We start from the raw sequence: 57,671 nt of genomic DNA on the forward strand, positions 1-57,671 counted from the left end.
CGCGGGTAACGGGGTGTCCGCATCAGGTAGCAGTGGCTGACCCGGCGCTTGGTGCGCAGTCCGTCGGCGCACACCACGGCCCCCATCAGCTCGTCGGTGTGCAGGCTGCCTTTCATCAGGGCTTCGACTTCGCCGGCGCGTGCCAGTGCCACGGCGTGATCGGCGGCCGCGTGGCTATGGGGGACTTCATGGATGTCCAGCCCATCGAGCGTCACGCCCAGAGCTTGCGCAGCCTGTTCGAGACGGGGGCGCGGTCCCACCAGAATCGGTTCGATCAGGCCTTCCTGGCGGGCATCCAGCGCGGATCGGAGGCTGAGTTCATCGCAGGGATGGACGACGGCCACCCGGATCGGATCCAGGTCGCGCACGCGGGCCAGCAGGGTGCGCAGGCTGTTTTCCTTGGTGACTTCGGAGGTGGAGGGATCGATCATGCGTGCTCCGTGGTCTCAGGCCATGTGCTGCCCGCCGTTCATGGCCACGTTACTACCGGTCATGAAGGCAGCCAGGTCACTGCAGATGAAAGCGACCAGAGCGCCGATTTCCTCGGGCCGGCCCAAGCGGCCCATCGGGATCTGGGTAATGATCTGAGTGTCCAGCACTTCTTGGGGGATGGCCGCGACCATGGCGGTGTCCATATACCCAGGGGATACCGTGTTGACGGTGATGCCCTTGCGGGCAAGTTCCAGGGCCAGTGACTTGGTGAATCCATGGATCCCAGCCTTGGCGGCTGCGTAGTGGGTCTGACCGAACTGGCCCTTGCTGCCGTTGACCGAGGAAATGTTCACGATCCGGCCCCAGCCCGATTCGATCATGCTGTCGATGAAAGGATGGGTGACATTGAACATGGAATCGAGATTGGTGCGCAGCACGCTGTCCCAGGTCTGTTTGTTCATCTTTCGGAAAGTGCCGTCCCGGGTGATGCCGGCGTTGTTCACCAGGATGTCCAGCCGGTGGCCGTCGGCCTGGATGCGTCCGGCCATATCCAGGCACGAGGCTTCGTCGGCCACGTCGGCGGCATACGCGTTAAAGGTGTAGCCGTCGGTGGCCTGGGCCTGCAGCCAGGCCGCGACGTGGTCGTTGCCGGGCGAATGGACGACCAGGACCGTGTGTCCCTGGTCGTGCAGCGCGCGGGCGATGGCCTGGCCGAGGCCGCCGGTGCCGCCGGTGACGAGTGCGGTATGGGAAGTGGACATGATGGGCTCCTTGGGGTGATGTCAGGCCATACTGCCGATGGTCGTCCGGAAACGGCGCAGCGACAAGTGAAACATGATCGAACCGATGAACAGCAGCGCCGCGAACGACGGCCAGACAACGCTGAATCCGGCTCCCCGGTACAGGATGGCCTGTCCGAGCTCGACGAAGTGCGTGGTCGGTGCGGCCAGCATCAGGTCCTGGACGAGCCGCGGCATGCTTTCGCGTGGCGTCGTGCCGCCGGACAGCATTTCCAGGGGCAGCAGGATCAGGATGATCAGCATGCCGAACTGCGGCATGTTGCGCGCCAGGGTAGCCAGCCAGATGCCCATGGCTGTCATGGCGAACAGATGAAGCGTGGCGCCGGCGAAGAACAGCATCAGGGATCCCTCGATCGGAACGTGCAGGATGCCGCGGACGATGCCGTTGAGCGACAGGGCGGCGGCGGCCAGCACGACCAGGCTCATGGACCAGACCTTGGAGAGCATGATCTGGGCTGGTGTCACGGGCATCACCAGCAGGTGTTCGATCGTGCCGTGTTCCCGCTCGCGGATGATCGCGGCTCCTGTCAGCAGGATCGACAGCATGGTGATCTGGTTGATGATCTCCATCAGGCCGCCGAACCAGGATTTCTCCAGAGCTGGGTTGAAGCGCGCGCGCAGGATCAGGTCCACCGGCGGCGCGATCGCCGGATTGCGGCCGCGTAGAAACGTATTGATCTCGCCCAGAATGATCTGCTGAATGTTTCCGCTACCGGTGAAAGCCTGGCTCATACGGGTGGCGTCGACGTTGATCTGGATCTCGGCAGTCCTTTCGGCCAGCACGTCGCGCTGGAAATTGGGAGGGATGTTCAGCACAAACGTGTAGCGGCCGATGTCCATGCCTCGGTCCACCTGCTCATGGTTGATCATGGCTGGCCGAATGAACTGGGGTGGATAGAAGGCGGCCGTGATCTGTTGGGACAGGGGGGACTGGTCCTCGTCGACGATGGCGATGGGGACGTGATGCAGGGTTTCGGGAATCGCTGTCGCAGCGGTATAGACCGAAACTGTGAACGAAAAGACGATCAGCACCAGCATGACGGGGTCGCGCCACAGGCTCCAGAGCTCCTTGACGCCCAGGCGCCAGATCGTGTCGACGGAACGATGCAGCTTCATGTCAGCGATCCTGTTTGCGAAGCAGGACGATGGCCGTGCCCAGAATGACGGGGATGGACAGCGCCATCGGCCAGATCGAGGGCCACAGGTCGTGAAACTCCAGGGCCTTGTTGAAGACCCCCCGGCTGATGGTGAACATGTAGGCGGCCGGGTAGATCTGACCGATGAAGCGGCCCGGACCTTCCATGGAACTGACCGGATCCATCAGGCCGGAGAACTGAACGGCGGGGATCATGGTGGCAATCATCGTGAAGAACATGGCGGCGATCTGGCTGCGAGTCATGGCGGAGGCCAGCAGCCCCAGGCCCGTCGCCGCGATGCAGTAAAGGATGGCGGAGACCGCCAGCGTCGGCAGACTGCCCTTGATGGGAACGCCGAAGACGGTGATCGACAACAGGCACATGACGACGAAGTTCACCAATGCCAGGCCGATGTACGGGATCTGTTTGCCCAGCAGGAATTCCGTGCGGGATACCGGCGTGACATACAGATTGATGATCGAGCCCATTTCCTTTTCCCGGACCACGGCCAGGGCGGTGAGCATGGCGGGCAGCATGATGAGCAGCAGCGGGATGACCACCGGCACCATGGCCGGCAGGCTGCGCACGTCCGGGTTGTAGCGAAAGCGCGTCTGCAAGTTGGCCGGCTGGGTGGTCGACACGCCCAGGCGCTCGCGGCCTTGCTGCATCAGCCATTGCTGGTGCATCCCCTGGACGTAGCCCTTGATGGTCTCGGCCCGTTGCGGCATGGCGCCATCGATCCAGGCGCCGATCTCGGCCGTGCGGCCGTGCAGCAGATCACGCGCAAAGCCGGGAAGAATCTCGAGGGCCAGGGATAATTCGCCGCTGCGCATGCGGCGGTCCATGTCGGCATCGTCGAGGATCGGCGGATGTTCGATGAAATAGCGCGATCCCGACAGATTCAGCACGTAGTCGCGGCTGATGGTGCTCTGATCCCGGTCCAGCACTGCAAAGCGCAGATTCTCGACGTCCATGCTGATGCCGAAGCCGATCACGAACATCAGCACCAGGGATCCCAGCAGGGCCAGGGTGCCGCGCACCGGATCGCGCTGCAGTTCCATGGATTCGCGTCGTGTGGTGCTGAGCAGCCGGGCCAGGCTGAATGGCGGGATGCGCCGCATGGCGGCCGGCGTCGCGTGGCCGGCGATGGCCGCAGGCAGGCTGGAGGGGGCCTCGACCGCCGGGACTGGGGCTGCGGCTTCGCCGTCCGCCTCGAGCAGGTAGCCGATGAAGGCTTCCTCCAGGTTCCTGGCGCCGCGCTTGCGGACCAGGTCGGCTGGCCGGTCGCTGTCGAGCACACGGCCGGCATGCATCATGGACATGCGGTCGCAGCGTTCCGCTTCGTTCATGACGTGCGTTGAAATGAAGATCGTGACCCGATCATGCCGCGATAGCGCGATCAGCAGGCGCCAGAACTCATCCCGGGCGATCGGGTCCACGCCCGAGGTCGGTTCGTCCAGGATCAGAAGTTCGGGCGCATGGACCATGGCAACAGCCAGTGACAGGCGCTGGCGGATGCCCAGCGGCAAGCTGTCGGGCAGCATGTCCAGCGCTTCGGTCAGGCCGAAACGGTCCACCATGGTCCGGACCCGCTTATCGATGTGTTCGGGCGGGACGTGGAACAGGCGGGCATGCAGGACCAGGTTCTGCCGCACGCTCAGTTCGCTGTAGAGTGAAAACGTCTGCGACATGTAGCCGACCCGGCGGCGCACGTCCAGGTCGTCGGGATCGATCTCCCGGCCAAACAGCCATGCCCGGCCTTCGCTGGCGGGCAACAGTCCGGTCAGCATCTTCATGGTGGTCGATTTGCCGCAGCCGTTCGATCCCAGGAAGCCGAAGATCTCGCCCCGTCGAATGCGGAAACTGACGTGATCGACGGCGACAAAATCCCCGAAGCGCATGGTCAGGTCGTGCGCCTCGATGGCGATGTCGCCGGCCCGGTCGTCCGGCAGCGGCGGGATTTCCACGGGGGCATATCCTTCGCGCCGGGCGGCGGGCAGCAGGCGGATGAAGGCCGATTCCAGCGTGTTCTGACCTGTGGCCGTCAGCAGTTCGGCCGGCGATCCGGTCGCGAGGATCCTGCCGGCGTCCATGGCGACCAGCCGATCGAAGCGCCGGGCTTCGTCCATGTAGGCGGTGGCGACGATCACACTCATCCGCGGCTGGCCACGGCGGATGCGGGCGATGAGATCCCAGAATTGGGCGCGGGCCAGGGGGTCCACGCCCGTCGTCGGTTCGTCCAGGATCAGCAGATCCGGGTCGTGGATCAGGGCGCAGCACAGGCTGAGTTTCTGTCTCATGCCGCCGGACAGTTTGCCGGCCGGGCGCGACAGGAAGGGATGCAAGCCGGTGCTGCGGGTCAGGTCGTCGATACGCCGGCGCCGTTCGGCGGCTTCGTGGCCGAACAGCCGGGCGAAGAATTGCAGGTTTTCCTCGACGGAGAGCGTCGGGTAGAGGTTCTTCCCCAGGCCTTGCGGCATGTAAGCGATGCGCGGGCAGGTCCGCCGGCGATGACCCCGCCGGGCCATGTTGCTTCCCAGGACTTCGACCTGGCCGTCCTGGATGACCCGGGCACCGGCCAGGATCGACAGCAGGGTGGATTTCCCGACGCCGTCCGGACCGATCAGGCCCAGCATGCAGCCGGCGGGAATATCCAGATCGATATGATCCAGCGCCCGGATTTTGCCGTAGCGGTGGTTCAATTCCCGGACCCTGGCAGCGAAAGCAGGCAGTGTCATAGCCTTACTCGGGCAGGCGGACCGTCAGCGATTCCGGCCAGGGTCGCGCGGGATCCGTGCGGACCCAGGCGACACCGGGCAGGCCGGTCTTGACCTGTTCCAGGTTCTTCAGCAGCAGATCGACCGGGATGCGGGCCTTGATGCGAAACATCAGTTTTTGGCGCTCGCTGGCGGTTTCGACGGTTTTGGGGGTGAACTGCGACTGGCTGGCCACGAAGGATACTTCGGCCGGGATCACATACTGCGGCGCGGCATCCAGGACGATGTGGACTTCGCTGCCGATGGCCAGGCGTCCGGCAACCGCCTCGGGCATGAAGAACGTCATGGTGACATCGGCCAGATCCAGCATGTTCAGCACCCGGCCACCCGCCCCGAGGACCTCTCCGGGCTGGGCCACGCGCAACTGGATGCGCCCGTCGCGCGGGGCCTTCAGGCGGCTGTCTTCCAGATCGGACTGGACGCGGGCCACCGTGGCGGCAACCGCTGCGACGGCGGATTCGGCGCCGACCTGGTCGGCCTTGGCCGCCGATACGCCGGCCCGGGCCGAAACGACCTGGGCTCTGGCAGCCGCCAGGCCCGCTTCGGCACTGTGCAACCGGGCCTGGTCGTCGTCCAGTTCCTGCTGCGATGCCGCCCCGCGCCGCACTAGGGATTGCGAGCGGTTCAGCCGCTGGCGGGCGGCGAACAGGTCGCTTTCGCGTTGTTTGACGATGGCCTGCGCCGTGGCGACATCGCTTTCCCGCAGGGCGACCTGCGCTTGAGCGGCGGTGACGGCATGGCCGGACTGACGCTGGCGGGCCTGGGCTTCTTCGAGTTGCGCCCGCAGGGAATCCGGATTCATGATCGCCAGGGTCTGGCCTGCCTTCACGAAATCGCCTTCGTTGACCAGGATCTGATCGACTCGGCCAGGCAGCTTGGTGGCGATGTCGATCTCCGTTGCCTCGATGCGGCCGTTGCCTTGCATGAAGCCGGGCCCGGGGCCGTCGTCTCCGGACCAACGCCAGGCGCCGTAGGCGCCGATCGCGACGGCGACAACCAGGATCAGCGGCCAGGGTCTCTTGATTCTGTCGGTCAGGCTCATATCGCTCAGGGGACGGATGGGGTTGCAGGGGCGGGCTGCCCAACGACCGGAGCGGCCAGGACCCGGCTGGCGCCGCCGCCCAGCGCGGCATACAGGGCCACCTGGCTCGACAGCCAGGCGCGGCGGACTTGAACCAGCTGTTGCTGGGCCGTCAGCAGGTCGCGCTTGGCATCCAGGACCTCCAGGTAGGGAGCGGCGCCGCTGTCATAGCGCATCTGCGCCAGGTTCGCCCGCTCGGCCTGAGTCTGCGCCATGCGGGCCTGGACAGCCATCTGTTCGGCCGTGCCCTGACGGACCGACAAGGCATCGGCGACCTCGCGAAAGGCGGTCTGGATGACTTTTTCGTAGGTTGCCACGGCGATGTCGCGGCGCACTTCCGCCACATCCAGATTGGCTTGCAGGCGGCCTGCCGTGAAAATCGGGATGTCGATGACCGGTGCGAAGGTCCAGGCCTTGCTGCCGCTCGCGAACAGACCATCGAGTTCGGCGCTGGCCGAACCGATGGCCGAAGTCAGGGCAATGCGTGGCAGGAACGCGGCGCGGGCTGCGCCGATCCGGGCATGAGCGGATCTCAGTTGGTATTCGGCGGCCCGGATGTCCGGGCGGGCCACCAGGACTTCGGAGGGCAGGCCCGGTTCCAGTCGCGCCAGTTGGGTTGACGCCAGATCGGCGCCGCCGGCTGGTGCGATCCCCGGGTCCGTTCCGGTCAGCAGCGTCAGGGCGTGAACGGCGGCGGCCTGTTCCTGTTTCAGCTGGACCTGCAGGGACTCCGCCTGGATCAGCAGCGTGCGGACCTGGGTCAGTTCCAGTTCCGAAGACGAGCCGATCGCCTTGCGCTGCTCGAAGATGTCCAGGGACTGCCGCCGGTTGCGTACCGCTTCATCCGCCAGGAAAGCGCGTTGATTCAGTTCCCGCAAGACCAGCACCGAATCGGCCACCTGGCGCACCAGCGCCACCTGAACCGCCTGGCGGGCGGCGTCGGTGGCCAGCCAGTCATTCAGCGCGGCTTCGTTCAGGTTGCGTATCCGGCCCCAGAGATCGATTTCCCAATGGGTGAGGCCAATGCTGGCTTGGTACTGTGACTGGATCTGAGGCTGCCCGGTCGGATTGAGGTCGCCGGGCACGCGGCTGCGTTCCATGCCGCCTTGAGCGCCGATCGAAGGCGGCAGGTCCGCCCGCTGGATGCGGTAGGCGGCTTCGGCCTCGCGGACACGCAGCAAGGCCAGGCGTTCGTCGCGATTATGTTGCAGGGCCAAGCCGATCAGTCGGTGGATGTCGGGATCCTGAAAATAATGGGACCAGTCCAGATCACGCAATGCGCGGGTGGTGGTCGTCCCGGTGTCGGCAGGCCAGTCGTTCGCGACCGGCGGTGGCGGAATCCGGGTCTCGGGCGCCAGGTTGATGCATGCCGACAGCGTCAGCAGCAGACCGGCGGCGCCTGCCGCGCGCGCAAGCCGCGGTCCCCACCGGGGGCGCCCGGCAGGGTGCTGGCGATGGCCTGGGCCGTGGCGGGCGCCGGATGAGTGCCATGGCATGGATCAGGTCTCCAGGACATAGCTGCCTGGAGCGTCACCCAGGTCTGCGCAGCCTGGGCAACCCAGGTCGGGGACGGCCTGGAGCGGACCCGAACGGTCCGCCAGCCACTGCGTCCAGGCGGTCCACCAGGATCCGTCGTGGACCGGCGTGGAGGCCATCCAGTCGTCGGGCGGCAGGAATGGGGCGCCCGGTTGGCGGGTGCGGATGCGATATTGGCGGCGGGGATGGCCGGGCTCGTTGACGATGCCGGCATTGTGGCCGCCGCTGGTCAGCACGAAGCTGATCTCGCCCGGATTGAATTGATGCAGCTTGTAGACCGAGCGCCAGGGAGCGACGTGATCGGTGACGGTGCCCACCGCGAAGATCGGCAGGCGGATATCGCCGACCGAGACGGGACGCCCGTTGACCGGGTAGCGGCCGGCGCTGAGGTCGTTGTTCAGGTAGAGGCGGCGCAGGTACTGCGAATGCATGCGGGCCGGCATGCGGGTGGTGTCGGCATTCCAGGCCATCAGGTCGTTGACGGGGCGCCGATCGCCCAGCAGATATTCATGGATGACCCGCGACCACAGCAGGTCATAGGATCGCAGCATCTGGAAGGCGCCCGCCATCTGGTCGGCGCTGAAATAGCCCAGGCGCAGCATCTGGGCCTCCAGCATGTGGACCTGCGCCTCGTCGATGAACAGGCCGATTTCCCCCGGTTCGCTGAAATCGACCTGGGCGGTGAGCAGACTGATGCTGGCCAGACGGTCGTCGCCGTCGCGGGCCATGGCCGCCGCCGCGATGGACAGCAGGGTGCCTCCCAGGCAGTAGCCGGTGGCGTGGATACGGCGCTCTGGCTGGATCCTGTTGATCGTGTCCAGGGCGGCGAAGAAACCCTCGCGCAGATAGTCATCCATGCCGCGCTGGGCATCGGCGTCCGTCGGGTTCTTCCAGGAAATGCAATAGACCGTGTAGCCCTGGTCGCGAAGGTAGCGCACCAAAGAATTGTGCGGCGACAGATCCAGGATGTAATACTTCATGATCCATGCCGGCATCAGCAGGACCGGTTCGGGGCGCACGGTTTCAGTGGTCGGCGCGTATTGGATCAGTTCGATCAGGCCATTGCGCAGGACGACCTTGCCCGGCATCGTTGCAACGTCCCGGCCGACCTGGAACCGGTCGGCTCCGGCCGCCGGCATTCCGGCCTGGTGGCGGACGATATCCTCCAGCAGGTAGCCGCCGCCGCGCAGCAGGTTCATCCCGCGTTCGGCGAAGGTGCGGTTCAGCGCCACCGGATTGGTCCAGAGGCGGTTGCCGGGCGACACCATGTCCAGCCACTGGCGGGCCCAGAAACTGACCTGCCGCTGATGATGCGGATCGACGCCGCTCAGGTCGGATGTGGCTTTTTCCCACCAGTCCTGGGTCAGCAGGAAGCTTTGGTGCAGGAGATTGAAGGGCCAGCGGCACCAGGCCGGATCGCTGAAGCGGCGGTCGGTCTCGGGCGGGGTGACGCATGCGCGGGAAGGATTCCCGGACGCCTGCAGGCTGTCGAACAGGTATTGCCCCAGGTCGCGCTGGTGGTGGGCGGCGAGACGCAGCAGTTCGGTCTGTTTACCGGGCGACGCGGCCAGATGCATGGCCCAGTCCAGCCAGGCCAGGCTGATCGACGCGGGCGACAGCGAGGCAAAGGCGCGTGCCTGGTTGGCGTGGAAATATTGATCCGTTTCCCGGCTTGCGGCCTGGGTGTCGATGACATGGTCGGTCGAAACTGGTGACATGGCGATCCCCCCTATCGACTTTGTAGCCGATAATTCCGCGACCAGTCCTGCTCGAGATCAAGATATCGGTCTGATTTTCCTCTCGCGCCGATGGTGATTGCCGTGCCAGCCGTCTTTTGCGGGGATTCAGCGTTTGCCCTGCAAACGGGCGAATGCCTCCGCCATTGCGCCCTGCGGCGCGCCAGCTGCTCCATCCGGCCGCCCGCCACGCTGACCCGTGCGCCCGCCAGGCTTGCCGGTGGCGGGCTTGTCCGACCGCGCGGACTGCCGCGGTTCCGGGTCGTCCTTGCGCATACTCAGCGCGATCCGCTTGCGCGTCACGTCCACTTCCAGAACACGGACTTCCACGGTCTGCCCCACGCGCACCACGTCGCGCGGGTCCTTGACGAACTTATCCGCCAGGGCCGACACGTGCACCAGACCGTCCTGGTGCACGCCGATGTCCACGAACGCCCCGAAGTTGGCGACGTTGCTGATGACACCTTCCAGCACCATACCCGGCACCAGGTCCTTGATGTCGTGGACGCCTTCCTTGAAGCGGGCGGTCTTGAATTCCGGGCGGGGGTCGCGGCCGGGCTTCTCCAGCTCCGCAAAAATATCGCGCACCGTCGGCAGGCCAAAGCGTTCGTTGGTGAAGTCCGCTGGAGACAGGCCTTTCAGGGCCTGGGGCTGACCCATCAAATCCGCTGCGGGCCGGCCGGCCCGGAGCACGATCTGCTCGACCACCGGATAAGCTTCCGGGTGCACGGCGGAGGCGTCCAGCGGGTTGTCCGATCCCGGTACCCGCAGGAAGCCGGCCGCCTGCTCGAATGCCTTGTCGCCGAAACGCGGGACCTCGAGCAGTGCCCGGCGGTTGGCGAAGGCGCCATGCGCCTCGCGCCACTGGACGATGTTGCGCGCCAGTGTCGCATTCAGACCCGAGACTCGCGTCAGCAGCGGCGCCGAGGCGGTGTTGACGTCGACCCCGACCGCATTGACGCAGTCCTCGACGACGGTGTCCAGGGATCGTGCGAGTTCGCGCTGATTCACGTCGTGCTGATACTGGCCCACGCCGATCGCCTTGGGTTCGATCTTGACCAGCTCGGCCAGCGGATCCTGCAGCCGACGGGCGATGGACACCGCGCCGCGCAGGCTGACGTCCAGCTCCGGGAATTCCTGGGCAGCCAATTCCGACGCGGAATAGACCGAGGCCCCGGCTTCGGAGACCACGATGCGGTCGAACTTCAGCTCGGGATGGCGTTCCTGCAAGGCTGCCACCAGACGTTCGGTTTCCCGCGATGCCGTGCCGTTGCCAATGGCAACCAGAGGGATCTTGTGGCGGCTCATCACGGCCGCGAGCGCACGCAGGCTGCCCTCGACGTCGCGGCGCGGTTCGAAGGGGTAGATGGTGACGGTGTCCAGCAGCTTGCCGGTGGCGTCGATCGCGGCGACTTTCACGCCGGTGCGGATGCCGGGATCGAGCCCCAGGACGGCCTTGGGGCCGGCGGGCGCCGCCAGCAGCAGGTCCTTCAGGTTGGCGGCAAAGACCCGGATCGCTTCCATTTCCGCGGATTCGCGCAGGCGGCCGATCAGTTCCGTCTCGAAGGCGGTCAGCAGTTTCACGCGCCAGGTCCAGCGGCAGACATCGGCCAGCCAGTGCTGACGCGCGCTCGCCTGGGCGTCGAAGCGGGCATCGATCCGCAGCACGTCGGCCACGCGAACCATGCAGGGGTGCGGCGTCAGGGCTTCCTGCTCGGCGTCCAGACCCAGGCGCAGGTCCAGGATGCCTTGCTGGCGGCCGCGCAGCAGGGCCAGGATGCGGTGCGAGGGCAGGGTGCGCAGGGTTTCGCTGAAATCGAACCAGTCGCGGAATTTCTCACCCTCGGTTTCCTTGCCGGCAACCACCTGGGCGTAGATTCGGCCCGTATTCCAGAGTTCGCTGCGCAGGCTCTCCAGCAGCGGCGCGTGCTCGGCGAAGCGCTCGGCCAGGATGTCGCGGGCTCCGTTGAGCACCGCCTTGGCATCGGCGAAACCGGCGTCGGCGTTCAGGTAGCCGGTCGCCAGGCTTTCGGGGTCCGCGGCGGGGTCGTCCAGCAGGCGGTCGGCCAGTGGCTCCAGGCCGGCTTCGCGGGCAATCTGGGCACGGGTGCGGCGTTTGGGTTTGTAGGGGGCGTACAGGTCCTCCAGCCGCTGCTTGCTGTCGGCGGCCAGGATCTGTGCCTGCAGGGTGTCGTCCAGCTTGCCTTGCTGGGTGATCGAGTCCAGGATCGCGATGCGCCGGCCTTCCAGTTCGCGGATGTAGAGCAGCCGGACTTCCAGCTGCCGCAGGACCGTGTCGTCCAGCCCGCCGGTGGCTTCCTTGCGGTAGCGCGCAATGAAGGGGACGGTCGCACCAGAGTCGAGCAGGTCGACGGCGGCCGCGATCTGGGTCGGCCGGGCATCCAGTTCGGCGGTCAGCAGCCGCAGCACGCGGGCCGGGTCGACTGCATGGATGGATGATGTCGGGGAAGTCGTGGACATGGGGACGTCCTAAAATGCGGGTTCAAGCGGCGCATTTTGCCATAGCACGCGTGCGGGCGATAAATGTCCCAGGGTCCCCAGGCCATGGAGTCCCTGGCGTATCATCCCCGGACTTCACCCATTGACCCGGCTGTTTCCTTGATGCTGACTGACGATCTGAACGACATTTTCGGCCCTGACGGTCCGCTGGCCCGGCAACTGCCGGGCTATGCGCCGCGCACGGCCCAGCAGGAACTGTCGGCCGCCATCCAGGAAACGATCGACACCAGCCGCGTGCTGATTGCCGAGGCCGGGACAGGGACCGGCAAGACCTGGGCTTATCTGGTGCCGGCCTTCCTGTCCGGGGACAAGGTGCTGGTGTCGACCGGGACCCGTACCCTGCAGGACCAGCTGTTTCGCCGGGACATCCCGCGCCTGCGCGAGGCCCTGTCCATGTCGGTGAACGTGGCGCTGCTGAAGGGGCGCAGCAATTACGTCTGCCATTACCACCTGGAACGCCTCGAGCAGGATGAGCGCGGACTCAAGTCCCGCGAGGAAGCCGCGCAGCTGCGGCAGATCCGCCAATTCACGCAGATCAGCGAAAGCGGCGACAAGGCCGATCTGCCGTCCGTCCCCGAGACGGCGGACATCTGGAACCGGGTGACGTCCACGCGTGAAAACTGCCTGGGACAGGAATGTCCCTACGTGCGTGACTGCTTCTTGCTGAAGGCTCGCCGCCATGCCCAGGAAGCCGACGTCGTGGTGGTCAACCATGCGCTTTTCATGGCGGATCTGGCCCTGCGCGAGGAGGGCATTCCCGATCTGCTGCCGGAAACCCGGCTGGTCGTGTTCGACGAAGCGCATCAGTTGCCCGAGACCGCGACGCGCTTCCTGGGACAAAGCCTGTCCCTGCATCAGGTGCTGGACTGCGCCCGCCTGGCCGAAGCCGCAGGCCTGGCCCATGCGCGCGAGACGGTTCGCTGGAGCGACCTGTGCCGGGCGCTGGAATCGGCCGCGCGCGAATTGCGGCTGGTCAGCGCGCCTGTCGGTCGGATGCCCGGCGGGCGGGCGACCTTCGACCAGATTCCCGACTCAGCCGCGTTCGACCTCGCGCTCGATCAGTTGGCGCAGGCACTTGATGCCTTGGCGGAGTCGCTGGGCACGCAGGAAGAGCGTCATCCGGATCTGGCCGCCGCCGCCCGCACAGCACGTACGTTGCGTGCGCGCCTGCTGCAGTGGGCCGAGCCACCCCGAGGAGAGCCGGAACCGGCCGATCAGGCCGCCGTGCGCTGGATCGAGCACAGTCAGCATTCCGTGCGGCTGCATCGGGCGCCCCTGTCGGTAGCCCGTATTTTTTCCGGATTCCGGCGCCTGGATCAGGCGTGGGTGCTGACGTCGGCGACGCTGTCGGTGCGCGGGAATTTCGGGCATTTTCAGCATCAGCTCGGCCTGCACGATGCGCAGACCGCCAGTTGGTCCTCGCCCTTCGACTATCGGGCCCAGGGGCTGCTGTATGTGCCTGGTACCCTGCCATGGCCCAATGACCCAGGCTTCATCGACGCTTTCACCCAGGCGCTGCTGCCTCTGGTCGATGCTTGTGCCGGCGGTGTGCTGGTGCTGTGCACCACACTGCGCGCCGTCGATCGCGTGGCGGATCAGCTGTTGCGTGGTCTGCTGTCCTCGGATCGGCCGGTCATGCGCCAAGGCGAGGCCACGAGGGGCGTACTCCTGGAACGCTTCCGGGCGGCGGGCAATGCGGTGCTGGTGGGCAGCACCAGTTTCTGGGAAGGCATCGACGTGCCGGGGGATGCGCTGACGTTGGTGGCGATCGACAAGCTGCCCTTTGCGCCGCCCGACGATCCGGTGCTGGAAGCCCGGTTGAACGCCTGCCGCGCCGAAGGTGGCAATCCCTTCATGGAATACCAGTTGCCTCAGGCCGCACTGCTGTTGAAGCAGGGTGCTGGACGCCTGATCCGGTCGGAACAGGACTGGGGCGTCCTGATGGTGGGTGATGGCCGGCTGGTGGACAAGCCCTACGGCCGGCTGCTGTGGCAGGGCCTGCCGCCCTTCGCGCGTACGCGGGAGGCCGCCGTCGCGCTGGATTTTTTGGCGAACCCGCCGGCGGGCGTCAAAGCCAGTTGACCGGGTTCCAGTAGCTCTTCGGCTCGTTCAGGCCCTGTTTGTAGTATTTGCTGTTGGGGAAGTTCTTGTCGAGCACGCGCTTGGCGTCGTCGGCCAGTTTCGGCAGATCCAGCTTCTGGTAGCTGATCATCATCAGGTAGAGCGCCTTTTCCACGATCGGGGCGCCTTCGAAGTCGGTAACGACCTTCTGGGCCCGGTTGGCGGCTGCCACGTAGGCGCCGCGTTCGTAGTAGTACTGGGCGACGTGGACCTCATTTTCGGCAATCGTGTTGACCAGCCAGGCGACGCGCTTGCGCGCATCGGGCGTATAGCGGCTGTCGGGGTAGCGCTTGATCAGTTCGTTGAAGGCTTCGTAGGATTCGCGCAGACCCTTCGGATCGCGCTCGCTGGGGTCCTGGCGGGTGATGTTCGACAGGATCGCGCTGGGCGGCGTGAAGGTGATCATGCCCTTCAGGTAGAGCATGTAGTCGGTTCCCGGATGGTTCGGATACTGCTGCATGAATCGGTCGATGGCGGCCTTTGCCTGTTCGGGTTCCTCGTCCTTCCAGTTGACGTAGGCCTGGTCGATCAGGGCCTGCTGGGCGTAGATGCCGAAGGGGTAGCGGGCCTCGAGGGCTTCCAGGTTCTTGCGGGCGTCGGACCAGCTGCCGGCACTCATGTCGGTGCGGGACTGACTATAAAGACGCTCGGCGCTCCAGCCGGCGGTGGGATCCACGTTTCCGGAGGTGGAACTGCAGCCTGCTACCAGTGCCAGGAACAGGCCGGCCAGGGCCAGTCGGGCAGGGGACGGCAGGGATTTCAGGAAAACGGGTGCATGCACGGCCACGGGGCATCCTTGATCAAGGTGTTAGCATTGTCGGCAGATTATATGATTTGTCGCCATGCCTGACACAGAGTTCGCCACCGAGGACGCCGGCCCCGAAGAGCCCGAGCTGTTCGAGCTTCCCCTGCACGTTCTGCCGGACCGCCTGGACAAGGTGCTCGCCCGCCTTTTGCCGCAGCATTCCCGTAGCCGGCTGCAGTCCTGGATCGAGGACGGTCACGTCCGGGTCGACGGCGCGGTGGGCAAGATCCGCACCCGTGTGGGGCCCGGTGCCCGCATCCAGGTCTGGCCCCAGCGGGCCCCCGAGGACCTGGCGTTCACGCCCGAAGACGTGGCGTTCGATGTCGTGGCCGACGCGCCAGACTGGATCGTGGTGAACAAGCCTGCGGGCCTGGTGACGCATCCAGGGGCCGGGAACTGGCACGGCACACTGCTCAACGGTCTGCTGCATCGCTACCCGGAATTGCTGCACGTGGCGCGGGCGGGGATTGTGCACCGCCTGGACAAGGACACCTCGGGTCTGCTGGTGGTGGCTCGCACGGATACCGCTCAGACCCATCTGGTGCGGCAATTGCAGGCGCGCACGGTCAGACGCGAATACTGCGCGCTGGTGCATGGCACCCTGAAAGGCGAGGGGACGGTTGACGCTCCCATCGGCCGCGACGCACGGGTGCCGGTGCGCATGAGTGCGGACCGCCCCATCGCGCCCAAGCCGGCCGTGACGCACTATGCCGCCCAGATGCTGGGCCATTGCGATGATGCCAGCATTTCCGAGGTCGTCTGCCGGCTGGAAACCGGCCGCACGCACCAGATCCGTGTGCATATGGCGTTATTGCGCCATCCGTTGCTGGGCGACACGCTCTACGGCGGCAGCACGCTTGCCGGGGCCGAACGCCAGATGCTGCATGCGCGCGCGCTCAGCTTTCAGGACCCGGGCAGCGGGCAGTGGCAGTCCTTTTTCGCCGACCCGCCGGACGATTTCCGCGCGGTGCGCGACCGGATCCAGTGGGATGAGGGGACCTGATGAGGACAGTCGAGTGGGCCAACGGCCTGACGGGGGTGACTGGCGAACCGTGGACCGGTGTGCGGTATTTCTGCACGTGGCGCGCCGGTGGCGTGAGCGCCGCACCCTGGGACAGCCTGAATCTGGGATTGCACGTCGGTGACGACCCGGCTGCCGTGCAGGAAAATCGGGCCCGCTTGAGGGCTGGACTGCCGGGCGATCCCCTCTGGCTGAATCAGGTGCACGGCACGGACGTCCGCGAGGATCCGTCCTCGTTGCGGGACGACGGGGCCATTCAGGTGGCCTGCCCGGCGGACGTGGGGCGCGTCGAATCGCGGTCGGCCGACGCGGTGCCCTGCGCGGATGCGGCGGCCACGATGCGCCGGGGCCGGCCGCTTGCGATCATGACCGCGGACTGCCTGCCGGTGGTGCTGGCCGACGAGGAAGGGACCGTGCTGGGGGTTGCGCATGCCGGCTGGCGCGGGCTTGCCGCTGGTGTCCTGGAGAACACCCTGTCCGCCATGCGACGGCAGGCTCCTCAGGCATCCGGTTGGCGGGCCTGGATCGGGCCGGGCATCGGGCCGACCGCCTTCGAGGTCGGCGATGACGTGCGCTCGGCTTTCGTGGACGGACATTCCGCGCTGGCGGCGTATTTCAGTGCCTGCCAGGACAGCGACCGCTGGCTGGCCGACCTTGCCGGGCTGGCCGCCTGGCGGTTGACGCAGGCGGGGGTGGGGCGTGTGGAAAATAGCGGCGAATGCACCTATCGCCAAGCGGATCGGTATTTTTCCTACCGGCGGCAGGCACGCACGGGGCGCCAGGCCACGCTGGCCTGGCTGGTATGATCACGAAAACAAACGTCATACGGCGGTCTCTGGTTCCTAGCGACTTACCCGGATTGACGCGGCAAGCCAGTATGTCAGAATGAATCACACATGAGGTCACGGAATCCTTAGGGGTTTCGCCAGGGCGGGGGGCGCAGTGGGCGATACGAATTCATCTCGACGGTTAATGCCGCCCGGTGTTTCGTCGGAACGTCTGGCCGCCATTCAGTCCGATTTTCTGCAGGCCTGGCAGTCTCTGCTGGATCAGACCCGTCAGGGGGCATTGACGCCGCTGTCCGACCGGCGCTTTTCCTCGGACGCCTGGTCGACGAATCCGCAGGCGCTGTTTTCCGCCCATGCCTATCTGATCATGACCAACGCCCTGCAGCGCCTGGCGCAGGCTGCGGACGTGGGCGACGCCGCGCGTGAACGCCTGCAATTTTCGGTCATGCAGTGGGTCGAGGCTGCCGCGCCGTCGAATTTCCTGGCCAGCAATCCCGATGCCCTGCGAACGCTCGTGCGCACGCAGGGGGCTTCGCTGCAGCAGGGGCTGGCAAACCTGGTGACTGATTTGCGCCGCCGCCGGATCACTCAGGTGGACGAATCCGCCTTCGTGCCGGGGGAAAATCTGGCCATCACGCCCGGCGCCGTCGTCTACGAAACCCCCCTCATGCAGGTGATCCAGTATCGCCCGCAGACCACGCAGGTGCATCAGATCCCCCTGCTGATGGTCCCTCCTTGCATCAACAAGTACTACATCCTGGACCTGCAGCCGGCCAATTCCCTCGTGCGCCATGCCCTGCAAGCAGGCTTTCAGGTCTACATGATCTCCTGGCGCAATCCGCGCCCGGGCGACACGGACGGCATCGATACCCGCACCTGGGACGACTACATCCAGGACGGCGTGCTGCGCGCCATCCAGGTTGTGCAGGATATCAGCCGGCAGCCCCGGATCAATGCCCTGGGGTTCTGTGTCGGGGGTACGCTGCTGTCGACGGCGCTGGCGGTGGCCCGCGCCCGCGGCCAGGATCCGGTGGCCGCACTGACATTGCTGACCACGTTCCTCGACTTTCGCGATACCGGCATCCTGGATGTCTTCGTCGACGAACTGCATGCCCGCACGCGCGAACAGCAGATGGGGGCGGGGGGGCTGATGACAGCCGGCGAACTGTCCACCACTTTTTCGTTTCTGCGCCCGTCCGAACTCGTCTGGAACTACGTCGGCTCGAACTATCTGATGGGCGAATCGCCGCGGGCCTTCGACTTGCTGTCCTGGAACGCCGACGGCACAAACCTTCCCGGGCCGTTCTTCGCCTGGTATTTCCGCAACACCTACCTCGAAAACCGCCTGAAGACCGGCAAGCTGCGTGTGTGCGACCAGGTCGTCGACCTGCGCACGTTGGACATGCCCGCGTACCTGTACGCCTCGCATGACGACCACATCGTGCCCTGGGGATCGGCCTACGCCTCCACGCTCCTGTTGCGCGGGCCGCTGCGCTTCGTGCTGGGTGAATCCGGCCACATCGCCGGCGTCGTCAATCCGCCCGAACGAGGCCGCCGGGGTTACTGGACGGGGGCGGATGCGGCGCTACCCAGCGACCCGGCCGACTGGCTCGCATCCGCCACGCATGCGCGCGGCAGCTGGTGGCCCGACTGGCTGGCCTGGCTGGCCGACCATTCGGGGCCTGTGCGCCGGGCCGGCCGCACCCTGGGAAATCGATACTATCCCATCATAGAGCCCGCCCCCGGGCGCTATGTCAAAGTAAAAGCAGACTGAAGGAGAACCCTATGAGCGGAAAATTGGCGTATGTGACAGGCGGCATGGGCGGGATCGGCACCTCGATCTGTCAGCGGCTGGCCAAGGAAGGCTTTACTGTGGTGGCAGGCTGCGGCCCCAGCCGGGACCACGAAAAATGGCTCGACGAGCAAGCCGCCCTGGGCTACAAATTCAATGCGTCCGTTGGCAACGTGTCCGACTGGAACTCCACGGTCCAGGCCTTCGTCCAGGTCAAGGAACAGTTCGGTCCGGTGGACGTTCTGGTGAACAATGCCGGCATCACGCGCGACGGTGTTTTCCGCAAGATGACCCAGGAAGACTGGCGCGCGGTCATCGACACCAATTTGAACAGTCTCTTCAACGTCACCAAACAGGTGATCGACGACATGGTCGAACGCCAATGGGGGCGGATCATCAACATCAGCTCCGTCAACGGCCAGAAAGGCCAGTTCGGTCAGACCAACTATTCCACGGCCAAGGCTGGCATCCACGGCTTCACCATGGCCCTGGCACAGGAAGTCGCGGGCAAGGGGGTCACCGTCAACACCGTGTCGCCGGGCTATATCGGCACTGAAATGGTGCGTGCCATCCGCCCCGACGTGCTGGAAAAGATCGTCGCCACGATTCCGGTGAAACGCCTGGGCACGCCCGAGGAGATCGGTTCCATGGTTGCCTGGCTGGCATCGGATGACGCGGGCTTTTCGACGGGGGCGGATTTCTCGCTCAACGGCGGCCTGCACATGGGTTGAGACAGATGCCACAAACGACAGCTACGCAGTCCGAGCGACTGATCAAGAAATATCCCAACCGCCGGCTCTACGATACCCAGACCAGCGCCTACATCACGCTGGCCGACATCAAACAACTGGTTCTGGATCACGCGGTGTTCCGGGTCGTCGATGCCAAAAGCGGTGACGACCTGACCCGCAGCATCCTGCTGCAGATCATCCTCGAGGAAGAATCCGGCGGCGTGCCCATGTTCTCGGCCAATGCCCTGGCCCAGATCATCCGTTTCTATGGGCATGCCATGCAGGGGGTCATGGGCACCTTCCTGGAAAAAAACATCCAGGTGCTGATGGACATCCAGGACCGCATGACGGAACAGTCGCAGGGACTGTATCAGCAGCACTTCGGGCCCGAGGCCTGGGCGCAGCTCATGAACATGCAGACGCCAGCCCTGCAGAACATGATGAACAACTACATAGAGCAAAGCCGCAACCTGTTCGTGCAGATGCAGGATCAGATGCAGGACCAGACACGCAGCCTCTTCACCGGCTTCCCCTTCCCGGGCCAGCCCGACACAGGCAAGAAAAAGGGCTAGGCCATCGCCGGAACCGGGGAATCGCATTCCCCGGTTTTGATGCGCATCAAAAATTTTTCATCTTTTCTGGATTTCCGGTTTTGTAAGGTGGTAAATTAACGAGAATCATTCTTCTTACGATCTCGGAGATCATTCATGGTGAACAAGCTGTTCGTAGCACTGGCTGGGCTGAGTCTGGCATCGTCCTCATTTGCGGCTGAATACCCTATCGGCCAGCCGAAAGACATCAATGGCCTGGAAGTCGCGGCGGTGTACCTGCAGCCTGTCGAGATGGCGCCGGAAGGCATGATGCGTGCGGCGAAGGACTCCGACATCCACCTCGAAGCCGATATCCATGCGACCGCCGACAACAAGAATGGTTTGCCCGAAGGCTCCTGGGCTCCCTATCTGAATGTCCAGTATGTCCTGCAGAAACAAGGCAGCGACAAGGCCCTGAAGGGCGATCTGATGCCGATGGTGGCCAACGACGGCACGCACTATGGGGATAACGTCAAGCTTGAAGGCCCCGGCAAGTATCAGCTGACTGTCATTGTCGGTTCCCCCGAGACCGCGCACGACAACCACTTCGGCCGTCATGTGGACAAGGAAACGGGCGTTGCCCCCTGGTTCAAGACCTTCGAAGTGAAGTACGACTTCGTCTATGCCGGCACGGGCAAGAAGGGCGGCTATTGAGGTGGCACCGGTCATGACTTCGCACATGTTTCAGTTCTCTCCAACCCATGACATTCCGGGATGGTCGGCCGGCGTCACCCGGGGCGCGCGCGCCTGGCTGGCGTTGGCGCTGCTGTCGCTGGCCGGGTGGCTGGCGCCGCTGTCCGCGGCACATGCCGAAATGCCGGTCTATACGCTGACCTTCAATGCGGACGGAACCTTCGAGCCCACCCGGCTGGAAGTCCCCGCCGGGCGGTTCAAGATCGTGCTGGTGAACAAAAGCACCAAGGCGGTCGAATTCGAAAGCCTGCCCTTGCGCAAAGAAAAGGTCCTGGGTCCGGGAGTGACATCCTTTATCGTGTTCACCCTCTCGCGACCAGGCGAATACCCCTTCTTCGATGATTTCCACCCCCAGGTGAAGGGCACCCTGGTGGTATTGCCCAAACCCTGATTCAGGTATCTTTCTATGGAACAAGTCGCCTTTATCGTCTGGCGTGAAAGTGTCGAGGCCATGCTGGTGGTCGGCATCCTGTATTCCTGGCTGCGCATGTCGCCCGAGGGGCGGCGCGGGCTGCCATGGCTTTGGGGTGGCGTTGGCGCCGGGCTCCTGTTGGCCGGGGCCTTGGCTCTCGCTTTGCTGGGGGTAGCTTCCTGGCTGTCGGATACCGGGCAGGAATGGTTTCAGACGGTCATCGCACTCATCGCGTGCGGTTTGGTGGTCCAGATGGTGGTCTGGATGCGGCGTCACGGCCGAGGCCTGAAGCGGGAACTGGAGACCGGCGCCTCCGAGCAGATCGGCGAGGATCATTGGTGGGGGCTGCTCGCGTTGGTCATGATCGCCGTGGCGCGCGAAGGCAGCGAAACCGTGGTGTTCTTGTATGGCGCCATCTTGTCCTCCCAGGATGACGGTCATATGGCGTCGATGGCGCTGGCGGGTCTGGGTGGCTTCGCGGTCGCGCTGATGACCTTCTGGCTGCTGCAGCTGGGCGGACGAATCATCACTTGGCGGCGATTTTTCAAGCTGACCGAGGTCCTGCTGTTGCTGCTGGCTGGCGCGCTGCTCGTGTCCGCCACGGACCGGCTGATTTCGCTGGATGTGCTGCCGGCCCTGGTGGATCCGGTCTGGGATAGCAGCTGGTTGCTCGGCACCGAAGGCGGCCTGGGCAAAATCCTGGCTGATTTCGCCGGCTACCGGGCAGCTCCCGCGTTGTCGCAACTGTTGATCTGGATGGCCTACTGGGGTGTCGTCACTCAATTGCTGCGTCGCGCCTCGCTCGTGCCCAGAGCGGTTGTGCGACCTGCGGGAACACCGGCGGCGACCTGAATCGTCGCTGCGATGAACAGGGATTTGCAAGGGGCAGGCAGGCGGTATGCGCTTTGCGCCCTGTGCTTTCGACGAGCGTATCCAGGAACGATTTCATGATCAGGTCATCTGCGCGCGGGCAGGGGTTTCGCGCGGGCGTCGCGCGTGTCGGGGATTTCCTGCGCGACCACCAGCGCGCCATCCAGCGGATGCAGTGGTCCATCGTGGGGGTCTACCTGGCGCTGTTGATCATTCCGGCCGCTCTGCCTCTGCCCGACCGCACCGCGTCTGTTTTCAACAACCTGACGGTGGTTGCCCAGTTTGCTTTCTGGGGTATCTGGTGGCCGTTCGTGCTGGTGTCCATTCCGCTGCTGGGCCGCGCCTGGTGCGGCCTGTTCTGTCCCGAAGGCGCCCTGACCGAATGGGCCAGCCGGCATGGACGAGGCGGTGCCATTCCGCGCTGGATGCGCTGGGGCGGCTGGCCCTTCGTGGCCTTCAGCCTGACGACAATCTACGGGCAGCTGGTCAGCGTCTATCAGTACCCATGGGCCGTGGCGGCCGTGCTGGGCGGGTCTACGATCGCTGCCATGATCGTGGGCTGGCTGTACGGTCGCAACAAGCGCGTCTGGTGCAAATACCTGTGCCCAGTCAGTGGCGTATTCAATCTGTTGGCCAAGCTGGCTCCCTGGTATTACCGGGTGGATGCCCAGGCCTGGCGCGCGCCGGTGCGGCGCACCGAAACCATCAACTGTGCACCTCTGCTGCCATTGCGCAACATGCAGGGAGCGGCGGAATGCCACATGTGCGGCCGTTGCAGCGACTACCGGGGGGCCATCGCGCTGTCGCCGCGATCGCCTGAGGCCGAGATCATCCATGTGGCCGAAGGCAGCGGTTGGCAGACGATGCTGATTGTCTTTGGCTTGATGGGGATCGCCGTTGGGGCGTTTCTCTGGAGCGCCAGCCCCTGGTTCGTGACGATCAAGCAGACCATCGCCACCTGGCTGGTGAACCACGACGTCTACTGGCCGCTGGCTGACAATGCGCCCTGGTTCATTCTGACCCATTATCCAGAGGTCAACGACAGCTTCAGCTGGCTGGACGGCGTGGTCATCCTGATGTTCATCTTTGGCGCAGCCGTCGTGGTCGGCGGCGCTGTTTTTTGCGGTCTTTGGCTGGCCGACCGGGTGTTGCCGGCGGCGCAGCGGCCTGGAGTCCGCGATGCGGCGGGGCTGCTGTTGCGCAGTCCCCTGGCCGGCGTCCACAAACTGGCTCAGGGCCTGATTCCGGCTGCGGGCGTTGGGGTGTTCCTGGGCCTGTCGGCGACTACCCTGACCTTGCTCCAGCATGAGGGTGTGCCGACCGGTTGGGCCAATCCGCTGCGCTTCACCCTGCTGACGCTGGCTCTGGCCTGGAGCCTGCGCTTCGAGTGGCGTCTGGCCGGCTTGCGCACGGTGCAACCGCTGCGGCGAGCAGCTGCTGTCCTCGCGGTGGCGGCGGGGCTGCTGCCGTTCTGCTGGGCCTGGATGCTGTTCTTCGTCCTGTGGTGATCCGATCTTTGTACGCCGGGCTCCGGCGTGTGGGGCGTGCGGTGCCCCTTGTTTTGATACAGTGCCAGTAGCGTCCCGTGTGGCCGGCCTATGATCAGGATCGGCCAGCGGCACACTGGAGCAGGCCGGGCTTGGGCCTGCTACTCATCATCAGACGGAGGAACATTGCATGACTACGCCCCATTATCCCGATACCCGGCTGCTGATCGCCAATGCCTGGGTCGATGCCGCGGATGGCCGCACGCTCGACGTCGTCAATCCGGCGACCGGGCAGGTGATCGGCCGCGTGGCGCACGCCGGGAAGGCTGATCTGGACCGTGCTCTGGCCGCCGCCCAGCAGGGGTTCGAGGCCTGGCGCGCCACCAGCGCCCACGAACGCGCCGCGACCATGCGCAGGGCGGCCGCCCTGCTGCGCGAGCGCGCCGGCGATATCGCACGACTGCTGACGCTGGAGCAGGGCAAGCCGCTGGCCGAGGCCCGGGCCGAAACCCTGGCGGCGACCGGCATCATCGAGTGGTTTGCCGACGAGGGGCTGCGGGTTTATGGCCGCATCGTGCCCTCGCGCAATCCTGCGGCCCAGCAACTGGTGCTGAAGGAACCGGTCGGTCCGGTGGCGGCCTTTACCCCCTGGAACTTTCCGATCAACCAGGTGGTGCGCAAGCTGGGCGCCGCGCTGGCCACAGGCTGTTCCTTCCTGTGCAAGGCAGCCGAGGAAACGCCGGCGTCACCCGCAGCGCTGCTGCAGGCCTTCGTGGATGCCGGGGTGCCGCCGGGGACGGTCGGCCTGGTATATGGCGATCCCGCCGAGATCTCCGGTTATCTGATCCCGCATCCCGTCATCCGCAAGGTGACCTTCACCGGGTCCACCGCCGTCGGCAAGCAGCTCGCCGCGCTGGCGGGCGCCCACATGAAGCGGGTAACCATGGAACTGGGGGGCCATGCGCCGGTCATCGTGGCCGAGGATGCCGACGTCGAGCTTGCCGTGTCCGCGGCCGGCAAGGCCAAATTCCGCAACGCCGGCCAGGTGTGTATCTCGCCGACCCGTTTCCTGGTGCACAGCAGCCTGGTGGGCGAGTTCACCAAGGCCTTCGTGCGGCAGACGCAGTCCCTCAAGGTTGGGGCGGGCCTGGACGAGGGGACAACCCTGGGACCCCTGGCCAATCCCCGTCGCCTGGCGGCGATGGCCCAGGTCGTCGATGACGCCCGGCGGCGTGGCGGCGAGATCCTGACTGGCGGCCACCGGGTTGGCGAGGTCGGCAACTTCTTTGCACCGACTCTGATCAGCGGCTTGACGACGCAATCCGACCTGTTCAACAACGAGCCCTTCGGCCCGGTGGCCGGCATCCTGCCTTTCGATCGTCTCGAGGAAGCTATCGCCGAAGCCAACCGCCTGTCCTACGGATTGGCGGCTTATGCCTTCACCCGTTCGTTCAAGAACGTGCGGCTGCTGTCCGACGGGGTCGAGGCCGGCATGCTGTGGATCAATCAGCCGGCGACCCCCTCGGCCGAGCTGCCGTTTGGCGGTATCAAGGATTCCGGCTACGGCACCGAAGGCGGCCCCGAGGCTCTGGAGGCCTACCTCAACACCAAGGCCGTGTCGGTCGTCGGGGTCTGATGCGGTTGCTTTCCGCGCGATACGCCCGGCTCCGCCACAGGAGACGGGCGGGCACGCTCGTCAGCGATTGCCGCCGGTCGGAAATCGTCAATTTTTGAATCACTACATGTAGTGTTTTGAGGTGGTTTGCGCACAAGGGTTGGTGTACCATGTGCGCAGGATCGGATGTCGTTCCACGACGGACGCACCCGATCCCCTCTCATCCATCATTCAAAAAAGACGACCACCATGATCAAGACCGTTATCAAACGCGATGGCAGGAAAGAGCCCTTCATCCCGTCGAAACTGAATGGCTGGGGGGAATGGGGGGCCACCACTCTGGGCGATGGGGTGGACTGGCCGTCGGTGGTGCTCGAGACCGTCACCAACATGCCCGAGGAGTGTTCCTCGGAATTCCTGCAGATGCAGCTCATCCGGCACTGCCTGGATGCCGACACCTGGTCCTATAACCGCATGGCCGGCCGTCTGTACGCCGCGCTGGCCCAGAAGGAACTCAAGGACGTCTGCGACGGAGCCTTTCCCACGGTGTTGACCCTGCACCGGCGCCTCGAAGGCCTGGGTTACATGGAACGTCTGGACTATTCGGAAGAGGAATATTTCCAGGTCGAAGGCATGATCGACCACACCCGGGATTTCGAATACGCCCACTATCAGATCCATACGCACCGGTCAAAATATGCAATTTCCGACCGCGTCAAGGGCATCCACTACGAGACCCCGCAGTTCGTCTACATGCGCATGGCGATGGCGCTGGCGGTGGACCAGCCCCGCGAACGCCGCATGCGCGACGTGGCAAAATTCTACGAGCACCTGTCCAAAAACCGCATCAACGCGCCCACGCCCAACCACATCAACCTGGGCACCCCGCTGCGCGGCTATGCCAGCTGCTGCCTGTACGCATCGGGCGATTCCGCGCGTTCCATCGCAGTGGGCAACCACATCGCCAACACCATGACCTACATGAGTGCGGGGATCGGTTCCTACCTGCAGACCCGCTCGGTCAACGATCCGGTGCGCGGCGGCGTGATCCGCCATCAGGGCAAGCTGCCCTATCTACGGGCGGTCGTGGCCGAGATCAAGGCGAATCTGCAGAACGGACGGGGCGGTGCCTGCACCAGCTATTTCTCGATCTTCGATCCGGAAGTCGACACCCTGCTGCGCCTGAAGAACCCCATGTCCACGGAAGACAAGAAGATCCGCGGGATGGATTATTCCTGGGGCGGCAACCGGTTCTTCGCACGCAAGGTCGCGCGCAACGAGAACGTGTTCCTCTTCAACTGCTACACCGCTCCCGATCTGTACGACGCCCTGTACAGCGACGACGAGCCGCGTTTCGAGGCGCTCTACACCCAGTACGAACAGAACGCGAATTTCAAGAAGCACTACGTCAATGCGCGTGAATTGCTGATCACGGCCATCAACGAGTGGAACGAGACGGGCCGCGTCTACGAGCACAACATCTACGAGATGAACCGGCACACGCCCTTCAATGGCACGATCTACAGCTCCAATCTGTGCTCGGAAATCGCGCTGCCCACGGCGCCCTACAACCACATCACTGAGCTCTATCAGTCGGGCGACGTGTCCTTCGTGGAGTTCCTGGATGCCGATGGCCGGCAGCGCACGCTGCAGCCGGGCACTGGTGTGGTGGAAACCCGCCGGGGGACAGTCTACCTGGAGGACCTGAAGGCCGGTGACGAACTGGCGGACGGCACGCGGGTCGAACGAATCGTCCGGTATTCCTCGCCGGAAGTCGCGACCTGCAATCTGGCCGGCATCGTGGTGTCGAACATCGAATCCGACGAGCAATACGACGAAGTCGCCTACTATGCGCTGCTGATGATCGACAAGTGCATTCACCTGGCTGACTACGAACTGCCGCACGTCGGGGTGACGTCCAAAGCCCGTCTGAATGCCGGTGTCGGCATGCTTGGTCTGGCGCATCTGATGGCAAAGAATCACAAGCGCTACACCGAAGCCGAAGGCAAGCAGTTCGTCCATTGGGTCGCCGAACGCCATTACTACCATCTGGTGCGCGCCAGCCTGCGGCTGGGCAAGGAACTGGGCAACGCGCCCTGGATGCACAAGACCAGGTGGCCTCAGGGCTGGCTGCCGACCGACACCTACAACCGCAATGTGGACAAGATCGCGCCGTTCGAGAACCGCTACGACTGGGAACGCCTGCGCGCCGAGATCGTCGCCAATGGCGGGATCCGCAATTCGGTGGTGGCCGCCCACATGCCCACCGAAACTTCGGCCAATTCGTCGGGCACCACCAACGGCGTCTACCCGATCCGCGAACTGACGATGATCAAGACCGACAACCAGCGGGTGAACTACTGGGCCGCGCCCGAGGGCGACACGCTGGGCCGGTGGTACGAATCCGCCTGGGACGTTCCCACAGAGGACATGACGGACATTTACGCCATCATCCAGAAATGGACCGATCAGGGCATTTCGGCTGATTTCTACCGCAAGGTGATCGGCGACGCCAGCATCGAATCCACCGAGATGATCCAGAATTATCTGTATCGCGTGAAGATGGGTCTGAAGTCCAAGTACTACATGAACCAGAAGACGTCGGCCGGCATGAAGAAAGTCGCCGATTTCTCGGTGGCCGCCCAGGGCTTCGTGCGGCTGGCCGGGGCCGTCGGCATCGGCCTGAGCGCCCGGATCCCGGCGCCGGATGCCGTGGAAAACGCCGATGACCCCGTCTGCGCGGGTGGTTGCACGCTTTAGCGTCCTGTTCGCGCTCATCCAACCCGGCAACCGTCCGCCGCGCCTTCGGGGCGCCGCGCGCTGGCGGTTGCCTCACTTTTCACCAGGAACATCCGCCATGTCTGACAACGTCTTCAACTATCAGAAACAGGACTACGCCAAGCCGCTGCTCTTCATGGGCGAAAAGCAGGGCCTGTTCGACACCATCAACCGTCACTATCCCGACATCTGGGCGCTGTACAAGACCCAGAAATCCCTTGATTGGGACGAGAACGAGTTCGACTATTCGTCCTGCAACGCCGACTTCAAGAGCTGCCCGCGAGCAACCTACGACATGATGGTCAAGACGCTCGCCTGGCAGTGGGAGGCCGACAGCGTCGCCTCGCGCTCGATCGCCCCCGTTCTGGCGCCCTTCATCACGTCCTCGGAACTGTGGGCGGCCTGGCAGCGGATTTCGGACAACGAGGTCGTTCACGCAGCGACCTATTCCGAAATCGTGCGCAATTCCTTCGACGATCCGTCGGCCATCATCGACGAGATTCTCAGTGTGCGGCAGGCGCATGACCGGCTCTCGTGCGTCGTCAGAGCTTTCGGCGAGGGCTACGAGGCGTCGCACCAATACGCGCTGGGTAATCTGAAAAACGATCAGACGACCTACAACGCCCTGTTCATGATGGTAGTGGCGCTGTTCTGCATGGAACGCATTCAGTTCATGGCATCTTTCGCCGTGACCTTCGCCATCTGCGACACCGGCATGTTCCAGCCCATCGGCAAGGCCATCCAGAAAATTGCCCAGGACGAACTGGAAATCCATGCCGAGCTGGATCGCGCCGTGCTGCGCAATGAACTGCGCACCGAACGCGGCCAGCAGGCCTTTGCGCAGTGCCGGCTGGAGATCGAGCAATTGATCGCCGAAGTGGTCGACAGCGAGCTGGACTGGATCCAGTACCTGTTTTCCGAGGGACGTGAACTGGTTGGCATGAATGGCGACCGGCTGGCGGCATGGACCCTGTATTGCGCCAAAGATGTCTACAACACCCTGGGTATCGAGACCGACCGGTATGAATTCCCGCAGGCCAACCCGCTCAAATACATGGAGAAGTGGCTGAACATCAGCAAGACCCAGGCTTCGCCGCAGGAGCAGGACATTGCCGCCTACAAGGTCGGCGTCATGCGCCGTACCGACGAAGGGGTCGTGTTCGACGATGAATTCTGAGGCGTTCCGGGATCAGCAGTTGCCTTTCTTGGCTTGTCCGGGCGGGCAGAAACCGCCACGGCCCGGGCCGCCACCAGGATCGACAACCACCGAGCCGGATGGCGTGTAGACGGCGCAACCGGTCAGGGTAGAAGATAGAAGCAGGCAGGCCAGGATCAATGCTTTCATGTGGGATGATGGGTGGGTGAATGGGTCACCGGCGACGATACCAGTGGATTCGATTCGGTGCCTGGTCCAAGTGTAATAAGTTTATCGGCGGGTTACCCCACCCCTATCCGGGTGTCCCGCGTGACAGTCATGATTGAGCGATACCTAGTGTCCTGTCTGGCTAATTCAGATCCTTACCTTCGGCGCCTGGCCTCGCCATGCTGCGTTGCAAATCCTCGCGATAGCTATGGCTATCGCTGCGGTTTGCGCCTTGCCTGACAAGCCCATGCATCCGAATTTAAGTGACCGAACTAACCAGACAGGACACTAGTCCTTGCAGTATCGTGGCGGTCGAGCAAAGTTTTGACCGTTCTTGAGGTGATACGAAGTGATGTACGAACAATGGCTGCGGGCAGGGGTGGTCGCAGGGCTGGCAGCCGTGATGGCAGCTTTGCAGGGATGTACGGCGGTGACCGCCGGGCAGCTGGCTCAGGCCGGCTATGACGCGGCAAAAACCACCCTGACGAATTCCCCGGACTCGACGGAAGCGAAGCGCGCGCGCGCCGTCATGAATTCCGTCAGCGTAGGTCAGGACGTCGCCCCCGTCCTGGAGTCGATCGGCGTGCCGCCCAAGGAAAAGTCCGGCAACCTGCAGGGGTATGTCTGTTACCAGTACGCCGGCGTCTATTCGGCGACCGAGGATGCCGTCATCGTCGCCAAGGACGGCAAGATCGTGTTCTTCGGCAGTTCCGCCTGCCGAACTGAAATGCTGGCGGCGAATTTCAATGCGGGCGGGAAGTACGCTTCGGGGGCGTCGGACACCAAGGTCGGCGATCGCCCCTAATCGTCCTCATGACGATGGTGGCGATGTCCTTGATCGTCATCGTTGCCTTGCGAATACCAGCCATCGCCTCGAGTCCGCACCTATCAAGGCTCTGAAATCAGTAACCGCGTGCGTCGCCGCGTGTATCGCATATGCAAATGGGCCGGAACCTATCGGTTGCCGGCCCATCTCTAAAGCTGGTTGCGGGGACTCGCTCAGTCATTAATCTAACAAGTGCCATCATGGTACGTTTGCCTGTCAGTATGCGCAAGTTCCGTGCTGGTTCGTAGCCAGCCCCCTCTCTCTATCGGCGGCCTTCGGGCCGCTTTCTTCGTGTTCTTTGAATCCCCCGTGGCTGGAGCAGATCGCCGGTCGGCAATGGGTTGAGGCACACCTTGGTGGCCTGCTCCGCAAGAAGGGCCGGCAGGGGTTGAGTTTCACGCTTGACCCCAGTGCGCGAGGTTCCCCCGAAATCGTATTACGGCATCTCAGAGTCGACCAAGGTGATCATTGAACTAGCCCCAGGGACTGGTTTGTCACGCAGGTCAGCCATCGCAGCATAGTGCTCACGGGAGCTGATCCAGGGGACCCTGGTAGTTCCCTATACCAATTTGCACGCCTATAAAAGCCCCGGCGGGCGCCGGGGCGAGGTGTGCAACGCAAGGCCTTGCTCACCACTCATTCAGTATAGGCATTGCGTGTCATCCGCCGCAGTATCAGCGGAGGGCATATTTTGTGCAGTTTGTTGTAACAGGTCAAAGGCGAAGATTTTTGCTGATCTTGCGGCACATCGTGAGGATGTGTCGTGGAAATTTCTGTACCCTCTGTGGCAATTGCCGCAGTCTCCCCGCCTATCGGCGGATCAAGCGCATGTGCCACCCCAACGGCTCCTAGTAGCCGATTGCCCCACTCTCTCCTTGGCCCGGGACCGGCAGCGTCTGCCCGTCCTGAACTTGTCAAGAAGATCAAAACAAGTGGCACGAGCGCCCCGACCCCACGCCCAAAAAAGCCCAGAAAAGCTGCTCGCCGGAAGTTCCTAACAGTTCTATCGCAGATGAAGCGTTTGGCACGCGCGCACGACCTACATGCGGTTTGCCTGACGCTAACGTACAAAACCGCACATACGCACCAGGCAAAGGACCTTAGCCGGTTTTTACAGAGGCTGCGTATGCAGATCCAGCGTCTCTACCCGGGTGTACCACTCCTATATCTGTCGTCCCTTGATCGCGCCGAGCCTGATTCAACCCTCGATGGGATGCTCCATTATCACCTCCTGATTTGGCTTCCGCGACGGTTCAAATTGGAGCACGATCGGCTCGCACGCTGGTGGCCTCACGGATCAACATGGACTGAGAGCTGCAGGAACCTGCGGGATTGGGTTCACTACATCACGAAGCCCACGAGCGCTATGTTTCCGAAAAACGCACGCCTTTACGGGTACGGTGGCCTGGACCTCGCTGGGAAATACGCCGTAGGCCGCAGCGGCTGGCCGATTTGGTTGAAGCGGCTAATTCCATATGGCGAGCATGCGAAGCGCGCAGCAGGGGGCGGTTGGATACACATAGAAACGGGCCTCTGGTTCGAGAGCCCCTGGCAATGGACCCCTCGCGGGATCAGACTCAAAATGGGACCTGGCTGGTGGGTCGGGCATCCTATCTTCAGTCGGTGGGTGCGATAAGTGCCATCCGCTGTGGGGAAAGCTGCTGCATCAGCAGGTTTGAAACAAAGCGGCCCTTTGCTGGCACTGCGCGATGGTGGCGCCGTTGGCGAAAAAGTGCGCACGCTCCAATGGCGGGCGCCTTGCAATCGCGTCGGCAAGCGCATTCCTCGCATCGTAGGCTTCCGGGTAGAGCAAAGGCTCGCCTGCAGAGAGCGAAATCGTCGCGGTATCCAGCGATGGGAAGAAAAGCTCGCCCCACCACCCGGCGGGGCACGTTGGCATTTCGTCTGGGGTGAGTATTTCCGAACCCGCATACGCAAATAGCGCCAGCGTGACAGTGGGCTGCTCCCAGGGTATGTGCTGCCCAGCTTCTGTACGGTCGATCAGCGTTTGCCTGCAGGGTATCAGCTCCGGAGGCGCCCAACCTAGAAAGTGCATCGCTGAATTGGGGGGCGAGAGATCCTCACGGGGGATCGGGAGACGATACGCCGGAGGGCGCCCTTCTTGTGATGGTGTTGCAAACACAATCACGGGCGCGGCCAGCAGTGGGGGGACGCCTGCCAGTAGATCCGAAAGGAGTGTGACCACCCGCAGACGATCCGCACGCGGGCACGAGTGCAGCAATTGCAGCACATCGGCTTCGTCTGCCTCAGGGAGCCATACCTGGGCGGCCACCACTGAGCGGTCAACGTGCACCGTATGCAGGTGCCGCAAGATTGTGTCGAGGACGTCCTGGATGGTGGCCATGTGGTTGAGGGAGTGACAAAGGATGTCACAGCGTAGGCCACTTCACGGCGGCTGCCTATTCGTGTCTGTCCTGCTTGCAAACTGCCATGAAATTTTCTGGCCGAATGGTCGCGTGGCCAGATCGTGCACGGGGTGAAGCGCCTGTCTCGACGCTTGGCCGCATCAGGACGCCTTCAACCCGTGGCGTTCAGGCCTGTAGAATGCCCAAAGCTGTAACTTTGCGTGCGAAAGGAGTATTTCCCTGTGCCCTCGTTGAACTGGATCGGTAAGGACGCTGTTGTGCGTCATCACCAAGAGGTCCCGTGCCGGCTGCTGGAGCCGGTGTCAGAGTTGTCATCCGATCCGGGTGCTGCCGTCGGGGGGAACCTCATCGTACAGGGCGATAACCTGCACGCCTTGAGGGCATTGTTGCCGCGTTACGCTGGCAAAGTGAAGTGCATCTACATTGATCCGCCATACAACACGGGCAACGAGGGCTGGGTTTACAACGACAACGTGAATTCCCCTGAGATCCGGCGCTGGCTGGGCGAGGTGGTTGGCAAAGAGGGCGAGACACTGGACCGTCACGACCGGTGGCTGTGCATGATGTACCCGCGGCTGGTGTTGTTGAAGCGATTTTTGCGGGACGATGGCGCGATTTTCGTATCGATCGATGACAACGAGCAAGCGACGCTGAAGCTGATGCTGGATGAAGTGTTCGAAGCTAGGAATTTCGTGGCCTGTATCACATGGCAGAAGAAATATGCCGCTTCGAACGATCACAAGACCATCGCTCCCATGCATGACTTCATCCTTGTCTACCAGCGCTCAGGCAGTTGGCTACGGAACCTGTTGCCGCGAGGGGAGGAGAAGGACAATCAATACAAGTACGAGGATGAGCGCGGAGTGTTTCGGAACAGCGACTACACCTGCGCGAAAACAGCGGAAGAACGCCCCAACCTCTACTATCCCGTGGTGAACCCCAATACCGGCGAGAAAATTTGGCCCAAGCGCACCCGCGTCGAGAGTGTCCGGAATTTTGTGGGCGAGGCATAACATGAGAGAAAACGATCATGGATATGCCCGTGAAACACAAGAAACCATCCATCGCGGCGCAGGCGGCCGCCCGCGAGGCGCGGCTGCCCAAGCTGCCTGAGCACCTACTGGACGGCCTGGTCGAAGGCCCGATGTCAGCCATGGAGGTCGAGGACCTGATCGATGCCTTCGGCCGCGCGGTCATCGAGCGGGCCATGGGTGCGGAGATGAACGTGCACCTGGGCTACCGCCCCGGTGAGGACAAGCCCGCCGCGCAGACCGATGAGCGCAACGGCGTGAGCACCAAGACGCTGCTGACCAAGCACGGTTCGGTGCAGGTACAGCTGCCCCGAGACCGCGACGGCAGCTTCGAGCCGGTGCTCATCCCCAAGCATGAACGCCATTTCGCCGGGTTCGATGAGCGCATCATTGCCCTGTATGCCCGTGGCATGAGCGTGCGCGAGATCCAGGCTTTTCTCGCCGAGACCTATGGCACGAACGTTTCGCCCGAGCTCATCAGCGAGGTGACCAACGAGGTGATGGCCGAGACCGTCGCCTGGCAGAACCGCCCCTTGGAGCGCATGTACCCGGTCGTCTTATTTGACGCACTGCGGGTGAAGATCCGCACTGATGGTTTGGTGGTCAACAAGGCCGTCTACCTGGCCCTGGGCATCGACGCCAACGGGGAACGCGACGTGCTGGGGCTGTGGATCGAACAAACCGAGGGCTCAAAATTCTGGCTCAAGGTCTTCAATGAACTGAAAAACCGAGGCTGCCAGGACATCCTGATCGCCGTGGTGGATGGCTTAAAGGGCCTGCCCGAGGCCATTAACGCGGTCTTCCCGAAGACGACGGTGCAGACCTGCATCGTGCACCTGATGCGCAACAGCTTGGATTACGCGGGCTGGAAGGACCGTAAATTGGTCGCTGCCGCGCTCAAGCCCATCTATACCGCCGCCAACGAACAGCAGGCCCGAGAGGCCCTGCAGGCCTTCGCCGATGGCCCCTGGGGTACCCGCTACCCGACCATTGTGGCCGCCTGGGAACGGGCTTGGGAGCATGTGGTGCCGTTCTTCATCTTCCCGCCCGATATCCGGCGAGTGATCTACACCACCAACGCCATCGAGAACATGAACCGGCAGCTGCGTAAAATTATCAAGAACCGGGGCCAGTTCCCCAGCGATGAGGCGGCTGTGAAGCTGCTGTGGCTGGCGCTCAGAAACATCCTGGCCAAGCCATCCCGATCCGTTCACACTTGGAAGGCGGCGATGAACCAGTTCGCCATTCTGTTCGGTGAACGGTTCACTGAGGCCAGGGATTAACCAATGTCAAATCGCCCCGCCCACAAAAAATCTGACACTCCCCCCGCGTCTGGGCTTATTCCCCAGAAGAGCACGAGCGCCACGTCAGGGAAGGGCTCATCTACTGGGGCAAAACAGGTAAAGGACGCGTGCCTGCGTACAAGCGGTACAAAAACTCGCTTCGCAATGATGGCGTGGTTCCCCAAACCTTATGGACACACGCCTTTGCGGGCCACACAGATGGCTCCCGCAAAGAGTTCCGAGAGATTCTGCATGACATCCCGTCAGCCTCAGATTTCGCTACTCCCAAGCCATCTCTCCTGATTCAGAGGATCCTACAGATCTCCACCGACAAGGATTCTTTAATTCTGGACAGCTTCGCCGGCTCCGGCACCACAGCCCACGCCGTCTTGAAACAAAACGCCGAAGACGGAGGCAACCGCCGTTTCATTCTGGTGGAGATGGATGAACACATCGCCCAGAATGTCACCGCTGAGCGTGTGCGTCGCGTGGCGCAGGGCTACACGAATGCCAAGGGTGATCAGGTAGCAGGCCTGGGCGGCGGCTTCCAGTACTGCAGACTCTCCACCGAACCGCTCTTTGCCCCCGACGGTCAGATCCGTGGGGATGTGAGCTTCGCCCAGCTGGCCGAATTTGTCTGGTTCGCGGAAACCGGCGTCGGCTTTACGGGCACGGCGGACAGCCCGCTGCTGGGCACACACGAAGGCCGCGCGATCTATCTGCTTTACAACGGCATCCTCAAGGATCTGGCCCCACAAAGCGGCAACGTGCTCACGGCCACCGTGTTCAACCGGCTGCCCGTATTCAGCGGTCCTAAGGTCATCTATGCCGCCGCCAATCGCATGGGGGCACGCGCTGCTCGCGAAGGCATCACCTTCCAGCAAATACCCTACGCGCTGGAGGTGCAGCCATGAACGCCTACACCCCCAAGATCTATCAGCAGCAGGTGCTCGATAGTGTCCAGGTCTATTTCGAGGCCTGTCAGGAACAGGGGTCGGCTTCGATCGCCTACATGACCACCACTGAAGCACTCTGGGGCCGGGCAAGCGCCTACCAGTCGCTTCCCGGGTTCGAGCCCGACATGCCGTACTTCTGCCTGCGCGTGCCCACAGGTGGCGGCAAGACCTGGCTTGCAGCCAAAAGCGTTGCACTTGTGAATACCCACCTGCTTCGGTCCGAGCACAGCACCGTGCTGTGGTTGGTACCCAGCAAGCCGATTCGCGAACAGACCCTCAAGGCGTTGAGAAGCCCCGAACACCCCTACCACGCAGCACTGCGCGAGGCGGGGCCCGTGGCAGTCATTGATCTGGACGAGGCCAAGGGCATCACGCGAGCCACGCTCGATACCACCACCGTCGTAATCGTCGCCACCCGCCAGGCCTTCCAGGTGGAGGACGAGGAGTGCCGTAAGGTCTATCAATCGAATGGCGCGCTGATGCACCATTTTGAACATCTGAGCGCTGAACAGCGGGCGGAATTGCTCACCGAAGGGGAAGGTGTGGATCGCACCACGCCGTGTTCGCTTGCGAATGTCCTGCGCCTGCGCCGTCCCTTCGTGGTCGTCGACGAGGCCCACAACAACCGTACCGAGCTGGCTTTTGAGATGCTCGCCCGGCTGCGTCCCGCTGGAATTCTGGAGCTCACCGCGACGCCCGATACGGAGCGCACCCCCAGCAACGTTCTGCACAGCGTCTCAGCAGCCGAATTGAAGGCCGAGGAGATGATCAAGCTGCCGGTGCTGCTCGAAACCCAGCCCGACTGGCAGCAGTGCCTGGCCGACGCCATCGCCCGGCGTGACGCGTTACAGGCCTTGGTCACGACAGAGTACCGTGCGGGCGGCCCCTACCTACGGCCCGTCGTGCTGATCCAGTCGCAGCCGCGCAGCGCCACCCACGAAACGCTGGATTACGACCGGGTGCGTCAGGAGCTCACCACCAATCATGGGATTCCGGCCGAGGAAATTGTCGTTGCCACGGGCGATGAAAGGGGCCTGGAAGGCGTAGACGCGGATTATGCGCAGGGTATTTCGGATCCACGCTGTCCGGTGAAGTTCATCATCACCCAGAAGGCGCTGGCCGAGGGCTGGGATTGCCCGTTTGCCTACATTCTGGTGAGCCTTGCGTCCCTGTCGTCTTCGACCGCCGTGGAGCAGTTATTGGGCCGCGTGCTGCGCCAACCCAACGCTCGGCATCTGAGCGCACCGGAGCTGAACCGTTCCTACGCCTTCGTCGCCTCGCGCGATTTTGCGGAAACTGCCAACGCGCTGCGCGACCGACTGGTGGCTGGCGCCGGCTTCGAGCGGCGCGAGGTGGCGGAATTCATCGCTGCCGCACACCCCGAGCAGCAGCGCCTCGATCTGGAAGGTCGGCCGGGGCGCATTGTCATGCACCCAATCACGGTAACCCTATCTGAAAAGCCGGACCTGAAAGCGGCGCCCAAAGCAGTCCGCGACAAGGTGCGGTGGGACGGGAAGCTCAATACGCTCACCCTGCACGCGCCCCTGACCGAGACCGAAACGCAGTCCCTTGCCGCGACGGTAAGCGCGCCGGCGTCGGCGCAGGCTATTACGCAGGCGGCCGCGCAAAGCCGCACGAGCGCCCTGGAGTTCTTTCAGACCCCGGCGGAGCTGGCCGTGCGATTTCGGGTACCGCAGCTGGCGCTGCGAGTGCAGGGCGAACTGCAGCTCTTCGACGATCCCGAAGTTCTGGAGTACCCCTGGGATCTGTCTCGCTATGAAGCGGGCCCGCAGGGCAATGACTGGGCAGCGCTGCGCGCCGCCTGGACCGTCTCCGATTCAGGTGAGATCGATATTGAAGCTGGCACCGGGAAAGTCATCTCGCGCTTTCTACCGGAGTTGCAGCGTGACCTGGGCTTGGCGTATCAGCCCGAGCACTGGGACGACGTGCGACTGGCTGCCTGGCTGTGTCAGAACGTCTTTGAGCCGTCGCTCACCCATGAGAGCAAGCGCGCTTTCGTCGCTTCCTGGGTGGGGCACCTGCTCGCGCGAGAAGATTTCACCCTGGCGCGAGTCAATCAGCAGAAGTTCGAGATCCGCAAGCTCATCGAGGCGCGGATCCGGGCGCTGCGCAAGGAGGCGATCAGTCGGGCCTATCAGCGGACGCTGTTTGCCGATGATGCCGCCTCACACGTAGCAGTCTCGGACGACTTTTCTTTCACATTCAACCCCCAGGCCTACGCGCCCAGCCGCGATTACGACGGGCGGTTCGGCGTGTTCGATTTTCGCAAACACTACTACGGCCGTATTGGGGACTTTGATAGCAAGGAAGAATTCGAGTGCGCCTGCCACCTGGATATGCTGGCGCAGAAAGGTCGCATCCTTTTCTGGGTGCGCAACCTGGTGCGCCGCGAGGGCAGCTCATTCTTCTTGCAGAAGGCAACTGATCGCTTTTACCCCGATTTTCTTTGTCAGCTCCCCGGCGATGGCGCGATGCCTGGCCCCATTCTGGCCGTTGAATACAAGGGCAAGGATCGCTGGGAGTCGGCCAAGGACGACCGCCTAATTGGCGGCCTGTGGGAGAGGCTCTCGGCTGGCAGCAGGTGCCGCTTTGTGATGGTGACCGACAAGAGCTGGAAAATGATCGAGGAGCGGCTCGGATAAAAACGGCGGGCCTGAGAACGGGCCCGCCTAAAAGGATTTCAATTCATTGTCTTACAGCCACGACGGATGCTGCGGAAATTTTTCCTCGCACTGCGCACGAAACTGCAGACCGACGTAATTTGACAGGTGCTGCAGGGCGGGCTTGGTAAAGTGATAAAGTGTCCAGTCCTGATGACCATCCTTCTCCGCAAAATACCGACTTGCGCCCACCTCCAGAGCACGAGCTGCTTCCGCAGCGCGCGCGTAGTCGAGCATCATGGGGGTGAAAATTTTGGTAATGACATCACGTCCATCAAACTGCTCTCCCCACCACTCATCGGGCACGGTAGGCATGGGTCGATTATCTGACCCCGGCTCCCATTCGAAAACGGCAACGGCCGCCGAAATCCTACCCCATGGGATACCGTATGCGGGCCCCTCGGCAAGTTGTCTCTTTACTCGCGGGTGGATGCCCTCGGTGCTGGCCCAGCCTAGAAAGTGCAGATCCTCGCCAGGGTCATTCATGCCAGGCTCAGCGGTGGGCAGCGTAAAAAACTCGTCACGCTGCGGGTAGGGTTGTGGCAGGAAGCTCCCGTTGCGGTAACAGCGGGACGGATGCACACAGAGAAGGACCGGGGCAGCGATGAGCTGCGTGCCTGCGCTCGTACGGTTTATGTAGGTGCTGAGGCACTCGACGAACGCAGCGTGGTCTTCCCTTGGGCAATAGGACATCAAAACTTTAAGCCCCCAAAGCCCGAAAAACTCCAGATCCCATTCCAGCACACCAATCGCCCCCTTGGAGTCACCGCTTCGTATCATCGCAATGGCCTCCTGGGCGAGTATTTCCCAATAATCTTGTGTCCTCATGATTGTTTCCTCGTTGCGCCTGACGCCGGATGCGTCAGCGATCGCCACCGTGTATAGCGATGCGAGGCTGGGAATCCTGAATTTAGATGCAGTCCGCCACAGTGATAAGCTGCATGGGACGGGGGGGTTATGGTGGACGAGGCATTCCGGTGGGTCATGCTATCGATAGTGCTGGCCTTGATCGCCGCAGGCGTGATGTGGGTCGCGACGCGGCCCACAGCACCAAGCGACCGAGACCGGCTGAATGGACGGGAGTGCGCGGTAGTGCGCGGGCGGGCTAAATATCATGCATCGCGTCCCATGAGGTTCGCACGCAGGGTTCGGCTGTAGACGTGTCACATGCAGCAACGGTTTTCAGAACCCGGAAATTCCGGGCACTCAGAATGAGGTCTGTTGTGAGAGATAATTCAATTGGGAAAAGCAAGAGCCCGCCGGGAGACGCGTCATGTCCGGCGGGTTTCTCAGCAGTATCCGCTGCGGCCCTTGCGCACGGCCCAAGTGCAAAGTAGGAAAATCGGGCTCCTGAGGGCGTGCGTCTCCGACTCACCCACCTATGCGAGAGAATTGATGCCTCGCCAGCATTGGCCTGACAGCGGGAGTTTCAGCGCTGAAATTCGACGCTGCCAATCCTGTATAGCGCTGTAGAGAACCTGAGCAGCATATTAATTTGTGCATGCGTCCAACCGATGGCCTGGAGATCGCGAGTCAGCTTTTTCTGAAAGGTTGGAGTACACACGAAAATTATCTGCCGCCAGTGCATGTTTTTGCCCAGGAGTGTGCTACCGCCTGGGGTGAGGGCGTCGCGGCGTACGGTAGTGAGCCATACGAGCAGGCGCTGGTAGTCGGGCACGTTTTTGCGGCTATGCTCAACCTCGACCCACCAGATGTCGCTGCCCGTGCGGATTAGTGCGTCAGGGATTTTTCCAGCAATACCGTCTCGGCCGCCAATCCATCTGCCCTGTGCGGTCTCTCGCTCGGTGGAGATTTTGTATCCCTCGGTAAGGGCGGCGATCGCGACCTCGTTGGCGATTCGGCGGTGATGATAGTGGTCAAGGCTAAATTCCCGTATGGCGTCCTTACCTGTGGTGGCGTCGGCGCCTTGGGCCCGAAGGACACGTACACCGGCCTCCGCCAGTGCATAGATCCGACTGTAGTCCGGTGCACTAGCATGCAGCACCTGACGTTTTTCGCGCAGACGAGCGAGGGTTTTCTGAGCCATGCGTAGCTCTGTAGCCGTCGGCTCTGGCGGCTGCAGACCGGGAACTGAGCCCAGGCCGGGCCTTGTTTCTGGGTGACGCCACACCAGCACCGCAATGTCGCGTGTGCGTAGCCAAGCGAACCGGCGGATGGCGCGTAGCACGCGCAGCTCGTTATCGAGCGCAATCACGCGTCCATCTTGTGCGGGTCTGGTTGTCGTGGGGGTGTTCTCTTTTGCCATATTTCGTATAGCGTTCTGCCGTTCGTATGACTATGCGTTCCCCGGTGAACGGGGGAGGCGTGTGGGGGGCGCATGACTGCGACCCGGGGAGCACCGTGGCCTCCGGCGGGCTGGACGCCCGGTCGGCCACTCGCGCGGCTGGACGCCGCCCGTGCTCAGGGAGGGGCGCCCCTCGCCTTCCGTGTCACGCCTTCGGCGCGCCACTCCACGCGCGGGAAACCCACACGACCCTCGACGCTGGACGCGTCGGGGCTGTGGTCTCGCTGCGCTCGACTCGTGTGAGTTTCCCGCGCCTACGGCGTGGGGCGCGGGGCTACGCCCCCCGGCTGACTGCCGGCCCGTTGGCGGGCCTCTCGCGGCTGGGGCCGCGAGCGTCATCCGGCTCCCCCCAGGCCCTACACCGACCGCGCTGGGGCGCGGTGCGGTTCCGGGGGCGGCGGGCCGCAGGCCCTAGCCCCACGCTGCGCCTGTGGCGCATCGCGGCGCCTGACTGTATGCACGCTCCCCGGTGAGCTGCGGCCTAGGTGAACCGTGTTCCCTGGCGAGGGGTCCACCGTCGTGTCGTCCTCGCCTCGCTGCCCATTAGCTGCGATCGTCGCTCAGGTCAGCCCGTCGCGCAAGAGCAGGTGCTGCGCACGCCGACTCGCCCGGTCCCTACGGGCTGCGGCCTCGCCGGCGCCCTTGCGCGACAGGCTGACCTGAGCGCTCAGACGCCATGGACAGCGAGGTGAGGACGAAAAACCCGTCTTCCGCTCCCCGAGCCAGGAAAGCAGTCGGTGCGGTTTTTCTTGATTCGGAGCAACTCGGTTGGCCTGCGCCTTCTCGGTGGTCGAGGGAGCGCCACTTCACAGGAGATACATATGTACGAAATCAACCCAGCGACCGGCCTCCCGATGGTGGGCGGCATTGGCGGCATCGATGTGGGCGGCAGCCCCTGGGGTGCCGTCAACCCATGGTCGTCGTCGTACCCGACCGACAACGGATTTGACTGGTAGGTCCTGACCCGGGCCCGGAGCTATACAGGAGGCTCATTGAAGCCCTCTCGATGCGCCGGGCGCATATGAGTCCTGAACCGCAACGTGAGCTAGCCCGATACTGGGCGGCTCAAATGAATATACTCAAAGGAGCCGTATGGACGAATACCGAGAACCGAGCACGACAACCAGCCCTCGGATCGCGCGCGTGTACCTGCGCGTCAGCACGAATGCACAGGACCTGCAACGGCAGGAAGCCATCATCGATCAAGCGAAGATGGCCGGCTACTACGTCGCCGGCGTCTATCGTGAGAAGGCTTCCGGCGCACGCGCCGACCGGCCAGAGCTTCTACGCCTGATTGCAGATCTCCAGCCGGGCGAAGTCGTAGCAGCGGAAAGAATCGACCGCATCAGCCGGCTCCCAATGCCTGAGGCCGAGCAGTTGGTAGCATCCATCCGCGGAAAAGGTGCCCGCCTTGCCGTCCCCGGAATCGTGGATCTCAGCGAATTGGCTGCCGGCGCTGACGGAGTTTCGCGAGTAGTGCTCGAATCTGTGCAAGAAATGCTGTTGCGCCTGGCCCTTCAGATGGCACGCGACGATTACGAGACCCGCCGTCAGCGCCAGCGCCAAGGGATTGAGCTTGCAAAGGGCCGTGGCCGCTACCGAGGACGTCGGCCAGATACACGACGGCACGCGCAGGTACTGGCGCTACGCACTGCAGGGCAAAGCATTGCCAAGGCTGCCGCAATGACCGGATACAGCCTGGCTCAGGTGAAGAGAATATGGGCGGAGAGGCTTGTCTGACGCCTTGTGTCATAGAATTGACTTGTCTAGATGTATCCTGGCCTACTAGTGTGCCCTAATGGACAGTTTTTCTCGGTGCGCGATTTGGCCCTATCCCCCTGTCTTTAGGAGGGAGGCCGGGTTCGCCACGGGGCGCGCGGACGGCGTCTGTCGGCCAGAACGTCCTTCGCCCATGGCGCACAGGCTGTGGGTGCCTGTGGATAACGTGTGGCTCAATTCGATAAGGAGGCGCCGGGTGCTCGTTGTTCAGAGGGGGTAGAAGTCGTATGGCTGGGGGTTCCTACTGGATTGGCAGACGCTGTTTCGGTTGGGTTGTGATCCTGATCGATAAAGTAACAAATTGTTATTTTTACCAATGATTTTAGTCTCTCCCTATACATAGTCCCAAGGTAATCGGACTATGTGCCATGCAGCAACAGGAAAGCTGTCAGCCGCCTCTGTCGGCAGCGGAGCTCCGGTTGATTGATCTCATCGCGATGATAGCTGCAAGGCAGTTTCTCGCAGAAGACTCCCAATCCGCCCAATCCAACGACAACCAGCAGGAGACCATCCATTGAAAGCCGCCATTTACACTCGTTACAGCACGGACAAGCAGCGAAACTCATCTACTGAGGATCAGGAACGCAACTGCTGCGGCTTCGCCGCCCGGGAAGGGCTCGAGGTGGTGAGCACCTTTAGCGATGAGGAAATATCCGGCACGATAAGGCAACGGCCGCAGTATGGTCTCATGCTGGAGGCCGCGCAGAGGCGTGACTTCGATGTACTCCTCATCGACGACTTGAGCCGCCTGGCGCGAGATGCTCAGGAGCAGGGGCTCACGCTGAGGCGCCTGAAATTTCTCGACATTCGCGTGGTGGGTGTGTCCGAAGGGTACGACTCTGATGCGCCTGGCGAGAAGATTCACGCCACAGTGAAGGGACTAGTAAATGAATTGTATGTGGACAATATCCGCTTTCAGACGAAGCGCGGGCTCGAAGGCCGGGTGCTCAAGGGTCTGAGCGCTGGTGGCAAGGCCTACGGCTATGCGACCCAGCCGGTGGTGGAGGATGGGCAGGTCGTCGGATATGAGATGAAGCTGGTTGCCGAACAGGCTGAAGTCGTTCGGCAGATTTTTTCGCTCTATGCCGATGGCAATTCGCCGCTGGCCATTGCCAAGAAGCTGAATGACGAAGGTATTTGCTCGCCGCGCGGTCATTCGTGGGCGCGTTCTGCAATCCACGGTGATCCGCGCGATGGCAGCGGCATCCTGAACAATTCGCTGTACAACGGCATCTATGTGTGGAATCGCGCGCGGTTTGTCACGAATCCGGAAACTGGCAAGCGTACACGCAAACCGAATGACAAGTCGGCGTGGGTTACATGCGAAGTGCCACACCTCAGGATTGTGTCCGAGGAGATCTGGGATCGCGTGAAGGCGCGCCAACAGGAGGTCTCCCGAAGGAGTTTGGCCAAACAGGCCGAATGTGGCCCCAAAGCTCGTACTGGCGCGGGACCGAAGTACTTGTTTAGCGGTCTGCTCAAGTGCGCACTGTGCGGATCGAATTTCTCGATGGTAGATGGCTATCGGTATGGGTGCGCCCGTCATAAGGATCGCGGCGAGACGGCATGCAGCAACAACGCCAAGGTCAGTCGGCGAGTGGTTGAGGCTGTGCTATTGAAGGCGTTGAAAGAGCGCCTTCTATCAGTGGATGCGCTCAAGCACTATGGGCGTGCTCTTGAGTCGTCTGTGGAGCAGCAGCTCAAGGGCCATTCTGTAAAGGGCGAGCTGGTGGCGAAGGAAGTGGGCGATGTCGAGAGACAGATTCGGCGCCTGGTTGAGAGCATCAAGGCCGGGATTGATCCGAGCCTGGTTCGTGATGAGATCAACCGTCTCCAGAAGCGGCGAGATGTGTTGGCTCGTGAGCACGCTGAATCTTGCGAGTCTGCACCGGTGGCGTCCGAGATCATTGCACGCGGTATCGCACACTATGATGAACTAATTGCGAATCTGGAGGGGGTGCTGTCCGGAGATGTCGCCGCTGCCAGAACCCTTTTGCGAGAGCTTTTTGGTGGCGAGATCACCCTCATCCCTGGGGACGACGGGACTCTAGACGCAAAAATGGCCAGCTCGTCGGCTGGCCTGTTTTCGCTGATTTCCAAGACTCCCGGCGTTTTCACCGAAAGTCAGATAAATGTGGTTGCGGGGACAGGATTTGAACCTGTGACCTTCGGGTTATGAGGCCGAAAAAAGCCCTGATGAATCAGTGACTTAGGGAGTGTCAGATTTTTTGTGGGCGGGGCGATTTGACATTGGTTAATCCCTGGCCTCAGTGAACCGTTCACCGAACAGAATGGCGAACTGGTTCATCGCCGCCTTCCAAGTGTGAACGGATCGGGATGGCTTGGCCAGGATGTTTCTGAGCGCCAGCCACAGCAGCTTCACAGCCGCCTCATCGCTGGGGAACTGGCCCCGGTTCTTGATAATTTTACGCAGCTGCCGGTTCATGTTCTCGATGGCGTTGGTGGTGTAGATCACTCGCCGGATATCGGGCGGGAAGATGAAGAACGGCACCACATGCTCCCAAGCCCGTTCCCAGGCGGCCACAATGGTCGGGTAGCGGGTACCCCAGGGGCCATCGGCGAAGGCCTGCAGGGCCTCTCGGGCCTGCTGTTCGTTGGCGGCGGTATAGATGGGCTTGAGCGCGGCAGCGACCAATTTACGGTCCTTCCAGCCCGCGTAATCCAAGCTGTTGCGCATCAGGTGCACGATGCAGGTCTGCACCGTCGTCTTCGGGAAGACCGCGTTAATGGCCTCGGGCAGGCCCTTTAAGCCATCCACCACGGCGATCAGGATGTCCTGGCAGCCTCGGTTTTTCAGTTCATTGAAGACCTTGAGCCAGAATTTTGAGCCCTCGGTTTGTTCGATCCACAGCCCCAGCACGTCGCGTTCCCCGTTGGCGTCGATGCCCAGGGCCAGGTAGACGGCCTTGTTGACCACCAAACCATCAGTGCGGATCTTCACCCGCAGTGCGTCAAATAAGACGACCGGGTACATGCGCTCCAAGGGGCGGTTCTGCCAGGCGACGGTCTCGGCCATCACCTCGTTGGTCACCTCGCTGATGAGCTCGGGCGAAACGTTCGTGCCATAGGTCTCGGCGAGAAAAGCCTGGATCTCGCGCACGCTCATGCCACGGGCATACAGGGCAATGATGCGCTCATCGAACCCGGCGAAATGGCGTTCATGCTTGGGGATGAGCACCGGCTCGAAGCTGCCGTCGCGGTCTCGGGGCAGCTGTACCTGCACCGAACCGTGCTTGGTCAGCAGCGTCTTGGTGCTCACGCCGTTGCGCTCATCGGTCTGCGCGGCGGGCTTGTCCTCACCGGGGCGGTAGCCCAGGTGCACGTTCATCTCCGCACCCATGGCCCGCTCGATGACCGCGCGGCCGAAGGCATCGATCAGGTCCTCGACCTCCATGGCTGACATCGGGCCTTCGACCAGGCCGTCCAGTAGGTGCTCAGGCAGCTTGGGCAGCCGCGCCTCGCGGGCGGCCGCCTGCGCCGCGATGGATGGTTTCTTGTGTTTCACGGGCATATCCATGATCGTTTTCTCTCATGTTATGCCTCGCCCACAAAATTCCGGACACTCTCGTGACTTATCCAATAAAATCAACGATGTGGCTTACCCTGACTTACCTCATTTTACCCCGGTTTACCGGGTGAATTGCAGCAAAATTGCAGCAATGCTGCAGCCGTGAACAGCCTAAAAAACACGTCAAGTAGGTCGCGGTAAATCGGTGGCTATACCGTAGGCAGTCATGTGATTGCGTACCGTATAGCCATACCTATGGAAGCACTCCTTTCTCCGAAAACCCTTGCCGTTATGCTGGAACTCTCGGAGCAGACAATCTACAACCGCATCTGCACAGGTGGGAATCTGCCGACGTTCTTCAGGCTGGGCCGCCTGGTCAGGTTCCGACAAGGCGATGTCGAAGTCTGGTTGGGGCAGCAAGCGCAACGCAGGTCTGTTCCTGTTGAGTCGCCGGTCAAGGTGCCGCCCCGCAGAGGCCGCCCGACAAAAGCCGAGCAGGTCAGGCGGCGGCAGATGGCCGTGCTTCGGTAAAAGCAGAAGACTCACCATTATTTGCGAAACCAATGTTTTCGGTGCCAAGCCAGATAGGGCAGGTGGGCATCTGACAGACTATGCAGTGCTTCGTTCCCGTGCAGCCCCAGTGCTTTACGCTGCAGCAGTTGCAGTGATGGGGATACCTGGATGGCCCCCGAATCCAGGAACGTTATCCAGCCAGCGTCAAATAGGGCGTCGAAATGCGGTGCCAGCAGAAAGCCGTTGAACACATCCAGACGCTCTTCGTCGGTTTCGCAGCGGGCCCAAGGCTTGATATGAGAGGCACGTAACAGCTGCGGCTCATCCAGGCTCGTCAGGGCGCAGCGGCCTCCCCAGTACTCGATAAGTGTCGCTCGGAAGATATCTTGTCCGATGCGCTGGCGTACCAGGCGGCTGATTTCTGTGGCATCGGGTGGTGTGTGAGTGCGTTCCCGATAGTGCTGTAAGCCGATTCCGGCCATCACCCGAAACATGTCGGCGGCCCGGTCTATACTGTGGTACAGCTTCTCGTAATCTGCGGCACCTTCAAGGCCAACACTCCAGGGTTCAGACTGGATTGATACCTGCAATCCGAGTTCTGCCGCAATCTGCCTGCATACACTGGAGTCGGTCAGCCCGAGTCGATAGCCGCCCTGACTGGTGGCCGCTACCCCAAGCGCCTGCGAGAAGGCCGTGGACCGAAAGACTAGCCATGAACCTTCTTCCTGGGAGCGCAGGTCAAACCCTGCGTCTTGGGCAGCCTTTTCAAGCCGAGTGCGTTCCAGTAGCGGAATCGGTGAGTTCATCGTGCTTGCCTATCCGATGATAGAGTGGTTGCTTCGTGTATTCCGGCTAACTTTTCGTAGCCCCGCCGAATCACTGTGGCAATCAGTGGGCGCCTTGCTACGAGAAAATCTTCATACGGCAGGTTTTGCCAGCCTTCAGGCAACGCGTGCCAGTTCATCATGTCTTTCAATTCTCTTTTGGAGAAACGGTCGGCGTATTGCGGCCAGTAGTCCTTGGGGGCGATATCAGAGATGGCCAGGTTGTCATCCCATTCGACCAGGGTGTAGTTTGCTATCTGGTTTGTTTCCCTGAGTTCACTGATGCCCAGTCCCTTCAGGTAGCTTTTGGGAAATATGTGATGACGTTCCAAAGGCTTCTTGTTCCCAATTGCGGGTGGGTCCAGGAGGTCCGCGACCTTCTGCTTGGAGAACAGGGCCTTGGCCTCGCACAGTACCAAAGCAGCGTAATAAGCAAAGAGGCTGGGGCCACGACTGGCGGAAGTGGCAAGTTCGAGGGGCAAGGTCTTTACCCAGTAATCATCGGTGAGGGTCGCAGCCTCGACCTCGGATAGTGCCTTCACAAATTCAGTAGGGTTCCTGCTGTCTGGCAGCAACTTGAGGTCTGTCTCGTAGCGAGACTCCGGTGAACTGGTATAGCGTCCGGTCAGAAGCGACATGTAGAGCCAGCGGGCTATGGTTTGCTTGAGCGTATAGGGTTCCACCCCATACTCTGTGCGACCAATCAGATAAAGCTGATAGGCAAAAATCAGCGCCCCTTCGGAGCTGATGTACCGCTGATGGCGGTATCCTGCGCTGCGCACGACATTTAGAAAGTCTGCCCAGTGAGTCAGGTTCAGCACCTTGGCTTGGGCTGCTTTCAATTGGCCAAACTGCTTGCTGCGGAGTTCGGTCGAAAATTCACCGGTTCGCAGGTCTTTGCCGCGCAAGACGGAATACACATGTTCAAGGCGGCCCCTGCGAAAGGCGATGCCTACGCCTACACGCAGGAGCTGGTCCGGCTCGGGCCGGAAAATCGGATTCAGAGGGCTTGCCCCGTTGCCTGCTGTAGGTTTTCGGGTAGCAATGCTGAACTGCTCGAGGTCAGTGCGCCCTCCATCCCAATGGACGGACATCAGGGTCAGGATGAAATCCGATTGGTTCAGTTTTTTACCTTCGCTGTTGATACGCACAAAGATGTCAGCCACTTGCTCTTCATCGGCTGACTGCGTTAGTTCCAGTGCCACAAAGGGATAGTCTTTCAGTCCTGCCAGTCGACCGATAGCCTTGGCGATATGGCGCTCTTCGTCTTTATCCACTTCGCGCGTCTGACGAAGCCGGTCAAGATACTGAGAAATAGTCTCGTAGGAGTCTTGTGAGAAGACCTCCGAGATGTCGGTAATGAATTCAGCCTGCCTCTGCGTGGTGGCATCTGGCACGGCAAATTCCCCTTTCAAGGGGTTGAAGGCAATGCGGATGCGTTCGTGCTCAAAGTTGTCCCGTAGCACTGGTTCCTTCATCACCACAGCATAGAGTGAGGTCAGGCGTTGCTGCCCATCGACAATCAGTAGCGATGGTGCCTTTGGGAGTGTCAGATTTTTTGTGGGCGGGGCGGTTTGACATCGTTTAATCCCTCGCCTCGGTGAACCGTTCACCGAACAGGATGGCGAACTGATTCATGGCTGCTTTCCACGTATGAACCGATCGTGACGGCTTGGCCAGCACGTTTCGCAGCGCCAGCCATAGGAGTTTGACGGCCGCCTCGTCGCTGGGGAATTGGCCCCGGTTCTTGATGATTTTACGCAGCTGCCGATTCATGTTCTCGATGGCGTTCGTGGTATAGATCACGCGCCGGATATCGGGTGGGAAGATGAAGAACGGCACCACATGTTCCCAGGCCCGCTCCCAGGCGGCCACGATCGTCGGATATTTCGTGCCCCAAGGGCCAGCCGCGAAGGCGGCCAGCGCCTCTCTGGCCTGTTGCTCATTGGCGGCGGCATAGATGGGCTTGAGGGCGGCGGCGACCAACTTACGGTCCTTCCAGCCGGCGTAATCCAGGCTGTTGCGCATCAGATGCACGATGCAGGTCTGCACCGTCGTTTTCGGGAAGACCACGTTGATGGCCTCGGGCAGGCCCTTTAAACCATCGACCACGGCAATCAGAATGTCCTGGCAGCCCCGGTTCTTGAGCTCGTTGAAGACCTTGAGCCAGAACTTCGAACCTTCGGTCTGCTCAATCCACAGCCCCAGCACGTCACGCTCCCCGTTAGCGTCGATCCCCAGGGCCAGGTAGACCGCCTTGTTGACCACCAGCCCGTCGGTGCGGATCTTCACGCGCAGGGCATCGAAGAACACGACCGGGTACATGCGCTCCAGGGGCCGATTCTGCCAGGCCACCGTCTCGGTCATGACCTCGTCAGTGACCTCGCTGATGAGCTCGGGCGAGACATCCGTGCCATAGGTCTCAGCCAGGAATGCCTGGATCTCGCGCACGCTCATGCCTCGGGCGTACAGGGCGATGATGCGTTCATCGAACCCGGCGAAATGGCGCTCATGCTTGGGGATCAAGACCGGCTCGAAGGTACCGTCCCGGTCGCGGGGCAACTGAACACGCATCGAGCCGTGTTTGGTCAACAGCGTCTTGGCGCTCACGCCGTTGCGTTCGTCGGCTTGTTGGGCCGGCTTGTCTTCGCCGGCACGGTAGCCAAGGTGGGCGTTCATCTCGCCAGCCATGGCCCGCTCGATCACCGCCTTGCCAAAGGCATCAATCAGATCCTCGACCTCCATGGCCGACATCGGACCTTCGACCAGGCCGTCCAGCAAATGCTCAGGCAGCTTCGGAAATCGGGCCGTACGGGCGGCCGCCTGGGCCGCAATAGATGGCTTCTTGTGTTTCACGGGCATATCCATGATCGTTTTCTCTCATGTTATGCCTCGCCCACAAAATTCTGGACACTCTCGTGCCTTTTGCTTGGAGTCCTGGCCAATCCCCTTAGTTCCGCTATCGTCGGCGCCGGTTTGCCAGAACAAAAAATAGCCAACCGGGTAGCCTTTGTACATCGAATCAAACAGGTCACGAACCTTGGTGTTGGGCCAGACGAAGGGGCGTTGGATGTCCGGTAGGCCGATGACTCCCAATTTGATTTGGTTCAGCAACACGCCCAGAGTGTAATTGACTTCTTTGAACAGCCGTTCTTGCATGACGTACTCAACCTCGCTTTCGATGTGTCTGATTATGGCAATCTATTATCTGGGTATGCCTTCAGTACCCGGGAGAAACCTTTCCTGTGCGTATTATGCGAAACCCGGTAATTGGGGGAGCAGCTCCCGCTTGAACAGCAGCTTTTCTTCCTGGCCAGGCTCTAGCTCCAGCACGACATGAGGCTCTCCCTGAAGCGCTGCCGGTGGCGGTGAGGTCGTCGTCACGATGAACTGGAAGGGGACGCTATCGCCTTTCCCTAACTGAGCTGCGGCTTCGGATGCTGTCAGGAAGAACGACCGGTACAGGCCCTCACTCAGGTCTGCTTCCCTTGGGCAGTCGTGAACCAGAAAACCAGGATGGTTGCCAGATTCCGACGTTGCCGAGTCAAGTAGACAGACGATATCGCCTAGCAGCACTTCCAGTACTTGAATAGCTTCGCCACCACGCGCGACCTCAAATGGACTATGTTCGTTGTCCGGTATGAACCGGGTGTACCCGGATTCGCCCAGAAGCCGGGTGGAGATACAGGATGTCAATGCTTTAATAGCTTCCACGCGAGACGATTGTTGCGACTGTCGGTTTGTGATGTCAGCCTGCAGAACTCCGAGAGATGATTCAAGCTCTTGCTGCTGTTGTCGGGCCCCTATCAAATCCTCGGAGTCACGCCCTTCGGCTCGTTGAACGTGCAATGAATGGAGTTCATCCCAGGTACTCATTAAAAGGCTACGGGAGCTTTCGCTGGTGGCCGTACGTACCAGCAGCTGGTGCAATTCACTCCGTAATGCGGCAATAGCCTGACTTTGTTCCGTAACGTCGGCTGCTATGCTTCCCAAGGCGGACTGACGGATGGACAGCTGCTGTCGAAGCACAGTTTTATTCGCTTGCGATTCTTGCGTGTCACGGTACCGAGTCATATTGGTTGACCGTATTTGTTTTTGAACGTGTTCACATGCCAAGAAGTCGATATTTCCGGGTTTGCATCGTTGACCACCCAATCCTTCCAGGGTAGCGCGTTGGGTTGTCAGTTGTTCATATGCCTCCTCGTTTCCATCCACGAGTGACTGTGCGATGTCCACATCCTTCTCGGCGAGTTGGTGCGATTTTTCCAGTTCGACAAGCTGGAGCTGCTTCTGAGCCAGTTGTTTCTCGAATTCTTCGGCCTTCGCTGCCCACAGTTTCTCGTCTTGCTCTGCAGCTTCCAGAGATGCCTGGAACCGAGACTCGACGGACGTGCCGGTAGTGGTTTGGAATAGCGGTTCGTCTTTGTCGGCCCCCAGCCGGGCCCGTAGCTGATGGTCAGCCAGGTTAAGCCTGAATGTTGGCTCACGCTCCAGGTCGGAAATGCGTACCTTGACTTGCTCAAGTTCGGTTTGCTTTGAATCGAGCTCCTGAAGCAGTGCGTGCAACTCTGTATCCACAAGCCCGAGGACCGAGCGAACGAAGAGGGGAGGGTTGCGTCGGGACCTGGCGAAGCCAAGGCCGTCGCTATTTCGCCAATGGTAGAACCCATCGAAACGGGTCTTTTGGTCCCGCACGCACCAGGCCAAGAGATGGCGCCACTTCAGAGGTTGATTCATGCCTGGCAGTGACTGGGCAGGCAGACGGCCTATCGAAAACTGTTCCAGCGCGTCCAGGTATCCAGGAAAGTCATTGGGGTGGCTATCTTGTAGAAATGACTCCAGTGCCTCGTTCTGAGCTTGAATGGCCAGAGAGCGGCCATGGGCGCCGTAGGGACGAAAAACCAGCCATGTGGTTCCGTCTATATGCACTTTTGCTGCCACGCCCCCCTTGGGGAAGCAGCCTACTGCCTTATCGCGCAGCGTTATGATGTCGGAAGCCTCATCGCCCAGCACATAGCGCATGAGCAGACAAAATGATGTCTTTCCGACGCCGTGGCCTGCATTGGCCAAGCTGGTAAAGTCATCTGATGCCGGCTCTTTAGCCCAGACAATATTCAAGCCCGGATGCAATGGAATGGGTCGGGTCAGCGCCACAGGCTCACGGGACTCGACCAGCCAGAGGGTTTCGACCCAAAGTCTGGGCAGTTCGCGTATTGCTGAATGGCCTGCCAGCCAGTCTGTCATTGGTGCCTCCTACATAGTCCCCGTCGGCTTGGGGATGGATGGACGAGTGGCGTCGACTTGCGCTTGTTCTGTCGCCAGGCGCTGCGCTTCGGCCGCCACAAGTAGCCGTGCCATATCGGCGTGTTCTGCCAACTCAGTAACGTCCCGAGTAGGCTCACCATTGCCGCGCTTGAACAAGGATTCCTTGCCGTAGATTTCCCGCACTAACGCTGGGGTTGCCTCAAGACGTTCAAGGATGCGGTGAACTTGGCCTAGCAGCTGCCTCAAACTCGAAGCGTGCTGTTGGCTTAAGAGGCTGGTCAGCAGTGCTGCGTCAACTGGCCTCAGGTATCGTGTTGCTACCTCTGCGTGTGCCAGAATGGATTGCAGCTCCGGCATTGTGCAGCCTTGGGGATGCTGTGCTACCAGCGCAAGGATAAGCCCGGCAAGTTCGGCCTCCTCCCGACTTTGAATCATGCCCTGCCCTGAATAGTGAATGGGCGCTGGTGGTTCGTCGGTCGTGTGGTCTGTTGATGGAAGTGTGTCCAGCCTGTCCCAAGCCTCCAGGACGAGGCGCTGGGTGCGAAATTCCCCGAATTCACGCATCTCGTTATTCTTGAGGACTCGGAATGTTTCGCTCGGGTAGTCTTCGCCCATCACGTCGGATGGGTCGAGGATGTATCGCAGTTCGTTGCGGGTCAGGCCGTACAGCCTCGCATAGTAGGCATCCAGTTCGGCGCGGAGTAGCATGCGTCGTTCGGGATTCCACGGGAAAGGCTCGTCTTCATAGCCAAGGTCTTTCGCCCATGGCTTCATATCGAAACTTGTATAAGTCAGTTCGAGGACCTTCGGGACGATGAAGCTCAAATGAGCCAATGTGTAACTATCTGGGACCAATACTGGGAACTGCTTGAAGTACCCAAACGTCATGTTTGTTCCCCCAAGCTTTTGCCTGACTATGAAATCGAATATTAGAGATGACATGTTGGCCAAAAAAGCAGCAGACAGGCTAGGTGTGCCAGCTACGGAAAACAAGGGCATTGAATGACCGACAGCCACCTGGGGGATAAGTGAAGCGATAAAGGTTCGTTCATCCGTGCTTCGAGCAATATTGCGCCATCCCATCAGCCAATTCCGCCCCCAGCTCTTATCTGCAAGCCGAGCTTCCACCTCTGACGTATCCACCCAATACCGTGGCGTCACGCTGAAATCCGGGTCCATCTTCTGTTCAACAGCCACGTCTGCACAGGTACCGTCCGCCCCATAGCTGGCCCAGCGATGGTCGAACTGGTGAATCATCTTGGCTTCGTATAGCGGTAAGCTGCCTGGTCCTGGATTGTCGGAGAACAGGTGGCTGTCGTTTGACATATGAATCATTGCCATGAAGCGGATACCCCACGGGTTGACCTCAGTATGCCCTTCATTGACAAGCACCGGGGCGGCGCGGTAGAGCTTCTTGGTCAACTCGGCGTCGCGTTCCGAGCGAAACATTGGGCAGGTCAGCGTGTTGGGGTTGATGAGTGCGAAATCTTCTGGCGACAACCGGAAACGGCGACGGGTATCGGCTAGTTGTGACACCTGAGTCGCAAAGCAGACAAACTGCGCTTCTGGAGCTGTCCCCAGGGTGAGCAGACAGAATTTATAACTGCGGTGGACCGATGGAAAAACGGCCTCCCGATTCTCTATATCGTAAAGGCTGACCAGTTTTCCTTGCTGGGTTTGGGTAGCAAAGAATGCCTTGGTGCTGTCGTCGGTGGCGATGCCAGTCGGTACGATAAAGCCCGCCCGCCCATTTGGGCTGACCAGTTGGGAGAACGTTTCTGCAAACAAGGCATAGGTATTGACATCTCCCACACCGGTCAGTGGGTAGCGCCCCGCGTCGTGAGCAAACAGACTGGTGGCTTCGGCCTGTCGCTTGGTCATCAGGAACTCGGCATAGAGAGCCTGTTCTGCGCGATTAGGCGGCACCAGCCCCTGGGCAGCTTCGGTTTCCGGGTAGAGCGTGTGCAACAGCATGCCGTCCGCCAGGAGCGCGATACGCCGCCCGCGTTCAGCTTTGTGAGGGGCCTCGGCCACGAGCGGGCTGCGTGTGGCAAAGAACTCTTCCTCTTGCAGCTTGATGCGCTCCCAAGGTGGATTGCCTAGCAGCACGTCAAAGCCGCCCCTGGCGCGGATTTGCGGAAAAGCCTGCCACCAGTGGAAAGCCTGAGCGCTTGCTGCCACGGTATGGGCCTGCTCTGCAATGCCCGGCCGTGGGGTACCACCGTTCCGTACCAACCACAGGTCTTGGCTGGTCGGGACTAGGTGCTCCTGTTCGGGTGTCTTGGGAACGGCAAAAGCTGCTACAAAAAGGTCTGCAGCCAGACGTGCCTGGGACTGTTCCAGTTTGGTTTGGGCTGCCATCCAGGCAGCCCGTTTAGCTTCCACCGCGTCCAACGTGTCGTCAGCCAGTTGTTCAACTGCTGCCATGTCCGACTCTTCGGCCAACGCCAGGGAAAATTGTCCGGTCGGAGTTTCTGCGCGCTCAATGGCCTTGCGGGCTTCGCGGTTGGCCTTCTTCAGGTGCTTGACGACTTCCTTGTCGTCACCCGACAAGGCATTGAAGGCCTTGTCCGGGATGCCGCTATCCAACAGGGCAGGGTCTAAGATACCCAGCAGCGCATCACCACAGCGTAAGTGCGAATCCAGAAAAGTCAGCGGCCTCTCTGGTGTATAGGCTTCCAGCCAGAGCGCTGTGCGGGCAAGTTCCACCGCCAATGCGTTTCTATCGACGCCATAGATGCAGCGGGCAATGACCTCACGCAAGGCCAACCGGTAGTCCGACGGCAGAGGATGGCTGTCTTTGGCATTCAGGCGAGCCACTTCCTCGGCAATCCGGCGCGCAGCAGCCAAAAGGAAATGGCCTGAGCCGCAGGCAGGGTCGCACACACTAAGCGAAAGTAAGGCCTGCACTGGCTGTTGAGGGTTCTCAGCCAGGGTACGCTCAATGACGGGTTCCAAGGCGCTTTTGATGAGCTCCTGTACAAGGCTGGTAGGCGTGTAGTACGAGCCGCTGAGTTTGCGGGCATTACCGCGAGTGGACTGAGCCGACTCATCGCCCACAAAGCCAAACTGTCGCACATGGCCTGAGAGCGTGACCAAGGGCACCAGCTCCAGCAGGCTCTCGTAGACGCTGCCGAGTTCTTCGGAGTCCATGTCGCGGTAATTGACCCGTGACAGCGCTGCACCATCTCTGAAAAAGCATAGGCTGAATAATGCCGACAGCAGTGATGCATTATCCAGCTGGGCGGCATCCAGCGTTGGGCACTGCTCATGGTTGAACAACCCGCCCAGGGCGGGCAATCCCAGGGCAGGCTGGCCGGTGCCCAGGCCCGTCAAGGTAATAACCAGTCCCTGCCACAGGTCGGTATGCTGGTCGTGGCTGCGCCGCCTGGCGGCCATGTGTCGTAGGCGCTGTAGGCTATACCCGCTGAGATAGCGCTCCCTGGTTGACTCGTCCGCGCCTGGAGCGAACACCAGACCCCGGTCTTCGATGGTGGCCAGAAAAATGAAGCGGTACACCAGGCGTAGTAGTTGTTCGAAGTAGCCTTGTGTCGACAGAGCGCCTGCTTCAAGCCGTTGCCGTAATTCCGCGTTGGATGGGTGTATCAGAAATCCGGTACCCAAAGCCCGCAGCGCCTCGGCGACGCCCTCGCGTAGTCGGTCACGAGCACGGATGCCGTCTTCCTGTGCCGTGTTGCGCCAACGCTCCAGGGGGCAATTGGCGGGGTCCGCTCCGACCGCACCAAATCGAGAGGCATGGGCCAGCAGCCATAGCGTTGTGAAATCCGGGTATAGCCCCTCATTGAAAATGGCTTCCAGGTCCGCTTCAATATACGCTGGTCGGGTCAGGCTGGGGTTGTCGCGCAGGATGCGCAGCTTCAGACCGTTGGTGACAATCGCCCATTGAGCATCGGGTGTGGCGTTCAGGTATTCCTGTGCCAGCAGAAATGGGGAACGGCGCCGTGAGCCGTCACCAAACCGTGCATCAAGCCTATCGAGCGGTTGGTCGTGGCCTGCGACAACAATGGGCACACGTCCTGCACCTGCACTCAACTCGATGGGGAAGATGCGCTCACCCAGCGTGATTTGACCAAGTGTCCTGAGGTCGCCAAAGCCCAGTACATGCCGAAGCAAAGGCTCTAGAAAACGGTCGACTGTGAGTGCATGGGTATCCACATCTGTGCGTGTCTGCCCAGCTGAAAAATCTTGCCACAGATTCTGCGCAATTTTCCAGTAGCGACCAATCTCGTCGCGCAGCTTCAGGCCGCGTGGGGTGTCGTAGTCGGTTTCTGCCTGTTCGCCTGCTTCCAGATGAGCTATGCGGTTGAGGAAGTCGGGCGCAAGCAGGCCCCCTTCGATGGATAGGGCAGGAAAGGCTAGTTCGGTGTGATTGCGGCGAGCCATCTTGTGGTAACTCCTCTCAGGCCGGAATCAGGACAAAAACGCCCATGATGTCCACGGGCAGGCTGGGACTCACACGGTACTCACCGCGTCCTTGGGCAGCTTCCCGCAAGCGGCGATGGTCTTCGAGTAGCTGCTGTGCCCGCTTGTGCGCCAACGCCTCCAGCGCAGGCTGCAGGCTGTCCAGTTGCTCAATCGCGCGCGTGATGTGTTGGTTGCGTAGCGGTGGCGGCATGTTGCGGGTGGGTTCGACATGCATCAGGCTGCGAGCTGCTTCATCATTCAGAAGTGGCGCATTTCCCTGGGCGGGGACACCCACGGCCAGTGTTTCTTCGCATAGCATCAGCCGGGACTGACCTCGATGGCTGACGGTGAGCTGGTGTCGCAAGCGCAGTAGCAATATCGTTGTGCGTAGCTGTACCGCATCGGTGAAAATGGCGCCCGCACGTGCCACGGCGTCCAGGGTAAGCGTGCTGTCCGATGAGCCGTCTAGCGCTGCTTCTAGCAGGTAATCCGCAAGGATGGCAATCAGCGGGTGGGTGCGGTGAATGAAGGTCGCGCCTTGCGCGGCAGGTTGATGAAAATCGACCCGAATAGATTTGCTCAGGCCTTCGGCATGCAGCCGTTCTCGGACTGCCCCCGGTAGGCTTTCAGTGTGTAATTTCCAATGGGGAGAGCCACCTTTGGTGGTGGCTTCCAGTGGTGCACCCAACTGTTCGGTGGCCCGCTTGGCAAAGCGCTCCACATCATCTTCGCCACCCAGCACTGCCAGGGTTTTCTTCCATTCCGGCAATACATCGTCGGGCT

43 protein-coding genes and 1 pseudogene (2 of these 44 cut by a window edge) are annotated in these 57,671 nt (G+C 61.8%); 23 read left to right on the forward strand and 21 right to left on the reverse strand.

The genetic code is table 11. The annotated features are described in order from the left end of the window. The 8 genes and pseudogenes from ABCV34_RS01835 to ABCV34_RS01870 all read right to left on the reverse strand — a co-directional run. A pseudogene (locus ABCV34_RS01835) lies at positions 1-389 on the reverse strand (bifunctional enoyl-CoA hydratase/phosphate acetyltransferase); its annotated part reaches 517 nt to the left of the window's first position; the annotation flags it as partial. Positions 390-446: 57 nt separating this feature from the next. After that, positions 447-1,193, reverse strand: coding sequence for an acetoacetyl-CoA reductase (gene phbB / locus ABCV34_RS01840; RefSeq protein ID WP_345797570.1), 747 nt, complete (start codon positions 1,191-1,193; stop codon positions 447-449). 21 nt (positions 1,194-1,214) lie between these two features. Further along, a complete protein-coding gene (locus ABCV34_RS01845; RefSeq protein WP_345797571.1) occupies positions 1,215-2,348 on the reverse strand; it encodes an ABC transporter permease in 1,134 nt (377 codons plus the stop codon). A gap of 1 nt (position 2,349) precedes the next feature. After that, positions 2,350-5,106 carry a ribosome-associated ATPase/putative transporter RbbA gene (rbbA, locus tag ABCV34_RS01850; protein ID WP_345797572.1) on the reverse strand — a complete coding sequence of 919 codons (2,757 nt, stop codon included), beginning with the start codon at positions 5,104-5,106 and terminating at the stop codon, positions 2,350-2,352. A gap of 4 nt (positions 5,107-5,110) precedes the next feature. Next, positions 5,111-6,187: an HlyD family efflux transporter periplasmic adaptor subunit gene (locus ABCV34_RS01855; protein ID WP_345797573.1), complete on the reverse strand. Its 1,077-nt coding sequence runs from the start codon at positions 6,185-6,187 to the stop codon at positions 5,111-5,113. Between the two features lie 5 nt (positions 6,188-6,192). Beyond that, the gene (locus ABCV34_RS01860; RefSeq protein WP_345797574.1) at positions 6,193-7,722 is read right to left on the reverse strand and encodes an efflux transporter outer membrane subunit; all 1,530 of its coding nucleotides are present in this window, start codon (positions 7,720-7,722) and stop codon (positions 6,193-6,195) included. A gap of 3 nt (positions 7,723-7,725) precedes the next feature. Continuing rightward, the gene (locus tag ABCV34_RS01865; RefSeq protein ID WP_345797575.1) at positions 7,726-9,480 is read right to left on the reverse strand and encodes an alpha/beta fold hydrolase; all 1,755 of its coding nucleotides are present in this window, start codon (positions 9,478-9,480) and stop codon (positions 7,726-7,728) included. Positions 9,481-9,606: 126 nt separating this feature from the next. Beyond that, entirely contained in the window at positions 9,607-11,979 is a 2,373-nt protein-coding gene (locus tag ABCV34_RS01870) for a Tex family protein (RefSeq protein WP_345797576.1), read from the reverse strand. Between the two features lie 141 nt (positions 11,980-12,120). Between ABCV34_RS01870 and ABCV34_RS01875 the strand changes: the two genes are divergently transcribed. Next, positions 12,121-14,100 (forward strand): ATP-dependent DNA helicase, encoded by a 1,980-nt coding sequence (locus ABCV34_RS01875; protein WP_345798663.1) that lies wholly within the window; start codon positions 12,121-12,123, stop codon positions 14,098-14,100. Here ABCV34_RS01875 and ABCV34_RS01880 read toward each other — a convergent pair. Further along, the gene (locus ABCV34_RS01880; RefSeq protein ID WP_345798664.1) at positions 14,087-14,893 is read right to left on the reverse strand and encodes an outer membrane protein assembly factor BamD; all 807 of its coding nucleotides are present in this window, start codon (positions 14,891-14,893) and stop codon (positions 14,087-14,089) included. The genes ABCV34_RS01875 and ABCV34_RS01880 overlap by 14 nt on opposite strands. An 88-nt stretch (positions 14,894-14,981) precedes the next feature. Here ABCV34_RS01880 and ABCV34_RS01885 point away from each other — a divergent pair, with 88 nt between their 5' ends. The 12 genes from ABCV34_RS01885 to ABCV34_RS01940 all read left to right on the forward strand — a co-directional run bounded on the left by ABCV34_RS01885 (position 14,982) and on the right by ABCV34_RS01940 (position 28,898). Next, positions 14,982-15,947 (forward strand): RluA family pseudouridine synthase, encoded by a 966-nt coding sequence (locus tag ABCV34_RS01885; RefSeq protein WP_345797577.1) that lies wholly within the window; start codon positions 14,982-14,984, stop codon positions 15,945-15,947. Then, positions 15,947-16,771 carry a peptidoglycan editing factor PgeF gene (gene pgeF / locus ABCV34_RS01890; RefSeq protein WP_345797578.1) on the forward strand — a complete coding sequence of 275 codons (825 nt, stop codon included), beginning with the start codon at positions 15,947-15,949 and terminating at the stop codon, positions 16,769-16,771. Before ABCV34_RS01885 ends, pgeF begins: the two co-directional genes overlap by 1 nt. Before the next feature lie 166 nt (positions 16,772-16,937). Next, positions 16,938-18,527 carry a class I poly(R)-hydroxyalkanoic acid synthase gene (gene phaC, locus ABCV34_RS01895; RefSeq protein ID WP_345797579.1) on the forward strand — a complete coding sequence of 530 codons (1,590 nt, stop codon included), beginning with the start codon at positions 16,938-16,940 and terminating at the stop codon, positions 18,525-18,527. 11 nt (positions 18,528-18,538) lie between these two features. Next, positions 18,539-19,276, forward strand: coding sequence for an acetoacetyl-CoA reductase (gene phbB, locus ABCV34_RS01900; protein WP_345797580.1), 738 nt, complete (start codon positions 18,539-18,541; stop codon positions 19,274-19,276). 5 nt (positions 19,277-19,281) lie between these two features. Beyond that, positions 19,282-19,848 (forward strand): polyhydroxyalkanoate synthesis repressor PhaR, encoded by a 567-nt coding sequence (gene phaR / locus ABCV34_RS01905; RefSeq protein WP_345797581.1) that lies wholly within the window; start codon positions 19,282-19,284, stop codon positions 19,846-19,848. Positions 19,849-19,983: 135 nt separating this feature from the next. Further along, positions 19,984-20,520, forward strand: a complete 537-nt coding sequence (locus tag ABCV34_RS01910; protein WP_345797582.1) for an iron transporter — start codon at positions 19,984-19,986, stop codon at positions 20,518-20,520. A 13-nt stretch (positions 20,521-20,533) separates the two neighbouring features. Further along, positions 20,534-20,950, forward strand: coding sequence for a cupredoxin domain-containing protein (locus ABCV34_RS01915; protein ID WP_345797583.1), 417 nt, complete (start codon positions 20,534-20,536; stop codon positions 20,948-20,950). A gap of 15 nt (positions 20,951-20,965) precedes the next feature. Continuing rightward, a complete protein-coding gene (locus tag ABCV34_RS01920; protein ID WP_345797584.1) occupies positions 20,966-21,823 on the forward strand; it encodes an FTR1 family protein in 858 nt (285 codons plus the stop codon). 95 nt (positions 21,824-21,918) lie between these two features. Then, a complete protein-coding gene (locus ABCV34_RS01925; protein WP_345797585.1) occupies positions 21,919-23,349 on the forward strand; it encodes a 4Fe-4S binding protein in 1,431 nt (476 codons plus the stop codon). Positions 23,350-23,518: 169 nt separating this feature from the next. Further along, the gene (locus tag ABCV34_RS01930) at positions 23,519-24,964 is read left to right on the forward strand and encodes an NAD-dependent succinate-semialdehyde dehydrogenase (RefSeq protein ID WP_345797586.1); all 1,446 of its coding nucleotides are present in this window, start codon (positions 23,519-23,521) and stop codon (positions 24,962-24,964) included. A gap of 228 nt (positions 24,965-25,192) precedes the next feature. Continuing rightward, entirely contained in the window at positions 25,193-27,703 is a 2,511-nt protein-coding gene (locus ABCV34_RS01935; RefSeq protein WP_345797587.1) for a ribonucleoside-diphosphate reductase subunit alpha, read from the forward strand. 97 nt (positions 27,704-27,800) lie between these two features. Further along, on the forward strand, positions 27,801-28,898 hold the full coding sequence (locus ABCV34_RS01940) for a ribonucleotide-diphosphate reductase subunit beta (RefSeq protein ID WP_345797588.1): 1,098 nt from the start codon (positions 27,801-27,803) through the stop codon (positions 28,896-28,898). A 12-nt stretch (positions 28,899-28,910) separates the two neighbouring features. Here ABCV34_RS01940 and ABCV34_RS01945 read toward each other — a convergent pair whose 3' ends face one another. Further along, positions 28,911-29,066 (reverse strand): hypothetical protein, encoded by a 156-nt coding sequence (locus ABCV34_RS01945; RefSeq protein WP_345797589.1) that lies wholly within the window; start codon positions 29,064-29,066, stop codon positions 28,911-28,913. 367 nt (positions 29,067-29,433) lie between these two features. Here ABCV34_RS01945 and ABCV34_RS01950 point away from each other — a divergent pair, with 367 nt between their 5' ends. Then, positions 29,434-29,889, forward strand: a complete 456-nt coding sequence (locus tag ABCV34_RS01950; RefSeq protein ID WP_345797590.1) for a hypothetical protein — start codon at positions 29,434-29,436, stop codon at positions 29,887-29,889. Positions 29,890-31,576: 1,687 nt separating this feature from the next. On the opposite strand, the gene ABCV34_RS01955 is transcribed toward ABCV34_RS01950, so the two are convergent. Beyond that, the gene (locus ABCV34_RS01955) at positions 31,577-32,275 is read right to left on the reverse strand and encodes a hypothetical protein (protein ID WP_345797591.1); all 699 of its coding nucleotides are present in this window, start codon (positions 32,273-32,275) and stop codon (positions 31,577-31,579) included. Between the two features lie 243 nt (positions 32,276-32,518). Between ABCV34_RS01955 and ABCV34_RS01960 the strand changes: the two genes are divergently transcribed. The 4 genes from ABCV34_RS01960 to ABCV34_RS01975 all read left to right on the forward strand — a co-directional run bounded on the left by ABCV34_RS01960 (position 32,519) and on the right by ABCV34_RS01975 (position 38,230). Further along, a complete protein-coding gene (locus ABCV34_RS01960; protein WP_345797592.1) occupies positions 32,519-33,310 on the forward strand; it encodes a site-specific DNA-methyltransferase in 792 nt (263 codons plus the stop codon). Between the two features lie 23 nt (positions 33,311-33,333). Beyond that, the gene (locus tag ABCV34_RS01965; protein ID WP_345798665.1) at positions 33,334-34,611 is read left to right on the forward strand and encodes an IS256 family transposase; all 1,278 of its coding nucleotides are present in this window, start codon (positions 33,334-33,336) and stop codon (positions 34,609-34,611) included. Between the two features lie 128 nt (positions 34,612-34,739). Then, positions 34,740-35,525, forward strand: a complete 786-nt coding sequence (locus ABCV34_RS01970) for a site-specific DNA-methyltransferase (RefSeq protein WP_345797593.1) — start codon at positions 34,740-34,742, stop codon at positions 35,523-35,525. Then, the gene (locus ABCV34_RS01975; RefSeq protein ID WP_345797594.1) at positions 35,522-38,230 is read left to right on the forward strand and encodes a DEAD/DEAH box helicase family protein; all 2,709 of its coding nucleotides are present in this window, start codon (positions 35,522-35,524) and stop codon (positions 38,228-38,230) included. The genes ABCV34_RS01970 and ABCV34_RS01975 overlap by 4 nt, the downstream gene beginning before the upstream one ends. Before the next feature lie 51 nt (positions 38,231-38,281). Here ABCV34_RS01975 and ABCV34_RS01980 read toward each other — a convergent pair whose 3' ends face one another. Both ABCV34_RS01980 and ABCV34_RS01985 read right to left on the reverse strand, forming a co-directional pair. After that, the gene (locus tag ABCV34_RS01980; protein ID WP_345797595.1) at positions 38,282-39,076 is read right to left on the reverse strand and encodes a hypothetical protein; all 795 of its coding nucleotides are present in this window, start codon (positions 39,074-39,076) and stop codon (positions 38,282-38,284) included. A gap of 601 nt (positions 39,077-39,677) precedes the next feature. Then, a complete protein-coding gene (locus ABCV34_RS01985) occupies positions 39,678-40,463 on the reverse strand; it encodes a replication-relaxation family protein (protein WP_345797596.1) in 786 nt (261 codons plus the stop codon). 911 nt (positions 40,464-41,374) lie between these two features. Between ABCV34_RS01985 and ABCV34_RS01990 the strand changes: the two genes are divergently transcribed. The 4 genes from ABCV34_RS01990 to ABCV34_RS02005 all read left to right on the forward strand — a co-directional run bounded on the left by ABCV34_RS01990 (position 41,375) and on the right by ABCV34_RS02005 (position 44,511). Next, positions 41,375-41,509, forward strand: coding sequence for a peptidase (locus ABCV34_RS01990; RefSeq protein WP_345797597.1), 135 nt, complete (start codon positions 41,375-41,377; stop codon positions 41,507-41,509). 136 nt (positions 41,510-41,645) lie between these two features. Continuing rightward, positions 41,646-42,293 (forward strand): recombinase family protein, encoded by a 648-nt coding sequence (locus ABCV34_RS01995; protein WP_345797598.1) that lies wholly within the window; start codon positions 41,646-41,648, stop codon positions 42,291-42,293. Between the two features lie 407 nt (positions 42,294-42,700). Next, positions 42,701-42,850 carry a hypothetical protein gene (locus tag ABCV34_RS02000; protein ID WP_345797599.1) on the forward strand — a complete coding sequence of 50 codons (150 nt, stop codon included), beginning with the start codon at positions 42,701-42,703 and terminating at the stop codon, positions 42,848-42,850. After that, a complete protein-coding gene (locus ABCV34_RS02005) occupies positions 42,847-44,511 on the forward strand; it encodes a recombinase family protein (protein WP_345797600.1) in 1,665 nt (554 codons plus the stop codon). The genes ABCV34_RS02000 and ABCV34_RS02005 overlap by 4 nt, the downstream gene beginning before the upstream one ends. Before the next feature lie 75 nt (positions 44,512-44,586). Here ABCV34_RS02005 and ABCV34_RS02010 read toward each other — a convergent pair whose 3' ends face one another. Continuing rightward, positions 44,587-45,864, reverse strand: coding sequence for an IS256 family transposase (locus ABCV34_RS02010; protein WP_345798665.1), 1,278 nt, complete (start codon positions 45,862-45,864; stop codon positions 44,587-44,589). A gap of 288 nt (positions 45,865-46,152) precedes the next feature. On the opposite strand from ABCV34_RS02010, the gene ABCV34_RS02015 reads away from it, so the two are divergent. Continuing rightward, positions 46,153-46,392 carry a DNA-binding protein gene (locus ABCV34_RS02015; RefSeq protein ID WP_345798666.1) on the forward strand — a complete coding sequence of 80 codons (240 nt, stop codon included), beginning with the start codon at positions 46,153-46,155 and terminating at the stop codon, positions 46,390-46,392. Positions 46,393-46,409: 17 nt separating this feature from the next. On the opposite strand, the gene ABCV34_RS02020 is transcribed toward ABCV34_RS02015, so the two are convergent. From ABCV34_RS02020 to ABCV34_RS02050, 7 genes are all read right to left on the reverse strand, one after another. Next, positions 46,410-47,180 carry an HNH endonuclease gene (locus tag ABCV34_RS02020; protein WP_345797601.1) on the reverse strand — a complete coding sequence of 257 codons (771 nt, stop codon included), beginning with the start codon at positions 47,178-47,180 and terminating at the stop codon, positions 46,410-46,412. Next, positions 47,177-48,676, reverse strand: a complete 1,500-nt coding sequence (locus ABCV34_RS02025) for a DUF262 domain-containing protein (protein WP_345797602.1) — start codon at positions 48,674-48,676, stop codon at positions 47,177-47,179. The genes ABCV34_RS02020 and ABCV34_RS02025 overlap by 4 nt, the downstream gene beginning before the upstream one ends. A gap of 106 nt (positions 48,677-48,782) precedes the next feature. Then, on the reverse strand, positions 48,783-50,060 hold the full coding sequence (locus tag ABCV34_RS02030) for an IS256 family transposase (RefSeq protein ID WP_275162860.1): 1,278 nt from the start codon (positions 50,058-50,060) through the stop codon (positions 48,783-48,785). Between the two features lie 18 nt (positions 50,061-50,078). Beyond that, entirely contained in the window at positions 50,079-50,357 is a 279-nt protein-coding gene (locus ABCV34_RS02035) for a DUF262 domain-containing protein (RefSeq protein ID WP_345797603.1), read from the reverse strand. Between the two features lie 93 nt (positions 50,358-50,450). Next, positions 50,451-52,442 (reverse strand): hypothetical protein, encoded by a 1,992-nt coding sequence (locus tag ABCV34_RS02040; RefSeq protein WP_345797604.1) that lies wholly within the window; start codon positions 52,440-52,442, stop codon positions 50,451-50,453. A gap of 9 nt (positions 52,443-52,451) precedes the next feature. After that, complete coding sequence (locus ABCV34_RS02045; RefSeq protein ID WP_345797605.1) at positions 52,452-56,867, reverse strand: DNA methyltransferase; 4,416 nt, start codon at positions 56,865-56,867, stop codon at positions 52,452-52,454. A gap of 16 nt (positions 56,868-56,883) precedes the next feature. After that, positions 56,884-57,671: the final stretch of a helicase-related protein gene (locus tag ABCV34_RS02050; RefSeq protein ID WP_345797606.1), read on the reverse strand. Its footprint extends 2,059 nt past the window's final position; only the last 788 of its 2,847 coding nucleotides appear in the window; the start codon falls outside the window, past its right edge; the stop codon is at positions 56,884-56,886.

It is taken from the genome of Castellaniella sp. MT123, from assembly GCF_039614765.1.
GTDB lineage: Bacteria > Pseudomonadota > Gammaproteobacteria > Burkholderiales > Burkholderiaceae_B > Castellaniella.

Bases quoted from the DNA above. Each gene is read 5' to 3' on its own strand.
- phbB (WP_345797570.1), bottom strand. From the start codon at position 1,193: ATGTCCACTTCCCATACCGCACTCGTCACCGGCGGCACCGGCGGCCTC.
- ABCV34_RS01845 (WP_345797571.1), bottom strand. From the start codon at position 2,348: ATGAAGCTGCATCGTTCCGTCGACACGATCTGGCGCCTGGGCGTCAAG.
- rbbA (WP_345797572.1), bottom strand. From the start codon at position 5,106: ATGACACTGCCTGCTTTCGCTGCCAGGGTCCGGGAATTGAACCACCGC.
- ABCV34_RS01855 (WP_345797573.1), bottom strand. From the start codon at position 6,187: ATGAGCCTGACCGACAGAATCAAGAGACCCTGGCCGCTGATCCTGGTT.
- ABCV34_RS01860 (WP_345797574.1), bottom strand. From the start codon at position 7,722: ATGCCATGGCACTCATCCGGCGCCCGCCACGGCCCAGGCCATCGCCAG.
- ABCV34_RS01865 (WP_345797575.1), bottom strand. From the start codon at position 9,480: ATGTCACCAGTTTCGACCGACCATGTCATCGACACCCAGGCCGCAAGC.
- ABCV34_RS01870 (WP_345797576.1), bottom strand. From the start codon at position 11,979: ATGTCCACGACTTCCCCGACATCATCCATCCATGCAGTCGACCCGGCC.
- ABCV34_RS01875 (WP_345798663.1), top strand. From the start codon at position 12,121: ATGCTGACTGACGATCTGAACGACATTTTCGGCCCTGACGGTCCGCTG.
- ABCV34_RS01885 (WP_345797577.1), top strand. From the start codon at position 14,982: ATGCCTGACACAGAGTTCGCCACCGAGGACGCCGGCCCCGAAGAGCCC.
- pgeF (WP_345797578.1), top strand. From the start codon at position 15,947: ATGAGGACAGTCGAGTGGGCCAACGGCCTGACGGGGGTGACTGGCGAA.
- phaC (WP_345797579.1), top strand. From the start codon at position 16,938: ATGCCGCCCGGTGTTTCGTCGGAACGTCTGGCCGCCATTCAGTCCGAT.
- phbB (WP_345797580.1), top strand. From the start codon at position 18,539: ATGAGCGGAAAATTGGCGTATGTGACAGGCGGCATGGGCGGGATCGGC.
- phaR (WP_345797581.1), top strand. From the start codon at position 19,282: ATGCCACAAACGACAGCTACGCAGTCCGAGCGACTGATCAAGAAATAT.
- ABCV34_RS01910 (WP_345797582.1), top strand. From the start codon at position 19,984: ATGGTGAACAAGCTGTTCGTAGCACTGGCTGGGCTGAGTCTGGCATCG.
- ABCV34_RS01915 (WP_345797583.1), top strand. From the start codon at position 20,534: ATGACTTCGCACATGTTTCAGTTCTCTCCAACCCATGACATTCCGGGA.
- ABCV34_RS01920 (WP_345797584.1), top strand. From the start codon at position 20,966: ATGGAACAAGTCGCCTTTATCGTCTGGCGTGAAAGTGTCGAGGCCATG.
- ABCV34_RS01925 (WP_345797585.1), top strand. From the start codon at position 21,919: ATGATCAGGTCATCTGCGCGCGGGCAGGGGTTTCGCGCGGGCGTCGCG.
- ABCV34_RS01930 (WP_345797586.1), top strand. From the start codon at position 23,519: ATGACTACGCCCCATTATCCCGATACCCGGCTGCTGATCGCCAATGCC.
- ABCV34_RS01935 (WP_345797587.1), top strand. From the start codon at position 25,193: ATGATCAAGACCGTTATCAAACGCGATGGCAGGAAAGAGCCCTTCATC.
- ABCV34_RS01940 (WP_345797588.1), top strand. From the start codon at position 27,801: ATGTCTGACAACGTCTTCAACTATCAGAAACAGGACTACGCCAAGCCG.
- ABCV34_RS01945 (WP_345797589.1), bottom strand. From the start codon at position 29,066: ATGAAAGCATTGATCCTGGCCTGCCTGCTTCTATCTTCTACCCTGACC.
- ABCV34_RS01955 (WP_345797591.1), bottom strand. From the start codon at position 32,275: ATGGCCACCATCCAGGACGTCCTCGACACAATCTTGCGGCACCTGCAT.
- ABCV34_RS01965 (WP_345798665.1), top strand. From the start codon at position 33,334: ATGCCCGTGAAACACAAGAAACCATCCATCGCGGCGCAGGCGGCCGCC.
- ABCV34_RS01975 (WP_345797594.1), top strand. From the start codon at position 35,522: ATGAACGCCTACACCCCCAAGATCTATCAGCAGCAGGTGCTCGATAGT.
- ABCV34_RS01980 (WP_345797595.1), bottom strand. From the start codon at position 39,076: ATGAGGACACAAGATTATTGGGAAATACTCGCCCAGGAGGCCATTGCG.
- ABCV34_RS01990 (WP_345797597.1), top strand. From the start codon at position 41,375: ATGTACGAAATCAACCCAGCGACCGGCCTCCCGATGGTGGGCGGCATT.
- ABCV34_RS01995 (WP_345797598.1), top strand. From the start codon at position 41,646: ATGGACGAATACCGAGAACCGAGCACGACAACCAGCCCTCGGATCGCG.
- ABCV34_RS02000 (WP_345797599.1), top strand. From the start codon at position 42,701: ATGCAGCAACAGGAAAGCTGTCAGCCGCCTCTGTCGGCAGCGGAGCTC.
- ABCV34_RS02010 (WP_345798665.1), bottom strand. From the start codon at position 45,864: ATGCCCGTGAAACACAAGAAACCATCCATCGCGGCGCAGGCGGCCGCC.
- ABCV34_RS02015 (WP_345798666.1), top strand. From the start codon at position 46,153: ATGCTGGAACTCTCGGAGCAGACAATCTACAACCGCATCTGCACAGGT.
- ABCV34_RS02020 (WP_345797601.1), bottom strand. From the start codon at position 47,180: ATGAACTCACCGATTCCGCTACTGGAACGCACTCGGCTTGAAAAGGCT.
- ABCV34_RS02025 (WP_345797602.1), bottom strand. From the start codon at position 48,676: ATGAAGGAACCAGTGCTACGGGACAACTTTGAGCACGAACGCATCCGC.
- ABCV34_RS02030 (WP_275162860.1), bottom strand. From the start codon at position 50,060: ATGCCCGTGAAACACAAGAAGCCATCTATTGCGGCCCAGGCGGCCGCC.
- ABCV34_RS02035 (WP_345797603.1), bottom strand. From the start codon at position 50,357: ATGCAAGAACGGCTGTTCAAAGAAGTCAATTACACTCTGGGCGTGTTG.
- ABCV34_RS02040 (WP_345797604.1), bottom strand. From the start codon at position 52,442: ATGACAGACTGGCTGGCAGGCCATTCAGCAATACGCGAACTGCCCAGA.
- ABCV34_RS02045 (WP_345797605.1), bottom strand. From the start codon at position 56,867: ATGGCTCGCCGCAATCACACCGAACTAGCCTTTCCTGCCCTATCCATC.